The organism is Mycobacterium paraffinicum (assembly GCF_025822865.1).
Taxonomy (GTDB): domain Bacteria; phylum Actinomycetota; class Actinomycetes; order Mycobacteriales; family Mycobacteriaceae; genus Mycobacterium; species Mycobacterium paraffinicum.
Genome location: NZ_JACKUR010000041.1, coordinates 111,729 through 165,163, shown reverse-complemented (window position 1 = coordinate 165,163; position 53,435 = coordinate 111,729). Strand labels below are relative to the sequence as shown.

General features: G+C 66.5%; 54 protein-coding genes and 2 pseudogenes (1 of these 56 only partly in view). 30 read left to right on the top strand and 26 right to left on the bottom strand.

Annotation, left to right across the window (positions count from 1 at the left end):
* Positions 1-150 (bottom strand): annotated as a pseudogene (locus tag H7J89_RS25985) (IS3-like element ISTesp3 family transposase); the annotation flags it as partial.
* 66 nt (positions 151-216) lie between these two features.
* A pseudogene (locus H7J89_RS25980) lies at positions 217-345 on the bottom strand (transposase); the annotation flags it as partial.
* Between the two features lie 135 nt (positions 346-480).
* On the opposite strand from H7J89_RS25980, the gene H7J89_RS25390 reads away from it, so the two are divergent.
* Positions 481-1,647: a cytochrome P450 gene (locus H7J89_RS25390; protein WP_372513846.1), complete on the top strand. Its 1,167-nt coding sequence runs from the start codon at positions 481-483 to the stop codon at positions 1,645-1,647.
* Positions 1,648-1,655: 8 nt separating this feature from the next.
* Positions 1,656-2,603, top strand: a complete 948-nt coding sequence (locus tag H7J89_RS25385) for an SDR family NAD(P)-dependent oxidoreductase (protein WP_264047903.1) — start codon at positions 1,656-1,658, stop codon at positions 2,601-2,603.
* Here the strand turns inward: H7J89_RS25385 and H7J89_RS25380 are convergent.
* Complete coding sequence (locus tag H7J89_RS25380) at positions 2,590-3,261, bottom strand: hypothetical protein (protein WP_264047879.1); 672 nt, start codon at positions 3,259-3,261, stop codon at positions 2,590-2,592. The two genes, H7J89_RS25385 and H7J89_RS25380, sit on opposite strands and share 14 nt — an antisense overlap.
* Positions 3,262-3,340: 79 nt before the next feature.
* Between H7J89_RS25380 and H7J89_RS25375 the strand changes: the two genes are divergently transcribed.
* The 3 genes from H7J89_RS25375 to H7J89_RS25365 are packed head-to-tail and all read left to right on the top strand — an operon-like array spanning position 3,341 to position 7,362.
* Entirely contained in the window at positions 3,341-4,846 is a 1,506-nt protein-coding gene (locus H7J89_RS25375; RefSeq protein ID WP_264047877.1) for a carboxylesterase/lipase family protein, read from the top strand.
* 18 nt (positions 4,847-4,864) lie between these two features.
* On the top strand, positions 4,865-6,871 hold the full coding sequence (locus tag H7J89_RS25370; protein WP_264047875.1) for a DUF7064 domain-containing protein: 2,007 nt from the start codon (positions 4,865-4,867) through the stop codon (positions 6,869-6,871).
* Positions 6,868-7,362, top strand: coding sequence for a gluconokinase (locus H7J89_RS25365; RefSeq protein WP_264047873.1), 495 nt, complete (start codon positions 6,868-6,870; stop codon positions 7,360-7,362). Before H7J89_RS25370 ends, H7J89_RS25365 begins: the two co-directional genes overlap by 4 nt.
* 4 nt (positions 7,363-7,366) lie before the next feature.
* On the opposite strand, the gene H7J89_RS25360 is transcribed toward H7J89_RS25365, so the two are convergent.
* Complete coding sequence (locus H7J89_RS25360) at positions 7,367-8,398, bottom strand: DoxX family protein (RefSeq protein WP_264047871.1); 1,032 nt, start codon at positions 8,396-8,398, stop codon at positions 7,367-7,369.
* A 95-nt stretch (positions 8,399-8,493) separates the two neighbouring features.
* Here H7J89_RS25360 and pncA point away from each other — a divergent pair, with 95 nt between their 5' ends.
* Both pncA and H7J89_RS25350 read left to right on the top strand, forming a co-directional pair.
* Positions 8,494-9,054 carry a pyrazinamidase PncA gene (pncA, locus tag H7J89_RS25355; RefSeq protein WP_264047869.1) on the top strand — a complete coding sequence of 187 codons (561 nt, stop codon included), beginning with the start codon at positions 8,494-8,496 and terminating at the stop codon, positions 9,052-9,054.
* Entirely contained in the window at positions 9,054-9,854 is an 801-nt protein-coding gene (locus tag H7J89_RS25350) for a nuclear transport factor 2 family protein (protein ID WP_264047867.1), read from the top strand. The genes pncA and H7J89_RS25350 overlap by 1 nt, the downstream gene beginning before the upstream one ends.
* A 12-nt stretch (positions 9,855-9,866) precedes the next feature.
* On the opposite strand, the gene H7J89_RS25345 is transcribed toward H7J89_RS25350, so the two are convergent.
* Complete coding sequence (locus H7J89_RS25345) at positions 9,867-10,217, bottom strand: DoxX family protein (RefSeq protein ID WP_264047866.1); 351 nt, start codon at positions 10,215-10,217, stop codon at positions 9,867-9,869.
* Positions 10,218-10,385: 168 nt separating this feature from the next.
* On the opposite strand from H7J89_RS25345, the gene H7J89_RS25340 reads away from it, so the two are divergent.
* Genes H7J89_RS25340 through H7J89_RS25315 form a run of 6 tightly spaced genes read left to right on the top strand, consistent with a single transcriptional unit; the run spans position 10,386 to position 16,521 of the window.
* The gene (locus H7J89_RS25340; protein ID WP_264047864.1) at positions 10,386-11,378 is read left to right on the top strand and encodes a sigma-70 family RNA polymerase sigma factor; all 993 of its coding nucleotides are present in this window, start codon (positions 10,386-10,388) and stop codon (positions 11,376-11,378) included.
* Positions 11,368-12,690: an ABC transporter substrate-binding protein gene (locus tag H7J89_RS25335; protein ID WP_264047862.1), complete on the top strand. Its 1,323-nt coding sequence runs from the start codon at positions 11,368-11,370 to the stop codon at positions 12,688-12,690. The genes H7J89_RS25340 and H7J89_RS25335 overlap by 11 nt, the downstream gene beginning before the upstream one ends.
* Positions 12,687-13,628: a carbohydrate ABC transporter permease gene (locus H7J89_RS25330; protein ID WP_264047859.1), complete on the top strand. Its 942-nt coding sequence runs from the start codon at positions 12,687-12,689 to the stop codon at positions 13,626-13,628. Before H7J89_RS25335 ends, H7J89_RS25330 begins: the two co-directional genes overlap by 4 nt.
* A gap of 4 nt (positions 13,629-13,632) precedes the next feature.
* Positions 13,633-14,457: a carbohydrate ABC transporter permease gene (locus tag H7J89_RS25325; protein ID WP_369816465.1), complete on the top strand. Its 825-nt coding sequence runs from the start codon at positions 13,633-13,635 to the stop codon at positions 14,455-14,457.
* Positions 14,458-14,460: 3 nt separating this feature from the next.
* Positions 14,461-15,531, top strand: coding sequence for an ABC transporter ATP-binding protein (locus tag H7J89_RS25320; RefSeq protein WP_264047855.1), 1,071 nt, complete (start codon positions 14,461-14,463; stop codon positions 15,529-15,531).
* A 12-nt stretch (positions 15,532-15,543) separates the two neighbouring features.
* Entirely contained in the window at positions 15,544-16,521 is a 978-nt protein-coding gene (locus H7J89_RS25315) for a patatin-like phospholipase family protein (protein ID WP_372513843.1), read from the top strand.
* A gap of 22 nt (positions 16,522-16,543) precedes the next feature.
* Here H7J89_RS25315 and H7J89_RS25310 read toward each other — a convergent pair whose 3' ends face one another.
* Positions 16,544-16,831 carry a DUF3349 domain-containing protein gene (locus H7J89_RS25310; protein WP_264047851.1) on the bottom strand — a complete coding sequence of 96 codons (288 nt, stop codon included), beginning with the start codon at positions 16,829-16,831 and terminating at the stop codon, positions 16,544-16,546.
* A gap of 217 nt (positions 16,832-17,048) precedes the next feature.
* Here H7J89_RS25310 and H7J89_RS25305 point away from each other — a divergent pair, with 217 nt between their 5' ends.
* From H7J89_RS25305 to H7J89_RS25255, 11 genes are all read left to right on the top strand, one after another.
* Positions 17,049-17,882: a DUF3097 family protein gene (locus H7J89_RS25305; RefSeq protein ID WP_264047849.1), complete on the top strand. Its 834-nt coding sequence runs from the start codon at positions 17,049-17,051 to the stop codon at positions 17,880-17,882.
* Positions 17,883-17,942: 60 nt separating this feature from the next.
* The gene (gene efeU / locus H7J89_RS25300; RefSeq protein ID WP_264047847.1) at positions 17,943-19,550 is read left to right on the top strand and encodes an iron uptake transporter permease EfeU; all 1,608 of its coding nucleotides are present in this window, start codon (positions 17,943-17,945) and stop codon (positions 19,548-19,550) included.
* 43 nt (positions 19,551-19,593) lie between these two features.
* Complete coding sequence (gene efeO / locus H7J89_RS25295) at positions 19,594-20,763, top strand: iron uptake system protein EfeO (RefSeq protein ID WP_308205149.1); 1,170 nt, start codon at positions 19,594-19,596, stop codon at positions 20,761-20,763.
* Positions 20,764-20,766: 3 nt separating this feature from the next.
* Positions 20,767-22,050: an iron uptake transporter deferrochelatase/peroxidase subunit gene (gene efeB / locus H7J89_RS25290; RefSeq protein ID WP_264047845.1), complete on the top strand. Its 1,284-nt coding sequence runs from the start codon at positions 20,767-20,769 to the stop codon at positions 22,048-22,050.
* A 163-nt stretch (positions 22,051-22,213) separates the two neighbouring features.
* A complete protein-coding gene (locus H7J89_RS25285) occupies positions 22,214-22,738 on the top strand; it encodes an OsmC family protein (RefSeq protein WP_264047843.1) in 525 nt (174 codons plus the stop codon).
* A gap of 22 nt (positions 22,739-22,760) precedes the next feature.
* Entirely contained in the window at positions 22,761-23,237 is a 477-nt protein-coding gene (cynS, locus tag H7J89_RS25280; protein ID WP_264047841.1) for a cyanase, read from the top strand.
* Positions 23,234-24,301: an acyl-CoA dehydrogenase family protein gene (locus H7J89_RS25275; RefSeq protein ID WP_264047839.1), complete on the top strand. Its 1,068-nt coding sequence runs from the start codon at positions 23,234-23,236 to the stop codon at positions 24,299-24,301. The genes cynS and H7J89_RS25275 overlap by 4 nt, the downstream gene beginning before the upstream one ends.
* Positions 24,292-24,933, top strand: coding sequence for an RNA polymerase sigma factor (locus H7J89_RS25270; protein ID WP_264047837.1), 642 nt, complete (start codon positions 24,292-24,294; stop codon positions 24,931-24,933). Before H7J89_RS25275 ends, H7J89_RS25270 begins: the two co-directional genes overlap by 10 nt.
* Positions 24,930-25,199, top strand: a complete 270-nt coding sequence (locus tag H7J89_RS25265) for a hypothetical protein (RefSeq protein ID WP_264047836.1) — start codon at positions 24,930-24,932, stop codon at positions 25,197-25,199. Before H7J89_RS25270 ends, H7J89_RS25265 begins: the two co-directional genes overlap by 4 nt.
* Positions 25,196-26,110 carry a formate/nitrite transporter family protein gene (locus H7J89_RS25260; protein WP_264047834.1) on the top strand — a complete coding sequence of 305 codons (915 nt, stop codon included), beginning with the start codon at positions 25,196-25,198 and terminating at the stop codon, positions 26,108-26,110. Before H7J89_RS25265 ends, H7J89_RS25260 begins: the two co-directional genes overlap by 4 nt.
* A gap of 136 nt (positions 26,111-26,246) precedes the next feature.
* Entirely contained in the window at positions 26,247-27,137 is an 891-nt protein-coding gene (locus H7J89_RS25255; protein WP_264047833.1) for a universal stress protein, read from the top strand.
* Here H7J89_RS25255 and mhpA read toward each other — a convergent pair.
* Genes mhpA through H7J89_RS25240 form a run of 3 tightly spaced genes read right to left on the bottom strand, consistent with a single transcriptional unit; the run spans position 27,029 to position 30,740 of the window.
* Positions 27,029-28,666, bottom strand: coding sequence for a bifunctional 3-(3-hydroxy-phenyl)propionate/3-hydroxycinnamic acid hydroxylase MhpA (gene mhpA, locus H7J89_RS25250; protein WP_264047831.1), 1,638 nt, complete (start codon positions 28,664-28,666; stop codon positions 27,029-27,031). The genes H7J89_RS25255 and mhpA overlap by 109 nt on opposite strands.
* Positions 28,663-29,613 carry a fumarylacetoacetate hydrolase family protein gene (locus H7J89_RS25245; RefSeq protein ID WP_264047830.1) on the bottom strand — a complete coding sequence of 317 codons (951 nt, stop codon included), beginning with the start codon at positions 29,611-29,613 and terminating at the stop codon, positions 28,663-28,665. The genes mhpA and H7J89_RS25245 overlap by 4 nt, the downstream gene beginning before the upstream one ends.
* Complete coding sequence (locus tag H7J89_RS25240; protein ID WP_264047828.1) at positions 29,610-30,740, bottom strand: VOC family protein; 1,131 nt, start codon at positions 30,738-30,740, stop codon at positions 29,610-29,612. Before H7J89_RS25240 ends, H7J89_RS25245 begins: the two co-directional genes overlap by 4 nt.
* A 95-nt stretch (positions 30,741-30,835) precedes the next feature.
* On the opposite strand from H7J89_RS25240, the gene H7J89_RS25235 reads away from it, so the two are divergent.
* Positions 30,836-31,477 carry a TetR/AcrR family transcriptional regulator gene (locus H7J89_RS25235; protein WP_264047826.1) on the top strand — a complete coding sequence of 214 codons (642 nt, stop codon included), beginning with the start codon at positions 30,836-30,838 and terminating at the stop codon, positions 31,475-31,477.
* Here the strand turns inward: H7J89_RS25235 and H7J89_RS25230 are convergent.
* The 13 genes from H7J89_RS25230 to H7J89_RS25170 form a co-directional block, all read right to left on the bottom strand.
* On the bottom strand, positions 31,474-32,325 hold the full coding sequence (locus H7J89_RS25230) for a pyridoxamine 5'-phosphate oxidase family protein (RefSeq protein WP_264047823.1): 852 nt from the start codon (positions 32,323-32,325) through the stop codon (positions 31,474-31,476). The two genes, H7J89_RS25235 and H7J89_RS25230, sit on opposite strands and share 4 nt — an antisense overlap.
* A 66-nt stretch (positions 32,326-32,391) precedes the next feature.
* Positions 32,392-32,865, bottom strand: coding sequence for a hypothetical protein (locus tag H7J89_RS25225; RefSeq protein WP_264047821.1), 474 nt, complete (start codon positions 32,863-32,865; stop codon positions 32,392-32,394).
* A gap of 15 nt (positions 32,866-32,880) precedes the next feature.
* Positions 32,881-34,437: an MCE family protein gene (locus H7J89_RS25220; protein WP_264047819.1), complete on the bottom strand. Its 1,557-nt coding sequence runs from the start codon at positions 34,435-34,437 to the stop codon at positions 32,881-32,883.
* Positions 34,431-35,606 (bottom strand): virulence factor Mce family protein, encoded by a 1,176-nt coding sequence (locus H7J89_RS25215; protein ID WP_264047817.1) that lies wholly within the window; start codon positions 35,604-35,606, stop codon positions 34,431-34,433. The genes H7J89_RS25220 and H7J89_RS25215 overlap by 7 nt, the downstream gene beginning before the upstream one ends.
* Entirely contained in the window at positions 35,603-37,165 is a 1,563-nt protein-coding gene (locus tag H7J89_RS25210) for a virulence factor Mce family protein (protein WP_264047815.1), read from the bottom strand. Before H7J89_RS25210 ends, H7J89_RS25215 begins: the two co-directional genes overlap by 4 nt.
* On the bottom strand, positions 37,162-38,721 hold the full coding sequence (locus tag H7J89_RS25205; RefSeq protein WP_264047812.1) for a virulence factor Mce family protein: 1,560 nt from the start codon (positions 38,719-38,721) through the stop codon (positions 37,162-37,164). The genes H7J89_RS25210 and H7J89_RS25205 overlap by 4 nt, the downstream gene beginning before the upstream one ends.
* Positions 38,718-39,758, bottom strand: a complete 1,041-nt coding sequence (locus H7J89_RS25200) for a virulence factor Mce family protein (RefSeq protein ID WP_264047811.1) — start codon at positions 39,756-39,758, stop codon at positions 38,718-38,720. The genes H7J89_RS25205 and H7J89_RS25200 overlap by 4 nt, the downstream gene beginning before the upstream one ends.
* Positions 39,755-41,062, bottom strand: a complete 1,308-nt coding sequence (locus H7J89_RS25195; protein ID WP_264047810.1) for an MCE family protein — start codon at positions 41,060-41,062, stop codon at positions 39,755-39,757. Before H7J89_RS25195 ends, H7J89_RS25200 begins: the two co-directional genes overlap by 4 nt.
* Positions 41,063-41,066: 4 nt before the next feature.
* Positions 41,067-41,936, bottom strand: coding sequence for an ABC transporter permease (locus H7J89_RS25190; RefSeq protein ID WP_264047809.1), 870 nt, complete (start codon positions 41,934-41,936; stop codon positions 41,067-41,069).
* A gap of 1 nt (position 41,937) precedes the next feature.
* A complete protein-coding gene (locus H7J89_RS25185) occupies positions 41,938-42,651 on the bottom strand; it encodes an MlaE family ABC transporter permease (RefSeq protein WP_372513845.1) in 714 nt (237 codons plus the stop codon).
* Between the two features lie 653 nt (positions 42,652-43,304).
* Positions 43,305-43,973 (bottom strand): TetR/AcrR family transcriptional regulator, encoded by a 669-nt coding sequence (locus H7J89_RS25180; protein ID WP_264047805.1) that lies wholly within the window; start codon positions 43,971-43,973, stop codon positions 43,305-43,307.
* A 227-nt stretch (positions 43,974-44,200) separates the two neighbouring features.
* Positions 44,201-44,506 carry a hypothetical protein gene (locus H7J89_RS25175; RefSeq protein ID WP_264047803.1) on the bottom strand — a complete coding sequence of 102 codons (306 nt, stop codon included), beginning with the start codon at positions 44,504-44,506 and terminating at the stop codon, positions 44,201-44,203.
* A 170-nt stretch (positions 44,507-44,676) separates the two neighbouring features.
* Positions 44,677-46,014, bottom strand: coding sequence for an acyltransferase family protein (locus H7J89_RS25170; protein ID WP_264047801.1), 1,338 nt, complete (start codon positions 46,012-46,014; stop codon positions 44,677-44,679).
* Between the two features lie 83 nt (positions 46,015-46,097).
* Between H7J89_RS25170 and H7J89_RS25165 the strand changes: the two genes are divergently transcribed.
* The gene (locus H7J89_RS25165) at positions 46,098-47,069 is read left to right on the top strand and encodes an aldo/keto reductase (RefSeq protein ID WP_264047799.1); all 972 of its coding nucleotides are present in this window, start codon (positions 46,098-46,100) and stop codon (positions 47,067-47,069) included.
* Between the two features lie 59 nt (positions 47,070-47,128).
* Here the strand turns inward: H7J89_RS25165 and H7J89_RS25160 are convergent, their stop codons facing one another.
* The 3 genes from H7J89_RS25160 to H7J89_RS25150 form a co-directional block, all read right to left on the bottom strand.
* Positions 47,129-48,229: an NAD-dependent epimerase/dehydratase family protein gene (locus tag H7J89_RS25160; RefSeq protein ID WP_264047796.1), complete on the bottom strand. Its 1,101-nt coding sequence runs from the start codon at positions 48,227-48,229 to the stop codon at positions 47,129-47,131.
* Between the two features lie 7 nt (positions 48,230-48,236).
* Positions 48,237-48,767: a nuclear transport factor 2 family protein gene (locus tag H7J89_RS25155; protein ID WP_264047794.1), complete on the bottom strand. Its 531-nt coding sequence runs from the start codon at positions 48,765-48,767 to the stop codon at positions 48,237-48,239.
* Positions 48,768-48,829: 62 nt separating this feature from the next.
* Positions 48,830-49,636: an acyl-CoA thioesterase gene (locus tag H7J89_RS25150; protein WP_264047792.1), complete on the bottom strand. Its 807-nt coding sequence runs from the start codon at positions 49,634-49,636 to the stop codon at positions 48,830-48,832.
* 83 nt (positions 49,637-49,719) lie between these two features.
* On the opposite strand from H7J89_RS25150, the gene H7J89_RS25145 reads away from it, so the two are divergent.
* From H7J89_RS25145 to H7J89_RS25130, 4 genes are all read left to right on the top strand, one after another.
* Positions 49,720-50,097, top strand: coding sequence for a DUF1801 domain-containing protein (locus tag H7J89_RS25145; RefSeq protein WP_264047790.1), 378 nt, complete (start codon positions 49,720-49,722; stop codon positions 50,095-50,097).
* 80 nt (positions 50,098-50,177) lie between these two features.
* On the top strand, positions 50,178-51,407 hold the full coding sequence (locus H7J89_RS25140) for an acyl-CoA dehydrogenase family protein (RefSeq protein WP_264047788.1): 1,230 nt from the start codon (positions 50,178-50,180) through the stop codon (positions 51,405-51,407).
* Between the two features lie 12 nt (positions 51,408-51,419).
* Positions 51,420-52,286: a hypothetical protein gene (locus H7J89_RS25135; protein WP_264047786.1), complete on the top strand. Its 867-nt coding sequence runs from the start codon at positions 51,420-51,422 to the stop codon at positions 52,284-52,286.
* 69 nt (positions 52,287-52,355) lie between these two features.
* Entirely contained in the window at positions 52,356-53,138 is a 783-nt protein-coding gene (locus H7J89_RS25130) for an SDR family oxidoreductase (RefSeq protein ID WP_264047784.1), read from the top strand.
* Here the strand turns inward: H7J89_RS25130 and H7J89_RS25125 are convergent.
* Positions 53,131-53,435 carry the 3' portion of an MMPL/RND family transporter gene (locus tag H7J89_RS25125; protein WP_264047782.1) on the bottom strand. The gene runs 2,611 nt beyond the window's last position, so the window shows 305 of its 2,916 coding nt (coding positions 2,612-2,916); its start codon lies beyond the right edge, outside the window — the gene reads right to left on this strand; the stop codon is at positions 53,131-53,133. The two genes, H7J89_RS25130 and H7J89_RS25125, sit on opposite strands and share 8 nt — an antisense overlap.

The following is a 53,435-nucleotide window of genomic DNA, read 5'->3' as shown; positions in this document are numbered from 1 at the left end:
ACTGGAAGCGGCTCACCAGTTCGTCTCCCCGGCGAAATATTTGGCCGCCGACCGCAGAATGTCGCGCTCGGTGGACAACCGGGTCTTGTCCGCACGTAGCTGCCCTACTTCGGCACGTAGCCGGGCCAGCTCCTGGTCAGGGGTTTCCGCGCCCGATACTGGTGCGGCACCAGTGGTGGGGTTGCGGTGCCGAATCGGCACCCCAGCGGCCTTGCACCAGGCCGACAGCGTCACCCCACTGATGCCGAGTTCGTCGGCGATCTGGGTGATCGTCGCGCCCTCAGTGTCTCGGTACAACGCCACCGCGTCCCGCTTGAACTCGTCGGGATAATTTTTCCTTGCCATCGGTGTCGATCATCTCGCTTCCCCCGCCAATCTTGCGGGATTCAGCGTGTCCAACACCTGGGGTCAGGACCCACAACGCCACCGCGTCCCGCTTGAACTCGTCGGGATAATTTTTCCTTGCCATCGGTGTCGATCATCTCGCTTCCCCCGCCAATCTTGCGGGATTCAGCGTGTCCAACACCTGGGGTCAGGACCCAACAGCCCGGCCTGCGACGGGCGATGTTTCAGGGCAACCCGGTCTGGGTGGTCAGCCGCTACCACGACATCAGGGCGGCGCTGGTCGACCCGCGCCTGTCCGCGAAGACCATTCCGGATTCGATCCTTCCGACGGACGCCGACAACAAGGTCGCGGTCATGTTCGCGCGTACCGATGATCCCGAGCATCACCGATTGCGGCGCATGATGACGAGCAACTTCACCTTCAGGCGTTGCGAATCGATGCGGCCGCACATTCAGGAAATGGTCGACCATTACCTCGGCCAGATGATCGCCAACGGTGCGCCGGGCGATCTGGTGCGTGAATTCGCCTTGCCCGTGCCGTCAATGGTGATCGCATTGTTGTTGGGGGTGCCGCCAGAAGACCTCGAAATCTTCCAGCACAATACGACGAAGGGGCTTGACCAGAAATCCACCGACGAGGAAAAGGGCCGGGCGTTCGGGGCGATGTACGCCTACATCGAAGAGTTGGTGGAACGCAAAGCGCGCGAACCCGGCGACGACTTGATCAGCCGCCTGCTGACCGAATACGTGGCGACGGGCCAGCTGGACCACACCACCACGGCCATGAACAGCGTGATCATGATGCAGGCCGGCCACGAAACCACCGCCAACATGATCGCGTTGGGAACGGTTGCGCTGCTGGAACATCCCGAGGTGTTCGCGCGACTCGGCCAAACCGACGACCCCGCCGTCATCGCGAATATCGTCGAAGAACTGATGCGCTACCTCAGCATCGTGCACAGCCAGGTCGATCGCGTGGCGACCGAAGACCTGATGATCGGCGGTCAGCTGATTCGCGCCGGGGAGTACGTCATGATGAGCCTACTCGCCGGGAACTGGGACGCCGAATTCGTCGACAATCCCCAATCCTTCGACCCAGGCCGAAACGTTCGCGGTCACTTAGGCTTCGGATACGGCGTGCACCAATGTATTGGAGCGAACCTGGCCCGCGTCGAGATGCAGGTCGCGTTCGCTACGCTGGCGCGCCGACTGCCCGGGCTCAAATTGGCGGTGCCACCGGAGCAATTGAGGTTCAAAGAGGCCAACATCTATGGCATGAAAGAACTTCCGGTCGCCTGGTGACGACGACCATGCGATTCGACGATCAGGTCGCCGTGATCACCGGCGCCGGTGGCGGTCTGGGCAGGCGGTACGCGCTGCTGCTGGCCTCTCGCGGTGCGCGCATCGTCGTCAACGACACCGGTGGGTCCGTGACCGGCAACGGCTCCAACATCGAGGCCGCGAGGGTCACCGCAACCGAGATCCGCGAACGGGGCGGCGAAGCTGTCGCTGATACCAACAGCGTGACGAGTCCCGAAGGTGCAGAGGCGATTATCGACACGGCGCTGAGCACGTGGGGGCGCGTGGACATCCTGATCAACAACGCGGGCATCGTCGGCGACGCGCCGTTCGAAGACATGACCGCGGATCGGCTCGAACCTCTCCTCGGGGTACACCTGAAGGGCGCGTTCTACGTCACCAGGCCAGCCTGGAAAGTCATGCGGGAGCAGCGCTACGGCCGCGTACTCAACACCTGCTCGGCCGCCGGAATCCTCGGCGCCGAACGCATGAGCAACTACGGCGCGGCGAAGACCGGGCTGGTCGGTTTTACCCGCGTGCTGGCCGCCGAGGGGGCCGAGCACGGCATCAAGGTCAACGCCATCGCGCCGATCGCCTACACCCGGATGCTGACGCACTCGCTCGACGGCGCCGGCCCGCAGGATGACCCGGCGGCACGGGCGGTATTGGACGACCTTGCGGGCCGATACCTTCAACGACTGGACCCGGCGCAGGTCGCGCCGGTGGCGGCCTTCCTGACGCACCGGGACTGCCCCGTTTCCGGAGAGATCTACACGGCCGGTGCCGGGCAGGTCGCGCGCTTCTTCATCGGCAGGACAAGGGGTTTCTATGACCCCGACCTGTCGATCGAGGATGTGCGCGACCATCTCGATGAGATCCGCGACGAAGCCGGCTACACGGTCCCCGGTGGGCCCGCCGACGAGATGGCCGAGCTGTTCGCGACCATCACGAACAGCTGAACGCCGTGCCGACGCCATCCGGCGCGGGCGCCGGCCGTAGGCAGCCGTACGGCTGGCTGCCCGTCGGGCTCAATCGGGCGGCCGACTGGTGGGCGTAATTCACGCAGTACAGTCCGGTTTGATCGGCGCGGCAACGATAGTCGCCGAACGACAGCGAGTCACCGTTCGCCAGTTCCGGACCATTGCCGTTGATGAACGGGCCGGGATCGGCGCGCGAAGCGCCCACCTGCAGGTTGACGCCGTCGAAGGTCACCCAACCGCCCTGCCAGTCGCCGTAGGACGTCGGGGGAGCGGGTGGCGGGTTGGCCAGGCCCACCAGGCAGAGCAGGGTGGCACCCGTGTGTTTGGAATCGGTCGTGCACGACGCTTTGCCGGCGGCGGCCGTGAACGCGATGTCGTTGCCGAGTGGCGTGGTCGCACCGTCGCGAATCGCGTTGTGATAGCGACCGGGGTCCGCGGGATGGCCGGCCTCGATCCACGCGATGACGTCGGGGATCGCGGCTCCGGTCGCCGGCGCGGTAGAGGGGCCCGGGGGTTTGCTGCCAGGTGGAGTGGATGCGGCGGTCGTCGACGTCTGAGTTTGCTGGGACTGGCCGCCGACGGTGTGAGAGCACCCGGCGATCAGTAACGACGCTGCCAGCAGCGCGGCGATCCGCATCTAGCCAGGCTAAACCGCGATGCCCGCAATTAAGGCGCTGCGCGCGCGTTACGCCCGTCATGTCGGCTAACGTCGGGTTATGCATCAGCGCACCGTCCGCGCACGCACGAGCATCGGCACCGTGGAAGGCTTCACCCGCGACGGCGTCCACCGCTGGCGATCCATCCCGTACGCCCGGCCGCCGGTCGGGTCGTTGCGATTGCGGGCGCCCCGACCGGCGCAACCGTGGTCGGGGGTGCGGCACTGCCACGGCTTCGCCAACTGCGCGCCCCAGCAGCGCCGCTACACCATGCTCGGAGTCGGCCGCTACCAGCCGATGGGGGAGGACTGCCTCACCCTCAACGTCGTCACCCCCGAGAGCCCCGCCGAGGAGCCGCTGCCCGTCATGGTCTTCATTCACGGCGGTGGCTACATTCTGGGCAGCTCGGCCACGCCGCTGTACGACGGTGCCGCATTGGCGCGCCGTGGGTGCGTGTACGTATCGGTGAACTACCGGCTGGGCGCGTTGGGATGCCTGGACCTGTCGTCCCTTTCGACCTCTGACATCACCATCGACAGCAACTTGTTCCTGCGCGACCTCGTGATGGCGTTGCGCTGGGTGAAAGACAACATCTCCGCGTTCGGCGGCGACCCGGACAACGTCACCATCTTCGGGGAGAGCGCGGGCGCGCACATCACCGCCACCCTGTTGGCGGTTCCGGCCGCCGAAGGGCTGTTCGCGCGGGCCATTTCGGAAAGTCCGGCCGCCGGCATGGTCCGGTCGCAGGAGACCGCCGCGGAATTCGCGACACGCTTCGCCGCGCTGCTGGGCGCGCGCCCGCAGGACGCCGCCGAGGTGCTGATGCAGGCGTCGCCGGCGCAACTGGTCGACGCCCAGCACCGGCTGATCGACCAGGGCATGGAGGACCGGCTGGGCGCCTTTCCGATCGGCCCGGTCGCCGGCGACGACGTCGTGCCCATCGATCCGGTCGAGGCGATGCGTGGAGGGCACGCGCACCGGGTGCCGCTGATCGTGGGTACCAACGCCGAAGAGGGGCGCCTGTTCACCCGTTTCCTCAAAATGCTGCCGACCAATCAAACGATGATCGAGGAACTGCTGGCTGACACGGAACCGGCTGCGCGCGAACGCATTACGTCCGCGTATCCGGACTACCCCGCGCCGTCGGCATGCATCCAGCTCGGCGGCGACTTCGCCTTCGGTTCGGCGGCCTGGCAGATCGCAGAGGCCCACAGCGCGCACGCGCCCACCTATCTCTACCGGTACGACTACGCCCCCCGCACGCTGCGCTGGTCGGGGCTGGGTGCCACCCATGCCACCGAGTTGCTGGCCGTCTTCGACGTCTATCGCACCCGATTCGGCGCGCTGCTGACCGCCGCGGCCGATCGGCGCGCCGCGCTACGGGTCAGTAACCAGGTGCAGCGGCGCTGGCGGTCCTTCAGCCGCCACGGTGCCCCGGGCGACGACTGGCCCACCTACACGACCGCCGACCGTGCCGTCATGGTCTTCGACCGCAAGAGCCGCGTCGAGTTCGATCCACATCCGCACCGCCGGATTGCCTGGGATGGCTTCTCCCTGGCCCAGTGACCTGGCACGCTGACCCTCATGCATGCCGACATCGCAGAAGTCATCGAACGGCCCGGCGACCTCACCGCCGCATGGCTGGAAACAGCGATCGGCGCCGGGCCCATCGCCGATTTCTCGGTCGAGCGCATCGGCACGGGGCAGATGAGCGAGTGCTACCGCATCCGGCTCAGCTACGCCGATGCCGCGGCGGCCTCCGGCAGGCCCGAGTCGGTAGTGCTGAAGGTGGCGGCCACCGACCCGGTGAGCCGGCAAACCGGGCTTGCCCTCGGCCTGTACGAGCGGGAGGTGCGCTTCTACGGTGACATCGCGCCACGCCTGGGCGGGCCGATAGCGCCCTGCTACCACGCCGCCGTCGATGCCTCGACGGGCGCGTTCGATCTGTTGCTGGGTGATGCCGGGCCGGCCACCGTCGGGGACGAAATCGCCGGCGCGACAGCCGAACAGGCGCACCTGTGTGTCGTCGAGCTCGGGCGGCTGCACGGGCCGCTGCTCGGCGACACCACGTTGGCCGAAGCCCCGTGGCTGAACCGGGAATCGCCGCTCAACCAGGCGATGATCGCCCCCCTGTACGCCGGGTTCATCGACCGCTATGGCGACCAGATCGCGCCGGAGCACCGCCTGGTGTGCGAACGCCTGGTCGCGTCCTTCGACGGCTACCTGGCCGCCGAGTCGGCGCCCGACCGGATCTGTGGGCTGATGCACGGTGACTACCGCCTGGACAACCTGTTGTTCGGCACCGCCGAAGCCGACCGCCCGCTGACGGTCGTCGATTGGCAGACGGTTTCCTGGGGTCCGGCGCTGACCGACCTGTCCTACTTTCTCGGCTGCGCGCTGCCGACGCCGGATCGCCGGGAACAGTACGACGCGTTGTTGCTGGCCTACCACGAGGCGCTGGGGCCCGCGGCGCCCCTGTCGTTCGCCGACGTCGCCGAAGGTGTTCGCAGGCAGAGCTTTTTCGGTGTGATGATGGCGATCGTCTCCTCGATGCTGGTGGAACGCACCGAGCGCGGCGACCGGATGTTCATGACGATGCTGCAACGGCACTGTGATCACGTGCTCGACACCGACGCGCTCGCGACACTGCCCGCCGCGCAGACGCCCGGACCCCTGCGGCCCACGGAGGAGGACGAAGGCGCGCACGCGCCGACCGCCGAACCGCTGTGGAGCGAGAGCTGGTACGCCGACTTCGCAGATGCGGCACAGGGATTGGGCGGCTGGTTCCGCCTCGGCCTGATCGCCAACGAGGACAAGGCGTGGGTGCACGCGCTGCTCTGCGGGCCCGGCATGCCTACCGTGGCCGTCGACGCGCAAGTACCGCTGCCGGCGGACCCGTGGGACGTGCGCACCGAATCCTTCGAGCTCGGCCACTCCGCGACCACCCCGCTGCAGACTTACCGCGTCGACCTGCAGGCGCGCGCTCAGGCTTATCCCGATCCGTCGGCGTTGTTGCGCGGGGAGCCCGGCACCCCCGTCGAAATGACGATGAGCCTGGTGTGGGACACCGACGGCGTCCCGTACAAGTACCGGTTGACGACGCGCTACGAGATCCCGTGCCGGGTCTCGGGCACCGTCACCATCGATGACGCCGGCTACCGTGTCGAGTCGGTCCCCGGCCAGCGCGATCACTCGTGGGGTGTGCGTGACTGGTGGAGCATGGACTGGATTTGGAGCGCGCTGCACCTGGACGACGGCACCCATCTGCACGGCGTCAACATCCGGATCCCCGGCGCGCCGGCGTTCAGCATCGGCTACTCCCAGGACGCGCGGGGAACGGTCACCGAGCTGCAAACGGTGGATTCACGAGAGTCGTTCGGCGCCAACGGATTACCGTTGGAAGCCACCTTGGCGCTCAGCCCCGGTGAGATCACCGCGGACGTCGAGGTCCGCGGCCAGGCGCCGGTGCGTCTGATCGCCGCGGACGGTCGGGTGAGCCAGTTCCCGCGGGCCTGGGCGACCGTCCAGACGGCCGACGGACGTAACGGCGTCGGCTGGCTGGAATGGAACCGCAACCTCGCGTCCGAGTGAGCGGACGGGCCCCCATCGTGGTGATGGGTGTTTCCGGATCGGGCAAGTCGACCGTCGGAGCGGCGCTCGCGCGACGCATGCGGGTGCCCTTCGTGGACGCCGATTCCCTGCACCCGCCGGCCAACATCGCCAAGATGGCGGCCGGTGAACCGCTCGACGACGACGACCGCTACCCCTGGCTGGACGAGGTCGGGGAGTGGCTGGCCGGCCACCGCGACGGAGGCGTGGTGAGCTGTTCGGCGCTCAAGCGCAGATACCGCGACCAGTTGCGCACGCACTGCCCGCAGGTCGAATTCCTGCACCTCGCCGGTTCACCGGCACTCATCAGCGGCCGGCTGGCCGCCAGGACCGGTCATTTCATGCCGGCCGCGCTGCTCCGGTCCCAATTCGACGCCCTCGAGCCGCTCGACCCCGACGAGGCCGGCGCGACCGTTGATGTCGGCCCCGGCGTCGGTGCGATCGTCGAGGCCTATCTGCACGGCGACGCGTGAGCTCTCAGGAAAGCTTCCGGCGACCCGTCTTGACCTGCTCGCCGAGTCGTTCGCGCGCGGTGTCGGCCAGGTAGCCGCCCCGAGCCCGGGCCGTGTCGGCGAGGTAGATGCCGCGCGCGCGAGCGGTGTCGGCGAGGTCCTCGCCGCGATCCAATGCCGTGCTCGCCAGGTCCTCACCGCGCTTGCGTGCCTTCTTGGCCAACTTCTCGCTGCGCTTGCGGGCCTTCTTCGCCAGCGGCGCCGCCCAGTCGGCGGCTTCGTCGGCGAGTTCTTCACCGCGCTTGCGCGCCTTCTTCGCCAACGGCGCGGCTCGCTCGGCCGCCTCGTCGGCCAGCTCCTCGCCCCGTTTGCGGGCCTTCTGGGCCAGCGGCTTGCTCCGTTCGGCGGCCGTGCTGGCGAATTCGCGACCGCGTTCCAGCGCGGCCTCCGCGTACGGCGCGCCCCGTTCGGCCGCCGTGCTGGCCAGTTCGCGACCGCGTTCGGCGCCGATCTGCAGGCCGTGCACGATCTTTTCGCCCAACTCCGAAAAGTCGGTATCGAAGTGGGCGTCGTCGGAGCCGGGCAGCGCCGAAGACACTCGCTCGGAGAGCCGCTCGGCCGCCCGGCGGCCGCGCCACCCGAGCGACGGCTTGCCCGCCGTGTCGGCGGACGCGATGAGCAACCCACCCACCAGGCTGAGGTCGGTGAGGAACTGCTGGCGCTTCTGCGCTTTCGCCTCCGGATCGCTCTCGTTCCAGAACGAGTGCGCCCCGAGGTTGGCCGGCAGCACCGTGAACGCGAGGGCGGCCGAGGCGACGCGCGGCAGCTTGCCGGTGGCCAGCAGCAGGCCGCCACCGATCTGAACGGCCGCAGTGATTTGTGCGACCGTCTCGGGGTCACTCGGAATGTTGCCGCTCACCGAATTCGGCAGCGCCTGCAAACCATCCACCGCGGGGGCGGCGGCCGCGGCCGCCGATTTGGGGTTCAGCAGGGAATTGACTCCTTGGCCGATGAAAGCCACTGAAAGCAACGGGCGCGCGATTCTCCGGATCAACATGGCCGGTGGATTACCCGACTGGTTGGCGAACAAACCGTCCCACCCATACGCCCAGCTGAAGCGCCGTGGCGGGCGACGCCGATAGGGTGAAACGCGTGAGGGCGTTGATCATTGTCGACGTGCAAAACGATTTCTGCGAAGATGGCTCGCTGCCGGTGACCGGCGGTGCCGCCGTGGCGCCCGCCATCAACGACCACCTCGCCGGCGAGCCGGGCTACCGGCACGTCGTAGCAACCCAGGATTTCCATGTCCAGCCGGGAGACCATTTCTCCGACCGACCGGACTATTCATCGTCGTGGCCACCGCACTGCATCGCCGGAAGTGCCGGTGCGGAGCTGCGGCCCGACCTCGACACCAGCCGGATCGAGGCAGTCTTCCGCAAGGGCGCCTTTGCCGCGGCATACAGCGGTTTCGAGGGCGTGGACCGGGACGGGACCCCGCTGTTGGACTGGTTGCGGGAGCGTGGGGTCGACGAGGTCGATGTGGTCGGTATCGCCACCGATCAGTGCGTCCGGCGCACCGCCGAGGACGCCGCGCGGGCGGGCCTGTCCACCCGGGTGCTGGTGAACCTGACGGCGGCCGTCTCGCCGGACTCGGCCGCGGAGGCGCTTCAAGAGATGCGGGCCACGGGCGTCGAAGTGGTCGGGGGTCCGTGATGGGGGTCGCGCCGGATCGGGAGCATCTCCTGGCCGTCGTCGAGCGCTCGCCGCGGGCGGCCGCCGCGCACGACCGCGCCGGGTGGGTGGCGTTGTTCACCGACGACGGCCGCGTCGAGGACCCGGTCGGGTCGCGGCCGCATCTCGGGCAGGAGCAGATCGGCCGCTTTTATGACACCTTCATCGGTCCGCGCGACATCAAATTCCGCCGCGACCTCGACATCGTCCTCGACACCGTGGTGCTGCGCGACGTCGAGCTCGAGGTTGCGATGGGCTCGGCGATCACGATGTACATCCCCGCGTTCCTGCGCTACGACCTGCGAGACACCAACGGCGAGTGGCGCATTGGCGAACTGCGGGCTTACTGGGAACTGCCCGCGATGATGCTGCAGTTTCTGCGAACCGGATCAGGCGCGGTCGGACCCGCGCTGCAACTGTCTCGGGGGTTGTTGAGCAATCAGCGGTTGCGCGGCACGACCGGCTTCATGACCGGGTTCCGGCGGGTGGGCGCGCGGCACAAGAAGCTCGCCGAGGCATTCCTCGGTGCCGCCGCGCGGCAGGATCTCCTCGCGGCGTCGCGTGCGTTATCACCCGGCGCCACAATCACTCTCGGCGACCATGACGCCCTCGACCTCGCTGAACTCGTCGAGCGGCTGGGCGGCGGCGGTTCGACCAAGATGATCGGCGCGGGCCCCACTGTGACGATGTCGGTCCACTCCGGCCGTGGGCGGGGAATACTGTTCGCCGACATGGCCTGGCGGGGCGACGCCATCAACCGGATCCGGTACTTTCCCGGCTGATCGCGACCCCGGTCATCGCAGCACCATCGACGCCAGCGATGCCACCGACATGCACAGGTACGCGCCGGGAAACGCGATGTTGTGCAGGACGCGGGCCCGCAGGTGGGTCACGACTGCGCCGACAAAGAACAGCACCAGGCCGGTCGCGGCAGCGATTCCCAAGGCGGGGAGGCCCGCCAGGCCCACGATCAACCCCGCCGCTCCGGCCAGCTTGACCACCCCCAGCGCCGGCAACCACGAACGCGGCACCCCGACTTCGGCGGAGTTCGCCAGGACGAAACCCGCCGGGATGAGATCGGCCACGGCGATCCCGGCGGTGATGGCGGCGGTAACCAGCGTGATCGCAACGTATGCGGTGTTCATCTGCGGCAAACCCTTGTCAGACAGCCGTTTTTGCGGCGGCGAGCCGGATGGTCGCCGCAAGCGCTACGGCGCACAATCGATAAGGTCATGGTGCTGGCCTCCTTTGCAACAGAGAGCTTGATGGACGCAGTCATCTTCTTGACGGCTCCTGTGCGGAAAAGGTGACCCATGAGCGCCCCGAAAAATCTGACGGATCTTGCCCAGCGTTTCGACGCGGACCGGCGACATCTGCGGTCGGTCGCGTTACAGCTGCTGGGATCGGCGGCCGATGCCGACGACGCGGTTCAGGCGGCGTGGCTGAAGGCCAGCCGTGCGGATTTCGCCGCGGTCGACAACCTCACCGGCTGGTTCACCACGATCACCGCCCGCGAGGCCGTCGACCAGCTCCGGGCACGCAAGCGACGTGCGGAACAACCGCTCGCCACTCCCGACGAACTGGATCGGATCGCTGCGACGGCGTCGCCGCCGGCGGACGAGGAAGCGCTCTTGACCGAGTCGGTGAGCGGCGCGCTGCTCGTGGTGCTCGACCGGCTCTCACCGGCGCAACGCGTCGCGTTCGTCCTGCATGACGTGTTCGCCGTGCCGTTCGAGAGAATCGCCGGTCTGCTGGACCGGTCGCCGGAAGCCGCGAAGAAGCTGGCAAGCCGGGCGCGTGCGCGGGTGGCCCACCCGGGCGGCGAGCCCGAGCGCATGGCGAAGCACCTCGAGGTCGTCGAGGCGTTTCTCGCCGCGTCCCGCGGCGGTGATATCACCGGTCTGCTCGCACTGCTGGCCCCGGACGTGGTGCGCAGGGTCGATCGGACACTGGTCCCCGGCGACGTGCCTACCGAGCTGCGCGGCGCCGGGCGGGTCGCGGAGGAGACCCGTCGATTCGCTCTGCGGGCCCGGGCCGGCGCGGTCGTGCTCATCGATGGGGCTCCGGGGATTGCGATCGCGCCCAACGGACACGCCGAGGCGCTGCTGCTGATCGCCGTCGGAACCGATGACCGCATCCACGCGATCGACATCACCGGGGACGCCGGCCGCATTCGCCGGGCCGCGCTGACCCTCCCGAGTTGGCCGATCCAGCAACACCACGGCCGCATCGGGTACCAAGGACAGGAGAAACCGCCGGCCGGGCTGCCGGCAACCGGGCGAGAACGGGAGCACCATGCTCGATAAGCCGTTCGGACGGCGCGGGCTGCTGCGCGGTGCCGGCGCGCTCACCGCGGCATCCCTGGCGCCGTGGGCCGCCGGCTGCGCACCCGAAGAAGACGCCTTGACGTTCTTCTTCGCGGCCAACCCCGACGAACGCGATGCCAGGATCCGCATCGTCGACGAGTTCGCGCGCCGCCACCCCGATATCAAGGTCCGCCCGGTGCTTTCGGCCCCGGGCGTGATGCAGCAGCTGTCGACGTTCTGCGCCGGCGGAAAATGCCCGGATGTGTTGATGGCGTGGGACCTCACCTACTCCGAGTTGGCCGCCCGTGGCGTGCTGCTCGACCTCAACACCATGCTGTCCCGCGACCAGGCCTTCGCCGCCGAGCTGAAATCGGACGGCATCGGGGCGCTCTACGACAGCTTCACGTTCAGCGGAGGCCAATACGCACTTCCGGAGCAATGGTCCGGAAACTACCTGTTCTACAACAAGCGGCTCTTCGCCGAGTCCGGGTTGCCGCCCCCGCCCAAAACGTGGCAAAACCCGTGGAATTTCGCCGACTTCTTGAACACCGCCACCGCACTCACCAGGCGGGATCGCTCCGGGCGGGTGACCCAGTGGGGCTTCGTGAACATGTGGTTCTCCTACTATTCGGCCGGGCTGTTCGCCATGAACAATGGGGTGCCGTGGTCCACCCCGCTCAAAAACCCGACCCACTTCAACTTCGACAACGACGCCTTCATCGAGGCGGTGCAGTTCTATGCCGACCTGGCCAACAAGCACAAGGTCGCGCCCAATGCGTCCGAGGTGCAATCGATGTCCACGCCCGACCTGTTCGCGGCGGGCAGGGCGGCGATGGCGATGGGCGGCCACTGGCGCTACCAGACCTTCATCCGGGCCGAGGGCCTGGACTTCGACGTCACCTCGTTGCCGGTGGGGCCGCGCCGGCAGGGCCAGCCCGCCCATTCGGACATCGGTTCCACCGGATTGGCCATCTCCGCCAGCAGTCAACGCAAGGAGCAGGCATGGGAATTCGTGAAATTCGCGACCGGGCCCGTCGGGCAGGCGTTGATCGGTGAATCCAGCCTCTTTGTGCCGGTGTTGCAGTCGGCGCTCGACTCGGCCGGCTTCGCCAAGGCCCACCAGAACGTCGACAACCTCGCCGTCCTCACCCAAGGACCCGCATACTCCGAAGGGCTGCCCGTCACCCCGTCATGGGAGAAGATCGTCGCCTTGATGGACCGCAGCTTCGGGCCCGTGCTGCGTGGATCACGGCCCGCCACATCGCTGGCGAGTCTGTCGTCGGCCATCGACGAGGTGTTGCGCAACCCATGACGTCGGTCGATGCCGCCACGCGCACACCCGCCAAGGGCGCCGGCCCCTGGCGACGGCGGGCCCGCGCCGGCCGCTTTTTCGTGGCGCCGAATCTGGCCGCCGTCGCGGTATTCATGCTGTTTCCGCTGGGATTCTCGCTCTACATGAGCTTTCAGCGGTGGGACGTCTTTCGGCCGCCAAAGTTCGTGGGCCTGAAGAATTTCCAAGAGCTGTTCACCTCGGACCCGCTCTTTCTCATCGCCATTCGCAACACCGTCGTCTTCACCCTCGGAACGGTCGTGCCGACCATCGTCGTCAGCCTCGTCGTGGCCGGCATGCTGAACCGAAAGGTCAAGGGCATCGGCATTTTCCGCACCATCGTCTTCCTGCCGCTGGCCATCTCGTCGGTCGTCATGGCGGTCGTCTGGCAGTTCGTCTTCAACACCGACAACGGGTTGCTCAACATCATGCTGGGCTGGGTCGGGGTCGGCCCGGTCCCGTGGCTGGTCGAACCTCGGTGGGCGATGGCCTCGCTGTGCATCCTCAGCGTGTGGCGCAGCGTGCCGTTCGCCACCGTCATCCTGCTCGCGGCGATGCAGGGCGTTCCCGAGACCGTCTACGAGGCGGCGCGAATCGACGGGGCCGGCGAGATACGGCAGTTCGTGTCGATCACGGTGCCGCTGATCCGTGGGTCGATATCATTTGTGGGCGTCATCTCGATCATCCACGCGTTCCAGGCTTTTGACATGGTCTACGTCCTCAATGGTGCGAACGGCGGCCCCGAAACCGCCACCTATGTCCTGGGCATCATGCTGTTCCAGCACGCGTTCTCCTTCCTGGAATTCGGGTACGCGTCCGCGCTGGCGTGGGTGATGTTCGCGATCCTGCTGGTGCTGACCGTGGTGCAGCTGCGAATCACTCGGCAACGGTCTTGGGAGACTTCTCGTGGCCTCAGCTGAGCGGGTGTTCACGCGCAATGTCGTTCGTAGCCTGGTGGTCTACACCGCGCTGCTCGCCATCGCCTGGTGCTGGTTGTTCCCGATCGCCTGGGCCGTGTCCGGCTCGTTGAAGCGGGAAGGCGAGATCACCGAGCCAAGGCTCCTACCGGCGCACCCGCGGTGGTCCAACTACACCGAGGTGTTCTCATTGATGCCGTTCGCGCGGATGTTCTTCAACACCGTGCTGTACGCCGGGTGCGTGACCGCGGGCCAGGTGTTCTTCTGCTCGCTGGCCGGATATGCGTTCGCCAGACTGCAATTCCGCGGTCGCGACACGCTGTTCGTGTTATACCTTGGCACCTTGATGGTGCCGCTGACCGTGACCGTGATCCCGCAGTTCATCTTGATGCGGACCGTCGGGTGGGTCGACACACCCTGGTCGATGATCGTGCCGGGCTTGTTCGGCAGCGCGTTCGGTACCTACCTGATGCGGCAGTTCTTCCGGACGCTTCCGACCGACCTGGAGGAGGCGGCGATACTCGACGGTTGTTCGCCATGGCAGATCTATTGGCGAATCCTGTTGCCCCACGCCCGCCCCGCGGTGATGGTGCTGGCGGTGCTCACCTGGGTCAACGTCTGGAACGACTTCCTATGGCCGCTGCTGATGCTCCAGCGCAACAGCCTGGCCACGCTGACGCTCGGCCTGGTGCGCATGCGGGGCGAGTATGTGGCGCGCTGGCCGATCATCATGGCGGCCTCGATGCTCATCATGCTGCCGTTGGTCATCATCTATGCGATCGCGCAGCGGTCCTTCGTCAGGGGGATCGCCGTGTCGGGGCTGAACGGGTAGCCCATGGCCTCAGTGACTTTCGACCAAGCGACGCGGTGTTACGCCGGAGCCGACCGGCCGGCCTTGGACAGCCTCGACCTGGACGTCGGCGACGGCGAGTTCGTCGTCCTGGTCGGTCCCTCCGGATGCGGCAAGACCACCTCGCTGCGGATGGTGGCGGGGCTGGAATCGCTGGACTCCGGGCGCATCCGGATCGGCGACCGCGACGTCACCACCGTCGATCCCAAGGACCGTGACGTCGCGATGGTATTCCAGAACTATGCGCTCTACCCGCACATGACGGTCGCGCAAAACATGGGCTTCGCCCTGAAGATCGCCAAGACACCGAAGTCCGAAATCCGCGACAGGGTCCTGGACGCCGCGAAACTGCTTGACCTGCAGCCCTATCTGGACCGCAAGCCCAAGGACCTCTCCGGGGGGCAACGCCAGCGGGTGGCGATGGGACGCGCGATCGTCCGCCGGCCGCAGGTCTTCCTGATGGACGAGCCGCTGTCGAATCTCGATGCCAAACTGCGCGTGCAAACCCGCAACCAGATCGCGGCACTGCAACGGCGGCTCGGCACCACCACCGTCTACGTCACCCACGACCAGGTCGAGGCGATGACCATGGGTGACCGCGTCGCCGTCCTGTGCGACGGTGTGCTGCAGCAGTTCGCCGCGCCACGCGAGCTGTACCGCAATCCGGTCAACGTCTTCGTCGCGGGTTTCATCGGGTCGCCGGCCATGAACCTGTTCACCCTGCCCATCGTCGATTCCGCCGTGTCGCTGGGGGATTGGCACATCCCGCTACCCCGCGAGCTCACCGATGCCGCCGGCGAAGTCGTCGTGGGGGTCCGCCCGGAGCACTTCGAACTGGGCGGCCTCGGTGTCGAGATGGAGGTCGACGTGGTCGAGGAGCTCGGGGCGGATGCCTACGTCTACGGCCGAATCACCGGCTCCGGCAAGGTCATTGATCAGCCCGTTGTTGCGCGTGCCGATGGGCGCCGGCCTCCGGAAAAGGGCAGCCGGGTGCGCCTGCACCCGGAGCCGGGGCACCTGCACTTCTTCGGTGTCGACGGCCAACGAATCTGTTGAGGGGGTAGGCCTATGGCGGCGACGATGAGCACGTCCCGTGCCGATCTGGTGTGTGAGGGCGGCGGCGTCCGGGGGATCGGGCTGGTCGGCGCGGTCGACGCGCTGTCCGGGGCCGGTTACCGGTTTCCCCGCGTCGCGGGTAGCAGCGCGGGTGCGATCGTCGCGTCGCTGGTCGCGGCGCTGCAGGTCGCGGGCGAGCCGCTGAGCCGGCTCGCGGAAGTCATGCGCTCCATCGACTATCGGAAGTTCCTGGATCGCAGTCTGATCGGACACGTGCCGCTGATCGGCGGGGGATTGTCGCTGTTGGTGTCGGACGGTGTCTACCGCGGGGCCTACTTGGAACGGCTGCTCGCCGGCCTGCTCGCCGACTTGGGTGTGCGGACGTTCGGTGACTTGCGCACAGGCGAGGAGCCGGACCGGTTCGCGTGGTCGCTCGTGGTGACGGCCAGTGACCTGTCCCGGCGCCGGCTGGTGCGCATCCCGTGGGACCTCGCTTCCTATGGCATCGACCCCGACCACTTTTCGGTCGCCCGCGCCGTGCACGCCTCGTCGGCGATCCCCTATGTGTTCGAACCCGTTCGGGTCGGCAACGCCACCTGGGTCGACGGCGGCTTGCTCTCCGATTTTCCGGTGGAGTTGTTCGACCGGCCCGACGCTGAGCCGCGATGGCCGACATTCGGGATCCGGCTGTCCGCGCGTCCCGGCATCCCACCCACCCATCCGGTGCACGGACCAGTTTCGTTGGGAATCGCGGCGATAGAGACACTGGTGAGCAATCAGGACAACGCCTACATCGACGACCCGTGCACCGTCCGGCGCACCATCTTCGTCCCGGCCGAAGAGGTCAGCCCGATCGACTTCAACATCACCGCCGAACAACGTGACGGCCTGTATCAACGAGGATTCCAGGCGGGCCAACAGTTCCTGCTGACGTGGAGCTACCCGGACTACCTGTCGGCGTGTGGCGGACCGGCGAAAGGCGTTAAGTAGGAGTCAGATCCCGTGTCACGGCTTATCCGCGCGCGCAGCGGATCTCATCGAGGCGATGTCCGACCCGCTCAACGTCGGCCGGCAACGGCAATTGGTTGGTGACACGGGTGATTTCCACACCGATATCAACGGGGCTGATCGGCCAGAATTGGCGCCTCATGAGTTTGCTTGCGATGGCGGTGATCTCGTCGTCGCAAAGTCGCCGGCGGGTCAAGGCCGCCAGGGGCGCATATCCGGTTGTCGGCATGCCTGCGGGGTAGCCGGCCCGCACGAAAGCCACGATGCTCGACACCCAAAGGGCCAGGTCCATATTCCCACCTCGCTCACCGCCGCGATGAAAAGAGCGGCAGATCTTACAACTAGCAACGTACCATCGGCAACGCCATCAGCTGAGTAACGCCACACAGTTAAAACGTATTTTTTACAAGCCCGTGTTTGCGCGGGCGGCGGGGCGATCTTCGCCACGAACCTCCGCCGACGGGCGCGCCGTAACGACGTTTGGCCGCAAGGCTTTCTAGGATTGCCGCGTGGTTGATCGCTACGGAACCGATGTCCTTGCCGCAGGCCGGCACAAGCCCCGCTCGACCGAGCACCCAGCCGAACTGGGCCTCGTGGTCGAGGATGTGCAGACCGGGTACGTCGGTGCGGTGGTAAGGGTCGAGTACGGGCGGGTCGATCTGGAAGACCGGCGCGGGCATGTGCGCGGCTTCCCTTTGGGCCCTGGCTATTTGCTCGAGGGCCGCCCGGTGATCCTCACCGCGCCGCGTCGTGCGGCGCCTGCCGCCGCGACGAGGACGGCGTCCGGCTCGGTCGCCGTGCCGGGAGCCCGTGCCCGGGTGGCCCGCGCCAGCCGGATCTACGTCGAGGGGCGGCACGACGCCGAACTGATCGCGCAGGTCTGGGGCGAGGACCTGCGGATCGAGGGTGTCGTCGTCGAGCACCTCGGCGGCGTGGACGACCTGGTGGAGATCGTGGCGGAGTTCGCACCCGGTCCGGGGCGCCGGCTCGGTGTGCTCGTCGATCACCTGGTCACCGGTTCGAAGGAGGCGAGGATCGCCGACGCGGTGCGGCAAGGGCCGGGCGGCAGCGACACCCTGGTGGTCGGCCATCCCTACGTCGACATCTGGCAGGCCGTGAAACCCCAGCGGCTCGGCCTGGCGGACTGGCCGGATGTGCCACGGCACATCGAGTGGAAGCACGGTGCGTGCCGGGCGCTCGGCCTGCCCCACGCCACCCAGGCGGACATCGCCAGGGCCTGGCGGCATATTCGGTCCCGGGTGCGCGACTGGACTGACCTCGAACCGGCGCTGATCAGCCGGGTCGAAGAACTCATCGACTTCGTGACGCAGCCGGCCTCGTGACGCAGCGGCCTTAGGCTAGGCTAAGCCCGGATCCCGACCCGCGGGACAGAAATCGGGCGTATGCAGGGCGTATTCGGCGTACTAATCGGCACCTTTCTCATCGGCCTCCGCGAAGGCCTCGAGGCGGCGCTCATCGTGAGCATCGTCGGTGCCTTCCTGAAAAGAAACGGCCAGCCGATACGGCCGATGTTTGCCGGCGTCGCCTCGGCGGTGGTGATCAGCGTCGCGGTCGGGGTGGGCCTGAATCTGTTCGCGACGAGCCTGCCGCAGACGCAGCAGGAGATGATGGAAACCGTCATCAATGTCATCGCCGTGGTGTTCGTGACATCGATGATCATCTGGATGAACGGCAACGCCGCGCAGGTCAAGGGCGAGCTCGAGCGCGATGCCCGCCACGCGATCAACCGCGGTGGTGCGCTCGCCTTGGCCGCGATGGCCTTCCTCGCCGTCCTCAAGGAGGGCTTCGAGACATCGGTGTTTTTGTTGGCGGCCGCCCAGACGTCGCACGGCAACCGGTGGTTCGCCGTACTGGGTGGTGCGCTCGGGATCGCGGCGGCGGTCGCGATGGGTGTCGCGCTGTACTTCGGCGGATTGAAACTCAACATCGCCCGCTTTTTCCGGGTCACCGGGGTGTTCTTGGTGTTGATCGCCGCCGGGCTGGTGCTGGGGGCGCTGCGCACCGCACACGAGGCCGGCTGGGTGAACATCGGGCAGCGGCGGATGTTCGACCTGTCCGCCTGGCTACCCAGCAACTCGGTGCTCGGCGCGGTTACCGCCGGGATGTTCGGGATACCCGCCGACCCCCGAGTCATCGAGGTGGTGGGCTGGCTGCTCTACGCCGTACCCGTGCTCGCCATCTTCTTGTGGCCCGCTCGCCTTGCCGCCCCGCCGCGGGCCAGGGGGCGCCTGTTGGCGGCCGCCTCGATGCTGCTGCTCCTCACCGCCGCCGCACTGGTTGCGCTGGTGCCGACCGGCGGCTCTTCCGGCGACGCGCGGACTCGCACCGTCAGCGATCGCGCCGGTCACACCGCCACGGTGTCGCTGGTGAACGGGCCGCACGGACGCGAGCTGGCCGTCGTCGCGCAGGGGGCCTCGACCGTCCGCAACATCCTGCTCATCCCGGCGGACAACAAAATCGTGGACGGCTTGCCCGTACAGGTATGGCAGGCTTCTGAGGCTGCCGGGGCCGACGGCGCGTCGGAAGTCACGCTGGATCAGTTGCTGAGCATGACCGGCGGCCGGCTGCCGGTCGGTCTCGCGGTTGGGCGCACTCCGGGGCCGTTTCAGGGTCAGTGGTCAACAACCACCGTGTATACCGTGCTTGCGCAAGGCGATTCGGTGCTAACTGCGCAGGCGACGAGCAACCGCACGGCGGTTTTGACCGGCGGTGGGCTGACCGGGGCCAAGACCGTCAGTCTTGGCGGGCTGGCGACGGACTGGTCCACGTCCGGTGCCGAGGACCGGTCGGCCGCCGCGCAGATCGCGGGAAGTTATCGAAACCGCGCGGAAGCGCAGCTGTGGAAGGTGTGGCTTCCACTGGCACTGGGTGGTTTTGCGCTGGTCGGCGTCCTTGGCGCTGTAGCCTCGGCGCGACGCGGCACGCCGACCGAACAGGAAAGGAAGACGGTTGACACCGAATCGAACCGCCCGAAGGTACCGGTCCTTTGAGTTCTGGCCGGCCACAACGGCCTTGGTCGTAATCGCGGCGTCCTTGGCGACGGCCTGTAGCGACTCGAGTGGCAACACGAGCCGCGCGGAATCGCAGAAACCCGGCGGCACCAACGCGGTCAAGGTCACCATGGCCAGCACCGGCGGCAAGGACGGCTGCGCCCTGGACAACACCAGCGTGCCCGCGGGGCCGGTGACCTTCACGGTGGCCAACACGAATGCGCCCGGGATCAGCGAAGTCGAATTGCTCAGGGACCAGCGGATCGTCGGCGAGAAGGAAAATCTTGCGCCCGGCCTGGATCCGGTCTCGTTCACGGTCACCTTGGACGGCGGTGCGTATCAGCTCTACTGTCCGGGCGCGAGCACCGAATACCAAACCCTGACCGTCACGGGCAAAGCGCCGGCGGCGCCGACGGGCACCGTGGCCGCCATCCTCAGCCAGGGCACCAAGGACTATGCGGGCTACATCGTCAGCCAGATCAGTCAGCTCAACGACGGCGTGAAGGCACTCGACGCCGCCGTGCAGTCGGGCAACGTCGACGCCGCGAAGAGCGCTTACGCCAAGGCCCGGCTGTTCTGGGAGCGCTCGGAGTCCACCGTGGAGGGCTTCGTGTTGCCGGGCTTCGCGGTCGGCGACAATGCCGGCAGCCTGGATTATCTGATCGATATGCGTGAGTCGACGCCGGTCGACGCCAAAGTCGGGTGGAAGGGCTTCCACGCCATCGAGCGCGACTTGTGGCAGGGTGGCGCGATCACCCCCGCCACCAAGTCATTCAGCAGCGAATTGGTCGGTAACGTAGGCAAATTGAACGGCATCGTCGCCAACCTGCAGTACAAGCCCGAGGACCTGGCCAACGGAGCCAGCGACCTGATCGAAGAGATCCAGAACACCAAGATCACCGGCGAGGAGGAGGCCTTCAGCCACATCGATCTCGTCGACTTCTCGGGCAACGTGGAGGGCGCTCAGCAGGCGTACGCTTCGCTGCGGCCGGGCCTGGAGAAGATCGACGCCAATTTGGTCAACCAGATCGATCAGCAATTCCACACGGTGCTGGCCACTTTGGACGGATACCGTGACCCGTCTGCGCTCGGCGGCTTCCGGACTTACACCCCCGCGCTGAAGTCCAGCGACGCGCCAAAGCTCACCGCGGTCATCCAGCCGCTGCACCAGAGCCTGTCGACGGTCGCGCAAAAAATCGTCTCAGCGGGCTGACTCGTGACCGACGACACGACCGAAACCGACGAAGCCGCAGCGGTTTCGCGCCGGCGGATGCTTGGCGGTGCCGTGCTGGCCGGACTCACCGGCACCGCGGTCGGCGCCGCCGGTGGAGGCTTCGCGGGTTACGCGCTGGCGGCCGAACGCAAAGGCGATGACGACGACAACGTCGACCTGCGGCGTAGTTATCCGTTCTACGGCCAGGTGCATCAGGGCGGAATCGCCACGCCGCCACAGCGTTACGCCATGTTCATGTCCTTCTCGCTGGCCGCCGGCGCTGGCCGCACCGAGTTGCAGACCCTGCTGGCGCGCTGGTCGGCCGCGGCCGCGATCCTGCAGCAGGGAAAACCCGTCGGCACCGTGCAGCCACAGGTCGAGGTGCAGCCACCCGTTGATACCGGGGAGGCGTATGGGCTGAGCCCGGCCAGCCTCACCGTCACCATCGGGTTGGGGCCGTCGCTGTTCGGCGATCGCTTCGGCCTGGCCGCACGGCGGCCCGCCTTGTTCATCGATCTGCCCCCGCTCAACGGGGACAACCTGGACCCCCGCCTGCGCGGCGGCGATCTGTCCGTCCAAGCGTGCGCCGACGACCCCCAGGTCTGCTATCACGCCGTGCGAAACCTGGCCAGGCTGGGCCGCAACATCGTATCGCCGTCCTGGGCGGTGCTGGGATTCGGACGAGCATCGGCCGGCCCGGGCCAGCACACGCCCCGAAACCTCCTGGGTTTCAAAGACGGAACCCGCAACATCGCAACGGATGCGGAGTACGCCCGGTTCGTCTGGGTCGCGGACAGCGACCAGCCGTGGATGAACGGCGGGACGTATCAAGTCGTGCGCAAGGTCCGGATGCTGCTCGAGACATGGGACGTCGACCGCATCGGCAATCAACAGCGGATCTTCGGCCGCACCAAAGAAGAGGGGGCGCCGCTGAGCGGCAAAGGCGAATTCGACACCCCCGACTTCACCGCCAAAGGCGCCGACGGCAACCCGCTGATCGACCCGATGTCTCACGTCGGCCTGGCCGCCCGGGAGAACAACGACGGCATCATGATCCGGCGCCGGTCCTACAACTACACCGACGGACTCGACGCCAACGGCCAACTCAACGCCGGCTTGCTGTTCATCTCGTACCAAAAAGATCCGCAAGATTTTATCCGCCTGCAGAACCGGTTGGGCGCCCACGACCTGCTCAACGAATACATCCGCCACATCGGCTCAGCAATCTTCGCGGTGCCGCCGGCGCCCGCCGAGGGCCACTACATCGGGCAAAGTCTTTTCAGCTAAGCAAATCTCACCGAGAGTCGTCCGACGTTGGACGGCGCGGCGTTTCGGCTGTGTGATGTTTCGTGTCGCCCACGTAAATCAATCCCGCCCGCCGTCACGCATCGGCCGTCGCAGGGCACTAACTCCGTGAAGCCGCAAAATCAGCGAAAACGGAGGAAGTCATATGACCGACGCGCTCGTCATCGACGCCGAAGGCCTCGACAAGCTGTCGTGTAGCGCCAGGACCAACCCGGAGACCGGCAGGAAGACCCTGAAAGCCAAGACGGTGTGCGAGACCGGGTTCCGCAACATGACTTACGTCCGCGACCTGGCGCCGATGCTGGTGGGCGAGCCGCCCGCGCTGCTCGGCGACGACTCGGCGCCCAATCCCTCCGAAACCGCGCTGGCGGCGCTGGGGTCGTGCGTGTCGGTGGGCTTACTGGCCAACGCGACACACCGCGGGGTGACACTGACCAAGATCGAGGTCGAGATGGAGGGCGACATCGACATCTCCGCGGTGTGGGGGGTGGGTGACACACCCAAGGGAAAGCGGCTGGGCTTCAGCGCGGTCCGGTGCAAGGTGACGCTGGCCGGAGACGCCGACGACGCGACACTCAAGGATATCCACGACAACGCGATCGCCTGGTCACCCGTGGTGAACACGTTCCGCAACCCGGTGAGCGTCGACTCGACTTTGTCCACCGAATAGGCATCGAGGCGGGAAGCATTCCGTGGCAACAACGTTGACCAAGACCGATCTTGCCCAGCTGATCAGGCTGGCCCGCGTCAGGCGCGGATTGAGCTGGGCGAAGATCGCCGAATCGATCGCCAAGGACCCGGTGTGGACCGTCGCGGCACTCCTCGGACAGCATCCGCTCTCGGCCGGCGACGCGGCAACGGTCGCATCGCTTCTCGACCTCGACGAGGAGGCGGCAACGGTCCTGCAAATGATGCCGTACCGGGGTTCGGATGCGACCACGGCGACAGACCCGACGATCTACCGGTTCCATGAGGCGCTGGGCGTCTACGGCCCGGCGATCAAGGAACTCATCGGAGAAGAATTCGGTGACGGCATCATGAGCGCGATCAACTTTCAGATGAGCGTGCACCGGCGCCCGCACCCCGACGGCGACAGAGTGGTCGTCACTTTCGACGGCAAGTTCCTCGACTACGCGTGGAAACACTCCGCCCAGGAGGTATCGAAATGACGGCGACGATGAATCCGGCCGCCAGTCAGTTGAATATCGAACTGCTGGAAGACATCCGGGCCCATGCCGCGGCGCTGGACCGCGGCGAGCAGCAATCCCGGCGCAGTTTCCCCGCACTGGGTACCGCCGGCCTGCTCGGGCTCGGCGCGCCCGCCAACGCCGACGGCGGGCTCCCCGACATGGCCGAAGTGATCCGGTTGATCTCCGGAGAATGCATGAGCACCGGGTTCTCATTGTGGGCCCATCGCATGGCCGTGGAGTACTTGCTCACGGCGGCAACGCCTTACAGTACGGTGGCGGCCCGGTCGCTTCTTGCCGGGACCACGTTGGGGGTGACCGGCATGGCGTCGGCATTCAAGGAGGCGGCGGGCTGCGGAACCTTGGAGTTGACCGCCACGCCGGTCGAAGGGGGCTACGAGGTGGCCGGGGCGATCAGGTGGGCCAGCAACCTCTATCCCGACTCGACCATGGTGACCGCGGTGCGTACGGACGCCGGGGAGAGGCTGATCGTGGCCTTGCCGCTGAACACGCCTGGCGTGGTGCTGGGCGATCACTTCGACCTGCTGGCGATGGGTAGCACCGCCTCGTCGTACCTGAACCTGACGGGCGCTTACGTTCCCGCGGAGCGGGTGTTGTCCCGTGACTTCGAGGACTTCCTGCAGGCGGTCCGTCCGACGTTCCTCGTCTTGCAGTCGGCGATGTGCCTGGGCCTGACCCGGACCGCCGTCAATCAGGCCAAAATCGGTCTCGGCGGCGTGAACTCGGTGTTCAGCACCCAGGTCGAGCAGGTAGCGGAAAAGCTTGCCGATGCGGAAACCACGCTGGCGGAACTTGCCGCGGCGGTGGGCGGTGTCGAGTCGCCCACCAAGAAGGAGCTGTTGTCGCTGCGACTCGCCGCGGCCGAACTATCCAGCGCCAGTGCGGATCTCGAGATCCGCACCGCCGGTGGCAAGGGTTATGCGAGCAGGACATCGGCCAGCCGTCGCTACCGGGAAGCGGCGTTCATCCCCGTCCAATCCCCGTCCGAAGGGCAGCTCCGCTGGGAACTGGCCGCATGCGCTTGAGCGCGAGACGATGGTGCCCCCCGGTGGCGGTGCCCCCGGGGGGCACCGAGTCGGAACATGTGGTCGGGGGCATTCCGCTGGCCAACCTGGTCCGCGACTTTCATCGGCCGATGGTCAATTTCGCCCGCACCATGGTGGAGTCGGCGACGGTGGCCGAAGAGGCCGTGCAAGAGGCGTGGGTGCAGGTGCTGCAGTCCGCGGATTCATTCGAGGGGCGTTCCTCGGTCGGCACCTGGTTGTTCGGGATCGTGAAGAACACCGCGTCGCGGCACCGGCGCCGCGAATCCCGCATCCGCGACCACGAGGTGCTGTCCGCGGATGACGTCGACCCCCTGGTCGGCCGTATGCATCCCGCCGGCCATCCCGATGCGGGGCACTGGAGTGTTCCGCCGTCGCGGCGCTTCCTGCCGGAGGATCACACCGTCGAGAACGAGCTCATCGGGTATGTACGTACGGCATTGGACGCGCTGCCCGAGCGGCAACGGCAGCTGGTCATCCTGCGGGACGTCGTCGGCACGACGGCCGAAGAGGCGGCCGAACTTCTCGAACTGACCGCCGAGGGGCAGCGCGCGCTGCTCTACCGCGCCCGCGGAAATCTTCGCAACGAATTGGAAAAGCGGTATCGCCGATGACCATCCACGACAACGCGGTCCCCGCGATCGACTGCGTCGACTTCGTCCGCCTCGTGGACGAACTCGTCGACTCCGATCCGAGGCAGTGGGGACCGATCGTGGCCAAGCACCTCGACGAGTGCCCCCCGTGCCTGGTCTACCTGCAACAGATGCTCGACCTCAAAATCCTGCTCAACCACGTCTTCGAGGGGGAGAAGCTCAGCGCGGAGCACATCACCGGGGTCATCAACGCGATCAACGCTCTACGGAAAGGCCAACACCGATGACCATCAACGCGCAAGCGCCACAATTGGACGGCGCGGCCCCGGCGGCATCCGCATTCGCCGACTTCTCCGCCGGCGTCACGACGAACGTCGTCGCCGACGATCCGTTCGAGCCACTCAGCGTGGGCGCCATGGTGGACCGAGTGGCCGCCATGGCCGTGGAAAAGGCGACGCACCCGTGGGCGTTTCTGATGCGCTCGTTGGTCGGCGGTGTGATGGTCGCTTTCGGGGCGCTGCTGGCGTTGATGGTCAGCACCGGAGTCAAGACCCCGGGTGTCGCAAGCTTGTTGATGGGCCTGGCGTTCGGCATGTCGTTCGTCCTCATCCTGGTGTCCGGCATGTCGTTGATCACCGCCGACATGGCCGCGGGATTTCTGGCCGTCCTCAACCGCACCATGAGCGTCGGCGGCTACGTCTTTCTGGTTACCGTCGGTCTCATCGGCAACGTCCTGGGCGCGCTGGTGTTCGTCACGGTGTGCGGGGCGGCGGGAGGCCCATACCTGGGCGCCTTCGCCGAACGGGCGGCTACCGTCGGCGCGCAGAAGGCGGGTCAGCCGTTTTGGACCGCACTGCTGCTCGCCGTGGTGTGCACCTGGTTCCTGCAGACGTCGATGTGCATGTTCTTCAAGGCTCGCAGCGACGTCGCCCGCATGACCTTCGCGTTCTACGGACCGTTCGCATTCGTCATCGGCGGCACCCAGCACGTGATCGCCAACGTCGGCTTCCTCGGTCTTCCCCTGTTGCTCAACCTGTTTCACCCGGCCGCACCGTGCGGCGGGATCGGTTGGGGATTCGGCCAACACGGCCTGCTCACCAACCTCGGCATCACCACCGTGGGCAACCTGATCGGCGGCACGCTGTTCGTGGCGTTACCTTTCTGGGTCATCGCGCGGCTACAACGGCGCCGCGCCTAGCCGGCAAGTGACCGTGCCGTTACAGCGGGCTTAACAAATCCCGCGAAAGCCCTCCGTCCCGTTGGTTAGGGACTTAAGCCTCACGACCGACCGCCCCTTGGGTTTATAGCGTCGCCGGTGATGGAGGGAGAGCGAAATGTCCGGACCTGATCAACAGCGCGGCGTCGTCGTCGCGGTGGACGGCTCGAAGGCATCGAACGCCGCGGCGATTTGGGCCGCCCACGAGGCGGCGATGCGGAATATTCCGCTGACCGTCGTCCACGCGGTGACGACCCCGACCGCCACCTGGCCGCCGGTCCCATACCCCGAGTCTCTAGCGGTGCGGCTGGAAGACGAGGGCAAAAAGGCGATCATGCACGCGATCAAGCTCGCCGAAGAGGCGCTGCCGGCGGACCGAAAGCTCGCCATCCACCGGGAACTCGTGTACTCCAGCCCGGCACTGGCCCTGATCAACATGTCCGGCGAGGCGGAGCTGATCGTTGTGGGCACGGCGGGGCGAGGATTGCTGGCCCGGGGTGTGCTCGGTTCGGTCAGTGCGACCGTGGTGCGGCACGCCCATTGCCCGGTCGCGGTCATCCATGGCGACGACCTGCCGGACATGCACGACGCTCCCGTCGTCGTGGGGGTCGACGGCTCGCCGGCTTCCGAGCTCGCGATCGAAATCGCCTTCGACGAAGCCTCCCGTCGCGGTGTCGGCCTGACGGCCCTACACGCATGGAGTGACATCACGATAAGCGAACTCCCGGAAGCGGATTGGTCGTCACTGGAAGCGGAGGCGCACCGCAGCCTGGCCGAGAACCTGGCGGGTTGGCAGGAACGCTATCCCGATGTGACGGTGCAGCGACTGGTCGTACGTGACGCGCCGGCCCGGCAGCTCGCCGAAAAGTCGGAAACCGCCCAGCTCCTCGTCGTGGGCAGTCACGGGCGCGGTGGTCTGACCGGTGCGCTGTTGGGATCCGTCAGCAACGCGGTCCTGCATTCGGTTCGGACGCCGGTGATCGTTGCGCGGCCTGGGGCATCCGCCTGAACTGCGGCGGGGCGAAGGACGGCGGTCGTCCAGGCACAAAGGGCGGCAAGGTCGCGTTCGGCGTGCGCCACGGTACGGTCGGGGCGCACCAGTGCGGCGGTGGCACGTCCTCGTTCCAGCCATGCCCCCAGCGGGCTGCCGGCCTCGGCGACCTGCACCGTGACTTGGCGCTGCCGCAGCGCCGCCTCGTCGGCCGCGGCAGGCCGGGCGGTGCTGATCAACGCGAAACCCCCGCCGAGCACGTCGTCCAACCGTTGACCGTCGCGTAGCGCCGGGTTCGGGCAGAGCGTGCCGGCGAGCCGGTGCGGTCGCAGGGATCGGCGTACCAAACCGGACCGGTGCAGCGCAGGGGTTCTCGAGTCGACGACCTTGTCTCGCAGGACGGGGATGAGCCGCAGCCGTGGCAACACCGCCCGGCGGGCCGCATTGCCCAGGCGGCCGCCGCCGGTCATGGCCCAACCGACGCTCAGTGCCAGACGAATCATGGATCGGGTATGCGGTTTACGTTCCCGCTCATAGGTTTCCAGAACACTCGGCGCCAGGGTGCCCTGGTGAACTCCGGCGATCTTCCACGCGAGGTTGGCCGCGTCTCGCAGTCCCGCTCCCATACCCTGGCCGATGAACGGGGGAGTGAGGTGCGCAGCGTCGCCGAGGATGAAGACGTTGCCTCGGCGCCAGCGGTCGGCGATCTGCGCACGGAACGTGTACTCGGCGACCCGCAGCAGCGTCAGCTCGCCGATGGGTACGGTGCTCGTCCACGGCTCGATCAAGGGCCGCAATCGGTCCAGGCTGCCGAAGTCATTCGCCGTTTCGCCGGCCAGCAATTGGAATTCCCAGCGGTATCGGGCCGGCCCGATGCGCATGTAGGTCCCCGCGCGACCCGGGTCGCACACCTGGTGGACCCCGTCCCACTGGCGCAGATCCGCATCGCTGGCGATGTCCACAACCAGCCAGCGCTGCTGAAAGTTCAAGTCCCGCATGGCCGAGCCGATCTGGGTGCGCACGATACTGTTGGCGCCGTCGCAGCCCAGCAGGTAGTCGGCGTCGATCTGATGAACGCGGCCGTCGCAACGGTCGGTGAAGGTGACGCGGACACATGTTCCGCCCGTCACGATGCCGGTGACTTCGGCGTTCCCGCGCAGCCGGGCGTTGGGATGGCGTTCGAGATTGGCCCGCAGCAGGGCCTCCAATTCCGGCTGGTCGAACATGTTGGCCTGTGGGTAGCCGTGCACACTGCGCCCGGGATCGCGGTTGAACTCGGCCAGCGTGCGGAACCGGTTGTCTACCAACCGCAGGCCCAGCGTCGGCCGCGACATCGCGGCGAACTCGTCGGCGATCCCGAGGCGGGCGATGATGCGATAGATCTCATCGTCCAGGTGCACCGCGCGCGGTTGGGCGTACACGCCGGGCCAACGGTCGAGCACCAGGCAGTCGACGCCGTACTGCGCCAACAACGTGGCGGCGGTGACGCCGGTCGGTCCGGCGCCGACGATGACGACGGGGACGCGGCGAGTGGACGGGGCGGTCACGCGAATCGTACTGCGGTGCGCTGCGTTCCGAGATCGATGGCCCCGTCGTCGGTGGCCACCGACGCCTCGACGACGTCGCCGTCATGCAGGTAATTCTGGTTGGCGGCCTGCCGCGAGAAGAACATCTTCCATTTCATGGCGGGTGGCAACAGGTTTCCGATGAGCTGCACGGGCTTGGGCGGGGCGCTCAGCGCCGTGCCGGCCGGGGTGCCGGTGAGCACCAGGTCACCCGGGGCGAGTTCCTGGAACTGGGTGAGCGACTGCAGCGCCTCCAGTGGCCGATACAGCATGTCGCCCTCGACGAGGGCGTTTTGACGTTCCTGGCCATTGACACACAGGCGCAGACGCAGATCGCCGAAGCGCTTGAGCTCATTGGCGTTGAGTAGCACCAGCTCCGGGCCGACCGGTGTGAACGTCGGATATGACTTGGCCTCGTAGAACTGGGTTTGCGGAAGTTGGATGTCCCGCGCGGAGACGTCGTTCGTGACGACCAACCCGGCGACGAAATCGTCCAGGTTGTCTTCGGAGATGGCGGTGCCGATGGCGATCGCATGGCCGATGACCAGGCCGATCTCCACCTCGTAGTCGAGCAGCCTGACGTGCTGCGGTTTGACGATGTCATCGAAAGGCCCGTTGATGGACGCCGATGCCTTGCGGAAGAACGTGAGCGGGACCGACTCCGGATCCATGCCTGCGTCCCTGACGTGCGATTCGTAATTGGTCATCTGGGCGATGACTCGGCACGGCCGCGTCACCGGTGAGATCAAGTTGAGGGTGTCGACGGCAACGGTGTCGGTACCGTGGGCCGCTCTCTCGATGGCGGCCCGGTCCGACAGCAGCGCTGCGGTACTGGTGGCGGTGGTGTCGATTTTGACTGCGCCGTTGGCGGTCTTGAGCCACCAGGCGTGGCCGGTATCAGAGACGGTGTGCAGCACGGAAAGGGTCATGAGGTGGGAACTTTCAGTAGGCCGACCAGGCGTTTGACATCGAACTCGTTGTCCGCGCGAAGCGCGGTGGCCATCGAAACCAATTCGCGCCGAGCCGATTTCGCGTCAGTTCCGAGGAAATCCTTGGTAGCCGGTGGCCCCCACTGGGCCAGCCCGGATGCGGTGAAGGGCGCCCAGCCCGGTTCCAGCGTGTTGTCGAACAGGTCGCCATCGGTGAAGTGCTCGAACAGATAGCCATCGGGATCGCGCCAGTAGTCGAAGATCTGACTGCCCTGAATGTGCCGGCCGATTCCCCATGACCGGGAATAGCCCCGCGCACCAAGGTATTCGCCGCCGGCGGCCAGCGCGTCGAGATCGCTGACCTGATACGCCGAATGGACATAGCGGTTGGCCGGACCGAGGGCCATCGCCAAGGTGTGATGGTCGGCCGGTGTCGAACCACGGTCGCACCGGATGAAACTCATGGTTGGGCCTCGGTCGCGCTGGCCGGGGAAGTACAGGAAATCACTGACGATCATGCCCAGGTTGTCCAGATACCAGTTCAGCGTCTCAACGTACCTGGTCGACTGCACCACCAGGTGGCCCAGGCGCTGCACCCGCGCGGGCTCTCGGGGCGGACGCTGACCGGCGTTGACACGGCGGATGTCGTTTCCGAAATTGAAGGCGGGGGGTTGTTGGCCCGGCAGTTCCGGGAGTTCGTGCAATCCGGCGACGACGCGGACCGGCATGCCACTGGGGTCGATCAACTCGACCGACACCCCGCCGATGGTTTCCGGCAGCGGCCGCACGGATGCGCCTACGGAGTCCGCCAACCGGAGCACGTCGGCCGCGTCGGTCGCCCGGAACGCCGCGCCGGCGAAGCGGCTGCGCCGGCCGCGACGCAAGATGAGGCACGGCGCTCCCGCCCATGTTCCGCGTAACTGCAGTTCCGCGGGCCCGTGTTGTGCCGTGTGGAAGCCGAACGCCCGCGCGAACGCCTCGGCCCGGGTCAGGTCCGGGCGCTCGAACTCCAACCACGCGATGTCGGCGACTTTGATCACCGGGTTACGCGACCGCCCCGGATGCTCGCCGGGCCGTGCGGTCTGCTCGCTGTGCGCCTGCCGGTTGGCGCTCTCGGTCAAATCCATGACAACTCCCAACTAACTGACGAAATCGTCACATACGAGAGAACGTTCAGTCAAGGATCTGACGGAATCCTCATAACTGATGCATACTGCTGTGAATGAGCGCGATGGCAGAACCGACCAGGCTGGAGCGGCGCAAGCGGCGTACCCGGGCTGCGCTGGTCAAAGCCGCGCAGCGGTTGATCGCCGAGGGGAAGGTCAACGTCCCGGTCCTGGAAATCACCCAGGCCGCCGACGTCGGGATGGGGTCCTTCTACAACCACTTCGACAGCAAGGAGCAGTTGTTCGAGGCCGCGGTCGCCGATGTCCTCGACGCCTACGGCTCGATGCTCGATCGGCTCACCGAAGCCATCGAGGACCCGGCCCAAACTTTCGCCACCAGTTTCCGGCTGACTGGCCGGCTGTTTCGTCGGCACCCGCAGGAGAGCCGGATTTTGTTGGCCAACGGGCTGGAATTGCTGTCGTCGGAACGGGGTCTGGCGCCGCGCGCACTCCGCGACATCAAAGCCGGCGTGGCGGCCGGGCGGTTCGACGTCGAGGACCCCGAGTTAGCCCTCGCCATGGCCGGGGGTGCGCTGCTGGGCCTCGGAAACTTGTTGCGTGACCATCCCGATCGCGATGACGCGCACGCGGCCGACGTCGTCACCGAAAAGGTTCTGCGGTTGTTCGGGCTCAGCGCCGGCGAGGCACACGCCATCTGCCAACTCCCCTTACCCGACGGGGGACTCTTCGACGGCTAGCGGGCGACGGCGTGGACGGCGAATGCGACGTTTCGGCCCACTCCGCCGTCATCGCCGGGGCCGCCCGGGGTGGTCCACCGCACCTGTGCGGTGCCGGTTATGTGCAGGGTGGCGCCGGTTTCGAAATCGAGGAACAGCAAAGCGGCCTCGTCGTCGACGGCCAGGTTGCCAAAACTGTTGAACATGTTGTTTCCCGGAAAATCCGGCCACCACAGCCGGTCTGCGGAGTCGACTCGGACGAACCCCGGCGGTCCTCCCCGATGTGACGCATCTCGACCACGGGTGGGATGGCTGGTGCCCAGAAAGAACGTGTCGGCCCGGGCAATGAACGCTTGATCGGACGCGTCCAGAACGCTCGCGTGTCTCGCAGGTATTCGAGGAGGGGCAGCAAGGGTGGCCACATCGATGGCGTGGTTATGAATGTACTTGGGGCAGTTGCCGTATGACTGATCGACGCGGACGGTCATACCACCCGGGCGGTCAGCACTGACAAGCTCGCCGTTGACCCGGAGCCTGCGCCGGGTGGCGAAGTCGATGGCGATCAGCCCAACCTGTTGGCCGGTCGGGATCTCGTGCAGCGGATCGCCGCCGCGGGGGAATGCCGACACGCGCAAGATGTCATGGTGGCCGCGGAGGAAACCCGGCGGTGCGGCCAACGGCGAGATCCAGAGGACCCCCGCGTGGTCGCGCGCGGTCAGCGCGGCGAACCGCTGTGACGCGAGAAACTTCGCGGCGCCCGGGGAAAGCCCCGATGAGTCGAGCATGCCCTCGAGCCGCCCGGCCTCGGCTTCGACGCCCGCCCGGCGCTGCGTTGTGGTCTCGCCCTCGTGGAAGCCGGTCGCGGTCACATGAGCCGTAACGTCGCCGCGGCCGCAAACCTTCCGTGCATCGCGGGAAACCAGCGGCTGTTGTCCCTAGGCAACCGACACGATGCGGGCAACCAGCTTGCCGCCCCGGATGACGTCGATCGTCTGGCCCGCCGCAACCTCGTCGAAGTAGCGGCCGGCGCGCTTTCGCAATTCGTCAAGCTCGATCCCGCCGCCGGTGTCGACCTGGCTCGGGGTCCTCTCCGCGTCACCGGCGGACACGATGTGTGCCAACAATCTGCCGCCGCGAACAACGCTGATCGTCTCCCCGGCCGCGACCCGGTCGAAGCAGCGCCCGGCGCGCGTTCGCAGTTCGTCCAGCCCGACCCACCCCCCGGCGTCCCGCGCCGCGAGTTTCGCAGAACGCGCAGGGATGGGAGCCACCCTCCAGTCACCGACGGGCACCATCCGCGCCACGAGCTTGCCGCGACGGACCACATCGATGGTCTCCCCGGCGGCAACCCGTTCGAGATACGTACAGGCGTCACTCCGAAGTTGGCCTAAGCCAATGGCTTCCCGCATTTCAACCCGATCCCTTCATCGGCTGGCCGGCGGCGCCAGCATGTCCTTCCAGCCGTCGTCTCCCGTTTTGCTCGAGTTTTCGACCGCGTACTTCACACCGTCGGGCCCCACCAGTTCGCCGCTCTGGGGCAGGTAAACGGCCGGGGGAGGACCCCCGGGGGTGTAGACGCAGGGATTCGGCTGCTGCCCATTGCATTCCACGGTTCCCGACCCTGGCCGCTGCAGTGGATCGCTGGTCGGGGGTGGCGTCCCGGCCACCCGGTCGGAGGGTGCCGGATTGAGGCCGTTGTTGACCGACGGCGCGGGGATCACCAGCCCCGGTTTCACCGGCTGGTCGCAGCGCGCCGCGGGCGCCGGGCAGGTGACGAGCTGGTTGGGGTCGCCGTACCACGGGTTGGTACCCAACGGAACGTACGGTTTGGGGTCGCGGCACTCCCGCGGCGTCGCAGCCCGTTTACCGGGGACATCGACACACGGAAGGTTACGGGCGCCGCGCACCGCGTTGGCAGGGGTGTCCTGCGGGATCTTGCAATAGGTTCCGGACGGCATCGGCGCCAGGCTGGTATCCGCGGGAGACCGCCACTGGGATGCCGGGAGAAACCCGGTCAGGCACGGCGGGGGCTGGTTGATCGTCAGCGAGGTCCCGAGCGATGCGTAGCCCGGGAAGGCACTCGTGACCGTCTGGCCTTCCGAGGCGCCCTGCGGATAGGCCACCAGCAGTTGCTCGACGCCCTTGTGGTAGCGCTTGAGCATGTCGAGCACGATTTCGAGATTCGCCAGTGTCTGCGGGAGCGACTCTCGGACATCGCTGAACACCTCGTTGACCTGATCGGCGGTCGGCGCCGCTTGGGTCAGGATGCTTTGTACGTGCTGGTCGTTTTCCGCGCTCTGCGCGGCCAAGATGTTCAGGTTGTGCGACCAGCGCTCGATCGAGTCACCGGAGTTGACCTGGCTGTCGATGATGGGCCCGGAGTTCTGGACGATGTCGTTGATGTCGGAGATGTTGGTCTTGAAGTCACCGGCGATCGCCTGCGTCGCGTCGACCAGTCGTTGCAGCGCGGGGCCCAATCCTCCTACCGCTTGCGCTGTTTCGTCGAGCAGCGAGGCGATCTTGTCCTTGGGCAGCACGGCCAGCCCGCGGTTGGCGGCATCGATCGCCGGCCCGATGTCGGTGGGGATGGTGCCCTTGGTGATGGTTTGACCGGGCGAGAAGTATTGCCGCGGGTTACCCACCGACACCAGGTCGAGATACTGCTCACCGACTGCCGACACCGAATGCACGTTCGCCGACGCGTCAATCGGGATTCTGTAGCGATCGCCGATGCTCATCGTCACCCGCGCGCCTGTGGCGGTCGGGTCGACGGCGGTGACCGTGCCGATGGTTTCACCGCGATACGTCACGTTGGAGGTCTTGTACAGACCGCCCGACGCGGGCAGGTCCGCCTTCAGCGTGTACTGGCCGATCCCGGCCGCGGCGGGAATCTGCAAGTAGTACCAGCCGAGCGCAACCGCGGTGATCGCGGTCAGGACGCCGAACATGACCAGCTGGCGCTTGATGAAGCGGGTCAGCATTGCCTATCCGCCCTTTCGACCAGGGGGCCGCCCGGGGCGTCGTTGGGGTTCGGCGTGTACCGGACGTCCGGGATCATCGTCTCGGGGTCGCGGCCCCACGATTGCTCGAGCGCACGCAGTGCCCCGGAGAACCCGGTCCCGGTGAGGACTGCGTTGTCGACAGCGCTCATCGTCAGGTCGAGCGTCAGCGACAAGTTGAAGTAGTCGCCGCGGAACGCCTTGGGCACGGCGTCGATGTCGAACGGCCGGACCAGGATCAGCTTGAGTGCGCGAATCAAGTAGGGGGAGGCACGGCCGAGTTCCCGCAGCGGGCACTGCAGCGACAGCAGATCCTGGTGGAGGTCGCCCCGCGCAGCCGACAGGTATTGGTCGGCAACTGCGCTGAGCCGCCCCGTAGCGTCGACCGCGTCAATCAGGAGTTGCTGTTTGTCGGCGAAATGTTTGAGCAGTGGCGGGAATTCGGTGAGGACCCGATCCAGGACGTCCGAGCGGGGGCCGACGTACGCCAGCAGCCGGTTGGTGGAATCGATGGCCCGGGTGATGTCAGCGCGTTGCTCGTCCAGCCGGGCGGTGAAGGTGTCCAGCTTCCCGAGGAAGGCGCGGATCCCCTCGGCCCGACCGTTCACGATGTTGTAGACCTCGTTCTGCAGCACTTCGAGGTTCGGGATGCCTCCGCCGCGCAGCACGATGGCGAGACTGGCGAGTGTCTGCTCGGTCGTGGGGTAAGTGGACGCATTCTTGAGCGGGATGGTGTCGCCGTCCCTCAGTGGCTCCGGTGACGGGTTGGGGGGCGCCGCCAGCTCCACATGCTGCGAACCCAGCAGGCTGGTCTGCCCGATCTTGGCGGTCGCGTTCCTGGGCAACTTGACGTTCTTGCCCAGACGTAGCGTCAGCGTCGCGACCCAGTTCTTCAGTTCGATCGCGCGCACCGTCCCGACAAAGACATCGGCCACCCGCACCCGGCTGTTGTCGTTGAGGGCCAGCGTGTCGGGCATCTGCACGTAGACGGTGTAGGAGCCGGGCCCGGAGCCCGGGCCGCCCGGCATAGGCACATTCGCGATTCCATGCCACTTCGCACACGACGTCAGCGTCACGACAGCGGCCAGTAGCGCGATTCCCTGCCGCCCCCGGTATCGGGCCCGAATAGCCAAGGCGCGCAATGAGTTCATGATCCCGCTCCCGTCGCCGCGGCCACCGGCGCCGGCGTCGGCGCGACCGGACCCGGGATCACACCCGGCCCGGGGGGCGGTGGCGGGATCGGCACCTGCGGGGCCCGCAGGCCGATCGGTGGCAACACCGGGTACTCGTCGTAGGCGTTCGGCGGCCCGGGCGGGGTCTGCAGCCCCGGGGGCGGGGGTCCGGCGTCGGGACCGCCCATCAATTCGGCCAGCGATTCGGGGGTCAACAGGCCGCCCGTGATCGGCCCCACCTGTGTGCCTTGCATGCCCGGCGCGGCAACCCAGCCGGGCTGAGTGTTGCGGTGCGAGAACGGGGTGTCGGGCACCCAGATTCCGGGCACCGTGGTGTCCTTGTATCCGTTCGGTGGGTGCAGCCTCGGCTCGGAGTAGGCGATTTCCTTGGGTAGCGCCTCGGCGGTGCTGAACAGGTTCAGCCCGAACGGCAGATAGTTGAACTTGATCGCATCGAGGACCGGCGCCAGGTATTGCGCACACAGCTCGGCGGACTCTTGATAGCCCAACCGGCTACCGGCCTGAATCATGCTGCAGAAGAACTGCATTGGGTTGGCGAAGTTGGGGATCGCCGGGATCGACATGACGGCCCCATGCGACGGGTGGTAGATCTGGCTGAGGTTCGTCTCCAACGTCGGCAGGACATGCAGCGCGGTCTCCAAACCGTTCAGTGGGTCGGGCTGGACCAACGTGGTGGTCAGGGTGGCGAGGTTGTCGAGGTCATGGACGAGCACCTCGCGGTTCTTGGTCAAGAAGGGGCGCAGGGTGGAGAGCAAGCTGTCGAACTGCTGTAGCGCATTGGCGAGATCGTGGTCGGATCCGGTCAACTCGCCGGTGAACTGGGCCAGGTTCTTGTTCAGCGCGACAAACTGCTGGTCGTCTTTGTGCAGTGCGTTGACGAACTGGGCCAGGCTCTTCACCACCGCGAAGAAGTCGCCGCGGCCCTCGTTCAGCGCGGTCAATGCCCGCGACAGGCTGTTCAGCGTGGCGTTGATCTGCTTGCCCTTGCCGGCCAGCCCGTCCGCGAACGACTCGATGGCATCACCGAACGGGCCTTTGGGTTGCTCGGGTGTCGGGCCAAGTTTGGCGATGACGTTGGCGACGCCTTCGCGCAACTCGTCCCACTCCGTCGGGACCTGCGTGCGCTCGATGGGGATCACGGCGTTATCGCCCATGACCGGACCACCTTTGTAGGGTGGCTCCAATTGAATGCTGCGCGACGCCACCAGCGTCGGGTTCACGATGACGGCGGACGCGTTGGCGGGCACCTTGTACTTGTTGTCGTAGTGAAACGTCACCTTCATCTTGTCGCCGGCCGGTTCGATCTTGTCGACGGAACCGACACGAACGCCCATGATTTGAACTTTGTCGCCGGAATAAAGCGCGTTCGCCGTTGGGAAATAAGCGATTACGGTGTTGGCGGTCAACTTCTGGTAAAGCCGCAAGCCGAGGGACCCGGCGACCAGTACCAGCAGTACCGCCAGCACGCCGATGATCGTCCGTGGCCGCGGTTTGCGGAAACTGAAGACGCTGCTCAATTCTCGCTACCTCCCGTGATGCCGCTGCCTCCGGTGCCGCCCGGGTTGATGAACGGGGCGGGCAGCTGCGGCCCGGGTCCCTGCGGCGCGGGCGGCCCCGGCGGCAGCCCGGGCGCGAACGTCGACGGTGGGGGGGTGGGGCCGGCGGGCTGCAGATTCTCGGTGCGCGCGCCGGGTGGTGCCTGGCCGGGCAACGGTACCGGTGTGCCCGGGACGTCTGGCGGCGCCTCGCCGGGGCGCGCGGCGATCGGGATTCCCGGTGACGGCGGCAGGCCGTTCGGGTTCGGCGGCGACGCGGCTACATCGATCGGCGCCGGGAAGCTGCCACCGAAGGGGCCGACGTCTACACCGGTGCACGGCAACGGGTTCCACGGCCGTGGCAGCGCGTCGGCCGGCGGGGTGTACGAACACGCCGTTCCGGGCGGGACGGCCGGTCCCGGGTGCTCTGGTGTGCCTTCCAGCACCGGCGGTGCGGGCGGCGGTGCGCCGTTGGGGAACCGGGTGCCGTTGGGGTCGGGCCAGCGGAACTCGGGAAGCCCGGCGCTGCGCCAGAAGTCCTCCGGGTCGATGCCGCGCTTCTTGAACGCGGCGTCCACGAACGGCTGCAAGATCCAATACGGCAGCAGATTGGACAGGACGATCTTGAAGTACGGTCCCGACGCGACGGATTCCCCTAGCGATGCCGCGAATTGGCTTACATACGTGAGGGTTTGAGCCAGGTCGTCTTTGCGTTCCACCAGCACGTCGCTGATGGCACGCAACTGCTCCAGCACGGGATTGAGGTTCGGATTGTCGTTGATGAACCCCTGCACCTCGGCCGAGAAGGCGGAAATGTTCTGCAGCAGGGCGCCGATGGCACGGGCGCGTTCGTTGAACGCCGCCAGCAGCGTCTTCGCGTTGACCAGCAACCGGTTGATCTGTTCGCTGCGGTCACCGAGCACACTGGCCACCTGGTGGGCCTGAGCGAGTAAGTGCTTGACCTCTTCGTCGCGCTTACCGATGGTGTCGGAGAATTTGGTTAACCCGTCGAGCGTGGCACTCAAATGCGGGTAGGTCTGATTGATGGTCTGCGACAGGACATTCAGTGACTGCTTGACGGTGTCGATGTTCCAGCCGGTGGCAGCCTTTGTGATGTCGAAGTTCGCGTCGTAGAGCTGATAGGGCGTGGTGCTTTGGCCCAGTGGCAAGACGGCCCCGGGCCGCAACTTCTTGGTTCCCCGTGGCTCGATCTCGAGCACCTTCTTACCCAGGATGGTGTCAGTCTTGATCGCGAGCCGGCTCTCGCTGCCGATGGTGTTGGGACCGATGTTGAACTTGATCACGACGTGGTCGCCGTCGATATTGAACGCCTCCACCTTGCCGACATTCACGCCGGAGATGCGCACCTTGTCGCCCTTGTTGAGCTGACCGGTGTCGGTGAACTGCCCGTAGTAACTCGGGCTGGCGAACATCATCGGGATACTGGTGAAGCTTTGGCCGACGGCGACCACGAGCACCAGGACGGTGATGCCCATCAGCCCGACCCGGTTGCGGTTGAATTCCGTCAGCGTTCTCATTGCGGCGTGCACCTACCGGTGGGCTGCTGCCAGATCCGAACCGTGCGTACGGGACCGCCGGCCTGCAGTCCGTTCCACTTGATCGTGAGGTCGCAGACGTAGAAGTTCACCCAATCTCCATAGAGCCCGATGCTGCGTCCGATCAGGTTGAGCGCGGTCGGTGTCTTGTGAATCAGATCGCCGAGCTGATCGCGTTGGTCGACGAGCGGCTGCTGAAGAGCCTGCAGATAGTTGATCGCCTTGTGCAGCAGAGCGCGGTTGTCCGCGAGGAGGTCGGCCACCGTTCCGGCGGCGTTGCTGATGTTCGCGGTGCCGGCGGCCAGCGGGTCGGCGTGGTGTTGCAGCCCGGTGATCAATCTCTCGAAGTTGTCGACGGTCTGATCGAATTCCTTGCGATGCCGAACGGTGGTGTCCAGCACGGTGTTCAAGTTCTTGATCACCTCACCGATCGCCTGGTCGCGTTCGGCGATGTGCGCGGTCGCCTGCGCGGTCTGGTCGAGGATGTCGTTGATGGTGCCGCCCTGACCCTGAAACACGGTGATGATGGCCGACGCGATGGTGTTGACCTTGTCGGGATCGAGCGCCCGGAACAAAGGCTTGAAACCACCGATCAGGGCGTCGAGGTCCAGCGCCGGCGAGGTTCGTGACAGCGGGATGAATCCGCCCGGCGGCAGGACCCGGTCAGCACCCTCGCCCTCGCCGCGCTTGAGCTCCAAGTAGCGGTCGGCGAACAGATTGAGATAACGGATCTGAGCGGTCGTCGACTGGTAGAGCGGTATCGAGCGGTCCACATCGAAGTCCACCAGTACCCGCTGGCCGCCCTCGATCAGCCGCACCGCCTTGACCTTGCCGATCTCCACTCCAGCGGCGCGGACGAACTGGCCGTCTTTCAGCCCGGTGGCGTTCCCGAATTCCGCGTGATAGTGGTTGGTGCTGTTGAAGCGCATCTGAGCGAACACCACGACGATCGACACGGTGATCAGCAGCAGCACCAGCGAGACGATGCCGAGCTTGATAGCGGAGCCGGTGATTTTCATGGGTTGATCGTGTTGTCCCCGACTTGACGGCCCCACACGTACTCGATTGCGTACGGTGAGCCGGTGTCTAAGTGGTTGTAGGGCGCGAGGCTGGCGCCGGTGTCCACCACCAGACTTGGCGCCGGCCACAGGTCATGGGTGACGGCCTGCCAGCAACCCGGCGCGCCCCCGGGACCGCCGCGTGCGTTCACCCGCGGCAGATTGTCCGGATACACAAAGGGATTCGGTGCCCCGCCGACCAGCCCGGCGAGGCCGAGGAGCCCCATCGTGGCCGCCGTGCCGGCCAATCCCGGGAGTGTGAGAATGCCTCCCAAGCCTGACGTCAGCTCGGTCATGGTTCGAAGCGCGTAGCCGTTGCCGCCGCCCGTCGTCGCATAGGCCGCCGGTTCTTCGTCGTAGTAATTGCGGATGGTGCAGAAGATCTCGGGGCTGTATGTGTCGAGCAGCTGGGCGGTCGGCACCAGATCGGCGGCTCCCCGCTGAAAGTACGGCCCGCCGCGGGCGAAGATGTCTTCGCCGGTGTTGCCCAACCCGGCCGCTGCCAACAACGCGGCGTCCAGGTCGGCTTCGTGCCGGTGCAGCGTGCGTGCCGTGATCACCGCGTTGTTGAGGGAGTCGAACAGGTCGGGTGCGGCCTTGGCGTAGACGTCGCCCAGGGCCGCCAGCCCTTGAATGTCATGCCGGATCTGCGGCATCTGCGGATTGATGTCGTCGAGGATGGCGTTCGCGTTGACGATCGATTGCCCGAACTTGTCGCCCAAGCCGGTCAACGCCTGCGCGGCTGCGGCGAGCGTCAGGTTGACCTTGACCGGATCCAGCTTCTCCGTGATGGAGGTGAGGGTCTCGAACAGGGTATTGAACTCCGTTGTCACCGACCTCGCATCAATCACGTGCTGTGGCGTGATGCGTTGCGGCGTAGGGTTTTTCGGCGAGGTCAACGACACGTACTTGTTGCCGAACACCGTGGTCGCCTTGATATTGGCGTCCACGTTGGCCGGGATCAGTTCGATGTATTTCGGATTCACGTTCAAGTCGAACTTGGCCGCCTGTGTGCCGTCACGCTCGATCTCCGAAATGCTGGCCACCCGGCCGATTTCCACGCCGTTGTACGTGACCTTCGACCCCGGATCCATGACCAAACCGGCCCGGGGAGCCAACATCGTCAAGTGTGTCGTCGGCGTGAGCCGGCCGCGAAACTGCAACCAGACGACACCCAGTACCACCGCGAAGACCATCAGGAACACCACCGCGGCCGTCCTGTACGGCGGAATGCGTTTCGGGTTCTCCTTCACCGGGGTCGTCATGGCGCTACACGGTGAGGTTGAAGTTCGGGGTTTTGCCGTAGACCGCCATCGCGGTGAGCACGACGACCACAACGATCGTGATCAACGACAGCCGCATCGATCGGCCGACCGCTTCACCGACACCGACCGGCCCGCCGGTGGCGGTGTAGCCGTAGTAGCAGTGGGTCGTCATCACGACCACCGCAACCAGGATCACTTCCGCGAACGACCAGCCAACGTCGTTGAGGCGCAGGAATGTGTGGAAGTAGTGGTTATACGTCCCGATCGACTGCCCGTAGAGCAGAACCGTGGTGACCTGCTGGGACAGGAAAGCCATGGTCATCGCCAGCCCGTAGAGCGGGATGATGACGATCAGGCCCGCCACCACCCGGGTGGAGGCCAGGTAGGCGACCGACCGGATGCTCATCACTTCGAGCGCGTCGATCTCCTCGCTGATGCGCATAGCGCCCAGTTCGGCGGTGGCGCCGGCGCCGACCGTGGCGGCCAGCGCTTGACCGGCGGCTACCGGTGCGACAAAGCGCACATTGACCAGTGCGGCCAAGAACCCGGTGAATGCCTCGACACCGATGTTGCCCAGCGTCGCGTAGCCCTGGATCGCGACCAGCGAGCCCGCGGACAGGGTGATGAAACCGACGATGGCCGCGGTACCACCGACCACGGCCATCGCGCCGGTGCCCATCCCCATCTGGGCAACCATTCGCAGCAACTCTCTGCGGTAGCGGTGCATGGCGAAGGGGATCTGCCCGACTGCGGTCAGTGCGAACCAGACCATCTGCCCGATCTCGAGCAGTGGCCGAGACGGGACATCCCCGTACCGAACGACCAACGCCGATGTCCGGGGGAAGCGGACGCGTAGAGCTGCGATTGTGGACATCTCAGCGGCCTGTCCCGAACCGGACGCCGATGGTGGTCAGCGCTGCGTTGACCGCGAAAAGCGCGATGAAGCACAGCACCACCGTCTCGTTGACGGCAGTGCCCAAACCCTTGGACCCGCCGCGGACGATCAGCCCTCGATAGCAGCCGACCAGGCCGGCGATCAGCCCGAACGTCGCGGCCTTGATAAACGCGATCACTACCTCGGGCAGGCCGGTAAGCGCCGTCAACGTGGAGAGGTAGGCACCGCTCGAGACGTTCTGCAGGTAGACGCTGAAGAGATAGCCGCCCCCCAGACCGACGGCGACCACCAGGCCGTTGAGCAGCACCGCGACGATCGTGGAGGCGACGACCCGGGGTACCACCAGCCGGTGGATCGGGTCGATGCCGAGCACCTCGAGCGCATCGATCTCCTCGCGGATGGTTCGCGCGCCGAGGTCGGCGCAGATGGCGGTGCCGCCCGCACCGGCGACGACCAGCACCGTCACGATCGGGCCGAGCTGGGTGACCGCGCCGATCGCGGCACCGGCACCGGAGACGTCGGCGGCGCCGATCTCGGCCAGCAGGAGGTTGAGCGTGAAGATGAGAAGCACGGTTTCCGGGATGGACACCGCGATGGTGGGCAGCAGGGACACCCGCATGAGAAACCAGCCATTCCAGATGAACTCGCGCCACTCGAACGGCTGCCGCAGGGCTTTTCCGGTCAACACGCACATGCGGAAGAACCCGCCCGCCACCTCGGTGCCCGGCCGAATCCTGCTGCCTACTCTGCTGGCAACCGAGTGCGAGGTGGTCATCCGCGCCGCCCCTGAGGTGGCCATGCAACGAGCCGCGACACTTCCGATGCTTCTTCGACTGGCCGACGGCTCGTCGTTAGCCGGGGTCCGCGGCGCTGTCCGTGATCGCGATCAGCACGCCGGTTCGTAGAGCGGCTGTTCAGCGAAAGGCCTTTGAGTGCAGACCGTTTCGAACGAAACGGGATGGACGAGGAATCGGCACTCTCACACCCCACCCTTCGGCTCCATGCCGCTCTAGTTTGCGCCACGCATCACTATGGCACTAGACCGTACGGTCAGTCAATAACTCGGGACGCCTGGGTGAACTGCGCTGGGAGAGCATTTGTCACGGGACCGCACGCAACTTAAATTATTTTGGTCATTACCAGGCTCTTTGACCATTTGGCCTGGCTGCTCTCGCGTTCCCTGTCACCGTGGGTAAGAAGTGGCCAGGCGTACGAAACCGACCGGTCGTACAGTGACGGCGTTGGTACGTCTTGCCGCGACAATTGCCGGCCACGGACGGCTGGGCACATCAAACGGCAAGAGTTGCACCAATGTCCGCCCCGCGCAGGGGTGTTAGCGGCTACGTGTCAGGCTGCCGGACCCGTGACGACGCCCAGGCATTCGCGCACCACCGAGACGACGTCGGCGGACGGGTTCGCCCACTTGCTGAGCCCCAGGCGGTCGAGCAATAGTCCGCCGAGGAACACATCGACGAACGCGGCCCCGACTTGCTCGGGTGTTCGGGAAGCGGCGGGATCGAACCACACCCACATCCACTGCAGCGATCCCCACAGCTGCAATGCCGCGAGTTCGACGTCGACGCTTCGGAAAACGCCGCTGTCAATCCCGCTGCGGATCTCGTCAATCGCCAGCGTTTGCAGCTGATGGCGCAACTTGCGGACCTGCTGCATCGCTGGGTCATCAGAGAGCTGAACCACCTCGCGCTGGCTTGCCACCGTCGCGTCGCGGGCGACGACTTGGAGCAGTGCGGAGGTGTAAATGATTGCCGCAACGCGTTCGTGCGGTGCGTCGAGTCGAGCCCAGGCCATCTGTAGCGCATCGAGTTGGCGGGCGAGGTGGGTTTCTTCAAGCTCCCGCAACATCTGGGCTTTGGTCCCGAAGTGGTGAACGATGGTGCCCTTCGACATGCCGAGCTCGTCCGCGATGTCGCCCATATTCGTTCTGTCATACCCGCGTTCGGCGACATAGCGGACAAACGCGTCGAAGATCTCACCACGCCTACCGGGTCGGGGCATCGTCCACCTTCGGCTCAGACTAACCGTACGAACGGTCTATCATAAGCGCCGCGATGTCAAGATCCCTTGAGGCTCCGCCACTGGGCCTCGGACTTTGTTGGGAGCAGCCCGAACCCGCCATGCCGAATAGCGTCCCTGGCGATCAGGCCGATGAATCCATCAACACGATATTGAGAACGGCGTGTCATAGCTTTGCTACGAGCAGGCCATTCCGTCGCCGGCGGGAGCTACAGCGCCCTGGGGCCACCGAACCTATCCGGCGCGGTTACCACGTACGTGTTGGCCTTGGCTGTCGGTTTGATCTCACCGGCGGTGTACACAGTCATCAGCTCTCTGCCATCGCTGTCGACGACACATACATAGGTGTCCGTCTCAGCGTCGTAGTCGAAGCTGTCCCAGGCCAATAGGAACGCCAAGCAGTTGCCGTCGCGGTCGGCGACGACCAGCTTGTGCACTCCCGAATCCCTCAATAGTTCGGCATCCTGTGCGCGCTGCTGAGGGACCTGGCTGGTGTGGAGCGTGGCGTGTGACATTTGTGTACTCCCTTAGCGAGGGTGTCTCCTACTAGCCTAGGCTCAACTGCTCACGTAATCCGAGCCTTGCGGGAAACGTTTCTCCCCGAATAACCACCCCGACCAGGGCACTACGGCCCCTGTCCAGAGGCCGTAAGTCGCTTACCCGAGGTGACCGGGCTGCCGGCCCACTACGAAGCGCTCGGGCGCCCCTGCGAGCTGTGGCCGCTAACGCGGGCCGGGGTTCTGGGGCGCACCGCCACCAACACCACCCCGGCGGCGAAGACGGCGGCGGTCGGCCACGAGAAACGCCCGTCTGGCGCGAAGCCGCCCTGTGCCAACAAGTGCAATCCAACGGCGGCCAGGAGGGCACCGGTCAGCGTGATCGCCTCGGCCCAGCGATCGCCGAGCGGCAGGCCGAAGGTGGGCAGCGGAACCGCGAAGAACCGCCGCTGCCACCAAAGCAACAGCAGCTCGAACGCCGTCACCACGCTGAGGATCGTGATCCACTCCAGCCGAACCAGCCACCACGCCACCGAACCCTCGTGGGGTTGCGGTATCAGGCCGGCCGGATAAGCGACGATCGCGACGATGACGACCGGAATCATGTGCCACAGGTAAAGGGCCATCACGTTGGCGTTGGCGGTGGACAGCACGCGCTGCACCGGGCGGTGATGCAGGACCCGGTCGATAACCGCCGCGAGCGCCATGGCCAGCCCCGCTTGCGTGCAGGCGAACGCCATCATCGCCACCGTCGGGGGCGACGTGTTCTCGATCGCCTCGCCAGGAACGCCGATCATGCTGACCGGATACGGTCCCACCCGGATCAGCAGCGCCAGAACGACGGCCGAACCGACGGCCAGCAGTACCGGTCTGCGGCCGGCCAACAGCCCACCGTGCCAAGCGATTCCAAGCTGGTAGAGCAGGCCCCAGCACAGCAGATAGTTCAGCGAGCCGATATAGGGGACGTGGCCCGCCAGCGAGACGGCATCGACCAGCACGACGCCCGCGGCCAGCACCGCCGGCGCCCTGAGACCCCAACGCCTATGCGCGGCAACGGCAATCGGTGTCAGTGACACCACCAGCACGTACACGGCGAGAAACCACAGGTGCATGGCGACGGCCCAACCCGCGTATTCCATCACCGTGCCTGGCGCGTGCCGAACCTGCAGAGCCACCACGACCAACGAAACCAGCGCGACATAGACCGTCGTGGGTCCCAACACCCGCGCCAGTCGGTGCCGAATCCAGTCCTGGCGCGAGAAACTGTCGGCGTCGCGGCGGTGCGACCACGACACCGCGCCTGCGTAACCGGCGACGAAGAAGAACACCGGGACCGCCTGAAAGATCCAAGTCAGCCATTGCGTCCACGGCATGTCGAGTAGCGGGTTCTCGCGACCGAACTGCCCGTCGTGGTAGGTCACCGAACCGGCAAGCCAATGGCCCAGCACGATGAGAACCACACCCGACGCGCGGTAGAAATCCACCGCCAGATTGCGGGCCGGTCGCGCGGTTTCTACGTCGTCCATCGGATCGCGGCAAAATCGATGCGGTGCACTCGCGCAACGGTACCCGCCCCGTGGCGTGAAGTCGCTGCGCGCACAATGACTCCATGAAGCAAGCTCGGCTCGCCAACCTGGAGGTCGGCCGCCTGGGCCTGGGCGCGATGGGCATGTCGGTGGCCTACGCGGGCGCCGGCAGCGACGACGCCGAGTCGATCCGCACTGTTCATCGCGCCATCGACCTGGGCGTCACGCTGATCGACACCGCCGAGGTGTACGGCCCGTACGTCAACGAAGAACTGCTCGCGCGTGCCCTGCAGGGGCGGCGCGATCAGGTGGTGCTGGCCACCAAGTTCGGCCTCATTTCCCACACGGGACGCACCGGCCCGGACAGTAGCCCGGCCAACATCCGCATCGCCGTGGACGGTTCGCTGCAAAGGCTGGGCACCGATCACATCGATCTCTACTATCAGCACCGCCTCGACCGCGAGACCCCGATCGAAGACACGGTCGGTGCCCTCGCGGCGCTTGTCGCTGCCGGGAAGGTGCGGCACGTCGGCCTCTCGGAGGTCGGTGTGAACACGATCCGGCGCGCCCACGCCGTGCATCCCATCACCGCCGTGCAATCCGAATATTCGCTATGGACCCGCGACCAAGAAGAGGCAATATTGCCGCTGCTGCGCGAACTGGGGATCGGGTTCGTCGCGTACTCACCGTTGGGCCGTGGCTTCCTCACCGGTGCCATTCGCTCCACCGATGGGCTGCCCGACAGCGACTACCGCAAGACCAACCCGCGATTCTTCGACGAGAACTTCCAGCACAACCTGAAGAGCGCGGACGAACTGCGAAGCATCAGCGCTGACGTCGGTGCCACACCCGCTCAGGTCGCCCTGGCCTGGTTGTTGGCGAAAGGCTCCGACATCGTGCCGATTCCGGGAACGAAGCGCGTGGCGCGACTCGAGGAAAACGTCGGTGCCGACGCCGTCGAACTGACACCCGACCAGCTGTCCCGGCTCGACGGGCTCACCCCGCCCCAGGGTGGTCATCACGCCGAAGCGCAGCTGGGGTGGATCGACCGCTGATGGGGCGCCGACGTGCGAGGTATGCTGCGGCGCAAGGGCTTTCGCACGTAGCGGACTGGCTAGTCCGCGCTGGCCAGAGCCGCAGCGCCGTAATGCCTTTCGATCAGCGTCCACGGGTCGGCGTAGGGGCCGCGTCCCTCGAGCCGGCGCTGCACCATCAGGACGGCACGTAAGACGGGGCGCAAGATCGGGCTCAGCAGTCGCACCACGGTCCGCGTCCGGCCCTGCGTCTCGGCGATCCAGCCCAGGGTCTCGGACCAGTCGTGCTCCTGAAAGTCGAGCAGCGCCTGCGCTTCGGTGGTGTCGTACCAGCCGGTGAAGCTCCAGCCGCGGTCGTCGGCGGGATCGCCGGGCAGGCTGGCCGACGGGCCGAGCCCGCCCAGGCCGACGGCTTCCATCAGGCCGTCCTCGAGTTCGCGCTGTGTGAGCACGTACGACTCGTTGCCGCCGATCAGGATCACCTTGCCCGCTATGGTCGCTTCCCGATCGACACCGTTGGCGAAAGCAAGCGCCACGTCGCGGGCGTCCACCGCGTGCATGCGGTTGTCGCCCGGCATCGACCGCATCAGGAGCAGGGAGTCGCCGTTGACCGTCGTGTGCGTGTCCGGCGAGATGACGCCGCCCAGGCGGAAGAGCGCGAACGGCAGGCCGCTGGCGCGGATCGCCGCCTCGGCGAGCACTTTGTCCTGACCGTATTGGTCGATCGGGTTCACCGGGGTGTCCGGGGTGATCCGCTCCGGCTGGCGGTAGGGGTTACGCGATCCGTACACCGCGGCGCTGGACGCCATCAGGAACAGGGGCGGGCGGGGGAGCGCGGCACACGCCGCCAAGAGATTCTCGGTACCGCCCACGTTCACCTTGCGGGCCAAGGCCGGTCTGCGATACGAGAGCGGGGACACGATCGCGGCGAGATGAACGACCACTGCGGGCCGATGGGCCGCGACGAGTTCACGCACCGCCTCGGCGTCCAGAAGGTCGGTATAGGCCGGAATCAGCGCCCCGGGTTGGCGGCCGGCGGCCAGTTCCTTTTCGACGGCGACGGTGTTGTCGTTGCGCAGATCCATCGCGATCACAGTGCGTCCCCGCTCAAGCAGGATCTGCGTGCAACGCTTGCCGACCTGTCCGAAGGCTCCGGTGACCAGAACTGTGGATGCAGTCATGGCCTTATCACCGTCCGATCAGTCGGTTGGCGACCCGGCCGATCGCCCGTCGGATTCGGTCGGAGACGTAGAGAGAAAACACGGGAGTGACGATATCCTCTCGCAGCCGAGTTAGCTTGGAGCTCTTGATCAACCACAGTCCGCCGATCTTCTCGTAGGTCTCGTGGTAGTGCCCGTAGCCCACCAGCGTCACCCCGGGTCCGAACCGGACGACGTCTTGCAGGGCCCACACTCCGCGCGCGGTCGTCGCCGACGTGAGCGCGATTTCGGGGGCATGCACCTGGTGCGCCGTGGCCTGCGTCGGCCGCCCGAGCGCCTTGCGCGTGAACGCCACGAAGTCGTCCGCGCCCTCGATCACCTTGCCGCCGGCCTCCGCCGTGTCGCTGACGAAGTCATCGGTGAAGACGGTGCGCCAAGCCGCCCAGTCCTTGCTGTCGAGATTCCGGCAATAGCGGGCCTTGAGCTGCTTGATGGATTCGATGGCCAGCAGCGTGGCGTCGTCCGCGTCGGCCACCACGCCCTCCGCGCGCTCTGTCATTGCGGCTCGATCCCGTCCCTCAGCGTCCCGGCGTGACGTTTCACTGGCGAAGTGTAAACCTCTCAGCTTTTGAAGTAGACGACCTGATGGGTGGTGACCAGCAGGGTGCCATCTCGTGTCCACACCTGTGCGCTCTGGTCGAAGTAGCCGCGGGTGAAGCGATTGGCGTGCGCGGTGCACAGCACGAAGTCGTTCCCCACCCGGTCGAGTTCGTCCTGATCGGCGTGGAAGTACGCCGTCAACGAGATCGTTCCCGACGGGACGAAGCCGCCGCGTCGCAGGAATACCCGCGGGTAGAAGGCGTCCGACAGCGCGGCCAGCACGGTGTAGTCGACCGGGCGTCGCGCGGCGTCGCGCACCCACAAGGTGGTCGTCGACGAGGGGCTCGGCTGCCCGTCTTTGCCGGGCATGGGGCCTTCGACGAACCGCATGTCGTACAGGTTCGTCCAGCGAACGAGGCCCGGGTCGGTAGCGGGCAGCTGCTCCGGGTCCGGCGCGTCTGGTGGGCGGCTTTCGGTATCGGTCCAACCGTCACGGCGGACGGCGAACAGTGCCGTCGCCGTGGTCGTGACGTCGCCGTCCTGGCTGAGTTCGACGATCCAGTGCTGGTTGGTGCGGTTGGTGCGTGCCGGGCGCAATGAGATGTCGAAGTTGCCGTCGGCGATGGGGGCGGCGTAGTTGACCGTCAACGCCAGCGGCTCGCCAATGCGGTCGGGGTGCGATTCGACGGCGCGCAGCATGACCGCGGCCGTGATCCCGCCGAAGGGCCCCACCATGTTGGCCCATTCCGGATGGGTTCGGCCGCGCCTGGTGTGGGCGTCGACGGTCTCCAGCCGGACGGCGTCGTCGAAGGGATGTGTATCAGTCATGCTGAGTACTGCAGACTACGGGCCTTCGACCCCGGCGTCGGACACGGGGCGGTCGAGCGACGACATCGGAAAGGCGAGCCAGGATGGCGAACTCCCAGGACAAATCTCCCGCTGAACTGATCGACGCCAGGATCAAGGAGTTAGGGGATTGGCGCGGCGAGATGCTGGCCCGCATCAGGGAACTCATCAAGGACGCCGACCCGCACGTGGTCGAGGACTGGAAGTGGCGGGGTGTTCCGGTCTGGTATCACGACGGAATGATCTGTACCGGCGAGACCTACAAGAACGTCGTGAAGGTGACCTTCGCCAAGGGCGCCTCGCTCAAGGATCCCTCGGGGCTGTTCAATTCCAGTCTCGATGGCAACACCAGGCGCGCGATCGACTTCCACCAGGGCGACAAGGTTGACGAAGAGGCATTGAAGGCGTTGATCCGCTCCGCGGTGGAGCTGAACCGGTCGTAGGGCGCCAACCTGTACAGCCTCGGGAGCGGTGCTGTACAGTCGCCCAGCACAAGGTCGACGCTCGAATGGGAGGCCATCCGGTGACGCCCGAGTCGGTCGAAGACTTCCGGAGCCGGGCCAAGGCGTGGCTGGCCGACAACCTCCCGCGGCTGGATTCCGGCGACGCGATGGTTCTGCAGCGCGACGAATTGTCCTCCTGGCAGCGCGCCCGCGAACTGCAAAAGAAGTTGTACGACGCAGGATTCGCCGGCATCTGCTTCCCACGCGAGTACGGCGGGCTCGGCCTGGGCTACGAGTACAAGAAGGCGTTCGACGCCGAGGCGCTGGCCTACGAGACGCCGCTCATGCTCAACGTTCCGTCCTTCGCCATCTGCTGCGCGACGATCCTCGACATGGGCAGCGAGGAGCAGAAGCGCACGCACATCGCGGCCGCGCTGCGCGGCGACGAAGTGCTGGTGCAGCTGCTGTCGGAGCCCAGCGGGGGATCGGACCTCGCGGGCGTCCTCACCCGCGCCGAACGCCGGGACGGGCGATGGATCCTCAACGGCGCCAAGACGTGGAGCACGTGGGCGTTCGCCGCCGACTACGGTCTATGCCTGGCCCGGACCGACTGGAGCGTGCCCAAGCACGAAGGGCTGACGATGTTCCTGGTGCCGCTCCGGCATCCCGGTGTCACGATCAACCGCATCACGCAGGTGAACGGCTCGGTCGAGTTCTGCGAGGAGTTCTTCGACGACGTCGACCTCGGTGACGACGCCGTGGTGGGGGAGCCGGGGAAGGGATGGGACGTCGCATCGCGCCAGCTCTACCACGAGCGCCGCACCATGGGCGACGGATCGGAGTACACCAGCGGCCCGGGAATCGCTGAGGCTGAAGACATTTCGGTTGATCTGCTGTCCTTGGCCGAGAAGACGAACCAGGCCGGCAGCGAACGAGTCCGCGAGATGGTGGGTAGGGCCCTGGTTCATCGGGCCGTGCACGGACAACTCAGCGAGCACGTTTTCCACGCCGTGACCAAGGGATCCCTGCCACCCGCCGCGGGATCGATCATCCGGCTGTCCATGGCCCAAGTGCACGACGTCGAAAACGACACCGCGTTGGCCGTCGCCGGGCCGGCGGCCGCGGTCGACGACGAGGCGGGACTGCTCGACATCGGCACCCGCTACCTGGGCCGCCAGATCGCCAGCATCGGCGGCGGGACCACGGAGATGGCGCGCAACGTGATCGGCGAGCGGGTGCTGAACTTCCCGCGCGAGTACGCTGCCGACCGCGGCGTGCCGTTCAACCAGGTGCGACACGGAAAGGCCTGAGGGAGGACGGAATTGAGCGATCGACTCCGCGACATCCGAGAGCTGGCGGGAGACTCCGAGGCCTACCGGGACGAACTGTACCGGCGCTGGACCGGTCTGCTCAGTTACCGCTACATCGGCCGCAAACACTCGTCGATGGACCTCGGGGAGGTCGACGACACCGTCACCATTCGCCGCGACATGCGCAACGAGGCCGGGGGAATCATGGTGGCGCCGTTGGCCATTTCCTCCCCGGAGGGCTGCCAGACCGACATGGTCGCGGTGCCCAACCCGGTCATCGCGTCGGTCCAGATCGTCGACCCCGGCTATGACGTCAGCCGGGTCGAGATCGTCGACTCCGGCATCGTGCACCAGGGCCGCACCATGGGCTACGGGCGATGCAAGATCGTCGACGCCGACAACCCGGATCGGGTGATCGCCTTCAACGAGGGGCAGGGGGCGATCATCGGCGTCCCACCGGAAGGCCTTGACCGGATGGACGTTTCGGGTACCGAACTGGTGATCGAGGATTCGCCGGACCTGCCGCCGCTGTGGCAGGCGTTCGGTGCCAGCAGTCGTGGCGACGGCCATTGGGTACTGCCGGAGCTCAGCACCGAACTCGCTTCCCCGGACGCCGCGCTGCACATCGGCCCGCAACACGTCGTGCTCGAAACCGGGGCGATCGACTTGGCCGCCGAGGTGGCCGGCACGCGCAGGCTGCAGGTGGTCAGCTGGCACGTGATGTTCATGTCGCGGGGCAAGGTGGGTCCGTTCCGCGTCGAGGGCACCGCACATCGCGGCGGCCCCGGACGCGTCGGGGTGCGCATGCTGCTGCACGACGAGGGGAACGCGGACAAGGCCGTCACCTCCGCCGCGGCGATCTTCGACGTCGTGGGCTGACTGAACCCTGGTCATACATCTGCCCGCGTCTGTATGGTGCTACAGACTCGACACGACAGGAGAATCGCAGTGGCAGAACGGTTGGCCGGGAAGGTCGCGCTGATCAGCGGGGGCGCGCGGGGAATGGGCGCCTCGCACGTGCGAACGCTGGTGGCCGAGGGCGCCAAGGTGGTGTTCGGTGACATCCTCGACGACGAGGGCAAGGCGGTCGCGGCCGAGGTCGGCGACGCGGCGCGCTATCTGCACCTGGACGTGACGAAGCCCGAGGATTGGGACGCCGCGGTGGCCGCCGCCGTGAGTGAGTTCGGCGGCATCGACATTCTCGTGAACAACGCCGGCATCATCAACATCGGCACCTTCGAGGACTACGCCCTCTCGGAGTGGCAGCGGATCCTCGACATCAACCTGACGGGTGTGTTCCTCGGGATCCGCGCCGTGGTGAAGCCCATGAAGGAAGCCGGCAGGGGATCGATCATCAACATCTCCTCTATCGAGGGGATCGCCGGCACCATCGCCTGCCATGGGTACACCGCCACCAAATTCGCCGTCCGGGGCCTGACCAAGTCGGCGGCACTGGAGCTCGGGCCCAGCGGGATCCGGGTGAACTCGATCCATCCCGGGCTCATCAAGACGCCGATGACCGAGTGGGTTCCCGAGGACATCTTCCAGACGGCGCTGGGCCGGATCGCCCAGCCCGAGGAGGTCTCCAACCTCGTCGTCTACCTGGCCAGCGACGAGTCGAGCTATTCGACCGGCTCGGAGTTCGTCGTCGACGGCGGCACCACCGCCGGTCTGGGCCACAAGGACTTCTCCGCGGTCGACACCGCCGGGCAGCCGGATTGGGTTACCTAGCGGGAGCTAGCGATTCGGTTTCCTCGGCCGCCTTCTCCTCGCCTGGCTTGGGCCATGGGGACGGCACCGGGCGCTGCCGCACACGTTGCGGCCACCAGAACCACTTGCCCAGCAGCGCGGCAATCGACGGGGTCATCAGCGACCGGACGATCAGGGTGTCGAACAACAGACCCAATCCGATGGTGGTACCGACCTGGCCGATTACCGTCAGCTCGCTGACCGCCATCGTCATCATAGTGAAGGCGAACACCAGGCCCGCCGAGGTGACGACCGAGCCGGTGCCGCCCATCGAACGGA

Excerpts from the sequence above, each read along its gene's own strand:
- H7J89_RS25385 (WP_264047903.1), top strand. The coding sequence starts at position 1,656 with ATGCGATTCGACGATCAGGTCGCCGTGATCACCGGCGCCGGTGGCGGT.
- H7J89_RS25380 (WP_264047879.1), bottom strand. The coding sequence starts at position 3,261 with ATGCGGATCGCCGCGCTGCTGGCAGCGTCGTTACTGATCGCCGGGTGC.
- H7J89_RS25375 (WP_264047877.1), top strand. The coding sequence starts at position 3,341 with ATGCATCAGCGCACCGTCCGCGCACGCACGAGCATCGGCACCGTGGAA.
- H7J89_RS25370 (WP_264047875.1), top strand. The coding sequence starts at position 4,865 with ATGCATGCCGACATCGCAGAAGTCATCGAACGGCCCGGCGACCTCACC.
- H7J89_RS25360 (WP_264047871.1), bottom strand. The coding sequence starts at position 8,398 with ATGTTGATCCGGAGAATCGCGCGCCCGTTGCTTTCAGTGGCTTTCATC.
- H7J89_RS25350 (WP_264047867.1), top strand. The coding sequence starts at position 9,054 with ATGGGGGTCGCGCCGGATCGGGAGCATCTCCTGGCCGTCGTCGAGCGC.
- H7J89_RS25345 (WP_264047866.1), bottom strand. The coding sequence starts at position 10,217 with ATGAACACCGCATACGTTGCGATCACGCTGGTTACCGCCGCCATCACC.
- H7J89_RS25340 (WP_264047864.1), top strand. The coding sequence starts at position 10,386 with ATGAGCGCCCCGAAAAATCTGACGGATCTTGCCCAGCGTTTCGACGCG.
- H7J89_RS25335 (WP_264047862.1), top strand. The coding sequence starts at position 11,368 with ATGCTCGATAAGCCGTTCGGACGGCGCGGGCTGCTGCGCGGTGCCGGC.
- H7J89_RS25330 (WP_264047859.1), top strand. The coding sequence starts at position 12,687 with ATGACGTCGGTCGATGCCGCCACGCGCACACCCGCCAAGGGCGCCGGC.
- H7J89_RS25320 (WP_264047855.1), top strand. The coding sequence starts at position 14,461 with ATGGCCTCAGTGACTTTCGACCAAGCGACGCGGTGTTACGCCGGAGCC.
- H7J89_RS25315 (WP_372513843.1), top strand. The coding sequence starts at position 15,544 with ATGGCGGCGACGATGAGCACGTCCCGTGCCGATCTGGTGTGTGAGGGC.
- H7J89_RS25310 (WP_264047851.1), bottom strand. The coding sequence starts at position 16,831 with ATGGACCTGGCCCTTTGGGTGTCGAGCATCGTGGCTTTCGTGCGGGCC.
- efeU (WP_264047847.1), top strand. The coding sequence starts at position 17,943 with ATGCAGGGCGTATTCGGCGTACTAATCGGCACCTTTCTCATCGGCCTC.
- H7J89_RS25285 (WP_264047843.1), top strand. The coding sequence starts at position 22,214 with ATGACCGACGCGCTCGTCATCGACGCCGAAGGCCTCGACAAGCTGTCG.
- H7J89_RS25275 (WP_264047839.1), top strand. The coding sequence starts at position 23,234 with ATGACGGCGACGATGAATCCGGCCGCCAGTCAGTTGAATATCGAACTG.
- H7J89_RS25270 (WP_264047837.1), top strand. The coding sequence starts at position 24,292 with ATGCGCTTGAGCGCGAGACGATGGTGCCCCCCGGTGGCGGTGCCCCCG.
- H7J89_RS25265 (WP_264047836.1), top strand. The coding sequence starts at position 24,930 with ATGACCATCCACGACAACGCGGTCCCCGCGATCGACTGCGTCGACTTC.
- H7J89_RS25260 (WP_264047834.1), top strand. The coding sequence starts at position 25,196 with ATGACCATCAACGCGCAAGCGCCACAATTGGACGGCGCGGCCCCGGCG.
- H7J89_RS25255 (WP_264047833.1), top strand. The coding sequence starts at position 26,247 with ATGTCCGGACCTGATCAACAGCGCGGCGTCGTCGTCGCGGTGGACGGC.
- H7J89_RS25245 (WP_264047830.1), bottom strand. The coding sequence starts at position 29,613 with ATGACCCTTTCCGTGCTGCACACCGTCTCTGATACCGGCCACGCCTGG.
- H7J89_RS25240 (WP_264047828.1), bottom strand. The coding sequence starts at position 30,740 with ATGGATTTGACCGAGAGCGCCAACCGGCAGGCGCACAGCGAGCAGACC.
- H7J89_RS25235 (WP_264047826.1), top strand. The coding sequence starts at position 30,836 with ATGAGCGCGATGGCAGAACCGACCAGGCTGGAGCGGCGCAAGCGGCGT.
- H7J89_RS25225 (WP_264047821.1), bottom strand. The coding sequence starts at position 32,865 with ATGCGGGAAGCCATTGGCTTAGGCCAACTTCGGAGTGACGCCTGTACG.
- H7J89_RS25220 (WP_264047819.1), bottom strand. The coding sequence starts at position 34,437 with ATGCTGACCCGCTTCATCAAGCGCCAGCTGGTCATGTTCGGCGTCCTG.
- H7J89_RS25215 (WP_264047817.1), bottom strand. The coding sequence starts at position 35,606 with ATGAACTCATTGCGCGCCTTGGCTATTCGGGCCCGATACCGGGGGCGG.
- H7J89_RS25205 (WP_264047812.1), bottom strand. The coding sequence starts at position 38,721 with ATGAGAACGCTGACGGAATTCAACCGCAACCGGGTCGGGCTGATGGGC.
- H7J89_RS25200 (WP_264047811.1), bottom strand. The coding sequence starts at position 39,758 with ATGAAAATCACCGGCTCCGCTATCAAGCTCGGCATCGTCTCGCTGGTG.
- H7J89_RS25195 (WP_264047810.1), bottom strand. The coding sequence starts at position 41,062 with ATGACGACCCCGGTGAAGGAGAACCCGAAACGCATTCCGCCGTACAGG.
- H7J89_RS25190 (WP_264047809.1), bottom strand. The coding sequence starts at position 41,936 with ATGTCCACAATCGCAGCTCTACGCGTCCGCTTCCCCCGGACATCGGCG.
- H7J89_RS25185 (WP_372513845.1), bottom strand. The coding sequence starts at position 42,651 with ATGTGCGTGTTGACCGGAAAAGCCCTGCGGCAGCCGTTCGAGTGGCGC.
- H7J89_RS25180 (WP_264047805.1), bottom strand. The coding sequence starts at position 43,973 with ATGCCCCGACCCGGTAGGCGTGGTGAGATCTTCGACGCGTTTGTCCGC.
- H7J89_RS25175 (WP_264047803.1), bottom strand. The coding sequence starts at position 44,506 with ATGTCACACGCCACGCTCCACACCAGCCAGGTCCCTCAGCAGCGCGCA.
- H7J89_RS25170 (WP_264047801.1), bottom strand. The coding sequence starts at position 46,014 with ATGGACGACGTAGAAACCGCGCGACCGGCCCGCAATCTGGCGGTGGAT.
- H7J89_RS25165 (WP_264047799.1), top strand. The coding sequence starts at position 46,098 with ATGAAGCAAGCTCGGCTCGCCAACCTGGAGGTCGGCCGCCTGGGCCTG.
- H7J89_RS25160 (WP_264047796.1), bottom strand. The coding sequence starts at position 48,229 with ATGACTGCATCCACAGTTCTGGTCACCGGAGCCTTCGGACAGGTCGGC.
- H7J89_RS25155 (WP_264047794.1), bottom strand. The coding sequence starts at position 48,767 with ATGACAGAGCGCGCGGAGGGCGTGGTGGCCGACGCGGACGACGCCACG.
- H7J89_RS25150 (WP_264047792.1), bottom strand. The coding sequence starts at position 49,636 with ATGACTGATACACATCCCTTCGACGACGCCGTCCGGCTGGAGACCGTC.
- H7J89_RS25145 (WP_264047790.1), top strand. The coding sequence starts at position 49,720 with ATGGCGAACTCCCAGGACAAATCTCCCGCTGAACTGATCGACGCCAGG.